Source organism: Saccharothrix obliqua (genome assembly GCF_019375475.1).
Classification (GTDB): Bacteria; Actinomycetota; Actinomycetes; order Mycobacteriales; family Pseudonocardiaceae; genus Actinosynnema; species Actinosynnema obliqua.
The window spans coordinates 280076-335626 of sequence record NZ_JAHXGQ010000001.1 but is presented as its reverse complement, the minus strand read 5'-3'; the positions used below and the strand labels follow the sequence as shown (position 1 = coordinate 335626).

Sequence of the window (55551 nt, the reverse complement as noted above, 5' to 3'; positions counted from 1 at the left end):
CCTGGCCGTGGGCACCTCCGGGTCCACCGGCGAGCCCAAGGTGGTGCTGCTGTCCGCCGCCGCGCTCGCCGCCTCGGCGGTCGCCACGCACGAACGGCTCGGTGGGGCCGGCAGCTGGTTGCTGGCCCTGCCCACCACGCACATCGCGGGCATCCAGGTCCTTGTCCGCTCGGCGGTGGCGGGTCGGGAGCCGGTGGCCGTGGACCTGTCCTCCGGGTTCCGGGCCACGGGGTTCGCGGCAGCCGCGCGGACGCTGCTGCGCCGACCCGGCCGGCACTACACGGCACTGGTGCCCACTCAGCTGTCGCGCCTGGTCGCCGCCGACGGGCCGGGGTTGGCGGCGGCCCGGGAGTTCGACGCGATCCTGCTCGGCGGGGCCGCCGCGCCGCCCGCCCTGCTGACCCGGGCCCGCGAGGCGGGGGTGCGGGTGGTCACCACCTACGGCATGAGCGAGACCGCCGGTGGCTGCGTGTACGACGGGGTGCCGCTCGACGGGGTCCACGTGCGGCTGGCCGAGGGGCGCATCGAACTCGCGGGCCCGGTGCTCGCGCTCGGCTACCAGGGAGGCGAGCGGTTCGGGGAGTGGTTCCGCACCGGGGACCTGGGGCGGTTCGTGGACGGGCGGCTGGTGGTGCTCGGCCGGGCCGACGACGTGATCATCAGCGGTGGGGAGAACATCGCGCCCGTCGAGGTGGAACGGGTGCTCGCCGCGCAGGTCGGGGTGCACGAGGTGTGTGTGGTGGGCCTGCCCGACCCCGAGTGGGGACAGGTGGTGGCCGCCGCGGTGGTGCCCGTCGACCCCTCCCTCCCCCCGGACGTGGCGGAACTGGCCGAGGCGGTGCGGGTCGCGGTCGGGCGGTACGCCGTGCCGAAGCACGTGGTGTTCGTGCCGGAACTGCCGTCACGCGGGCCGGGGAAGGTGGACCGGAGGGAGGTTGCCCGCTCGTTCGAGTGAGCTTTTCCCGAAGACCGCTCACTGTTGGTTGACAGCCAACCACCGGTCGCGCTTGGCTCGACCCGTCCGTGGCGGGTGGTCCTGTAGCGGTGCCTCCGCTCCGCCCGTCCGGCCGAGGAGTGCAGCGATGCCGAGGCGCTACCTGTCGACTCTCACCGTGGCCGCCGCCCTGACCACCGCTTTCACCGGCCCGACCGCGTCCGCCACCCCGACCCCGACCGCGTCCGCCACCCCGACCGCGTCCGCCACACCAGCCACCTCGACCACGTCCGCCACCGGCGACGGTTCGTGGCTCGCCGACCTCTCGGTCGTGGACGCCGACGACTCGGGCGTCGTCACCGACGGCCACGTGGTGCGGCTCTCGCCCACCGCCCCGACCCCGGCCAGCGCACGCGCCGCGGTCCGCACCGGTTTCCTCCAACTCGCGCCGCGCGAACTCGACGTGCCCGCCAACGCGGTCGCCGCCGACGTCTCGTCCCACGTCCCGAACGGCGCGGAGGTCGCCGTCGACGTGCGTGGCGCGCTCGGCGACGACCAGTGGACCGAGTGGGTGGAGGCCCGGCCCGACGCGCCCGCCGTGCTGCCCGCGACGGTGCGCACCGTGCAGGTCCGGCTGGCGCTCACCGCCACCGCCGCCACCCCGGAGGTCCGGCGGCTCGCCCTCACCCCGACCACCACCGGCGGCCTCACGGCCCAGGCGGCCGGGCGTTCCTACCGCGTGTACGCGACGCGGGAGGGCCTGGTCGGCGGCACCACGGCCAACGGTCACGTGATCACCTCGCGCGACCACTTCGTGGCCCTGCCGTCGCGGCGCGGGTTGTCGGCCAAGAACGCCGGCACGTACAGCGTCCAGGTGTGCGCCTCGAACGGCCGTTGCGAGTGGGCCCCGGTGTGGGACGTCGGCCCGTGGAACACCAAGGACGACTACTGGAACCCGTCGGCCACCCGCGAGATGTGGAAGGACCTGCCCCAGGGCAAGCCGGAGGCGCAGGCCGCGTACCAGGACGGCTACCACGGCGGCAAGGACCAGTTCGGTCGCAAGGTCGCCAACCCGGCGGGCATCGACCTCGCCGACGGGACGTTCTGGGACGGCCTCAAGCTCACCGACAACTCCTGGGTGACGGTCACGTACCTGTGGACGGGGTCCGGTCCGGCGGGCTTCATCCGGACCGCCGGTGATCCACTGAACGTGCGCGCGGGTGCCCGATCGAGTGCCACCCAGGTCGGTTACGCCGCGAACTACGCGCAGGTCAGGGTGGAGTGCCAGGTGACGGGTGAATCGGTGACCGGCTCGCAGGGCACGTCGAGCGTTTGGTACCGGATCGCGGCCGGCAAGTACGTGGCGAAGGCGTACGTGACGGGCGTGTCCGGCGCCACCGCCTGTTAGCGGAAACCCGGTCGGGTGACCCCGAGGTCCATGTCGGAGGATGAGCGGCATGGCCACAGTCGCCCAGTGGATCTCGGGGACCCGACCCCGCACCCTGCCGAACTCCGTCGCGCCCGTCCTCATCGGCGCGGGCGCGGCGCACCACATCGACGGGTTCAACGCGCTCTGGTCGGCGCTGGCGCTCCTGGTGTCGGTGGCGCTCCAGATCGGGGTCAACTACGCCAACGACTACTCCGACGGCATCCGGGGAACGGACGCGCACCGGGTCGGCCCGTTCCGCCTGGTCGGGTCGGGCGCGGCGGAGCCGAAGGCGGTGCGGTTCGCGGCGTTCGCGGCGTTGGCGGTGGCCGCCGCGGCGGGGTTGGCGCTGGTGGCGTTGAGCGGCCGGTACTGGATGGTGGCGTTCGGCGCGGTGTGCGTGGCGGGTGCGTGGTTCTACACCGGTGGGCGCAAGCCGTACGGGTACGCGGGGCTCGGCGAGTTGGCCGTGTTCCTGTTCTTCGGGCCGGCGGCCGTGCTGGGGACCCTGTACGTGCAGGCCGGTGAGATCACCGGGATCGGCATCGGCGGCGCGATCGCGATGGGGGCGTTCTCCACCGGCGTGATGATCGCGAACAGCCTGCGGGACATCCCGACCGACGTGCAGGCGGGCAAGCGCACCCTGGCGACCACCCTGGGCGACAAGGACTCCCGCCGCCTCTACCTGGCGCTGGTGACGATCCCGTTCGTGATCACGCTCGCGATCGGGCTGCGGGTGCCGTTCGCGTTGCTGGCCTTCGTGGCGCTGCCGCTGGTGGTGCTCGGCGCGCGCCGCGTGGCCAAGGGCGACAAGGGCCGCGACCTGATCCCCGTGCTCCAGCACACCGGGCTGGCGATGCTGCTGTGGTCGGTCGTCACGACGGTGACCCTGGTCCTCGCCTGACGGCCGTGCGGGCGTAATCGGGTTGCGGGCGCGGGCCGGTGGCCAGCAGGGTCGACTTCGTCACCGGTTCATGTCAGCGGGGGGACCGCATGGTCGGCACAACACCACCCGCGACGTCGGCCTTCACGATCCGCGAGGCTCGTGAGGACGACTGGTCGCAGGTCTGGCCCGTCATCCGCGACGTCGTCACCGAGCAGCAGACCTTCGCCTACGACCCCGCCATGACCGAGCAGGAAGCCAGGCGGATCTGGTTCCTGCCGGCTCCGGCCAGGGCGGTCGTCGCCGTCGACGGCGACCGGGTGCTCGGGACCGCGAACATGTACCCGAACCGGCCGGGACCCGGGAGCCACGTCGCTTCCGGCAGCCTGATGGTCGCTCGGCACGCGCGGAACGCGGGTGTGGGACGCGCCCTCGTCACGGACATGATCGCGTGGGCGCGGCGGAACGCGTTCGCGGCGATCCAGTTCAACGCGGTCGTGGAGACCAACACGAGCGCGATTCACCTCTACGAGAGCCTGGGGTTCGTCACCCTCGGCGTCGCGCCCGGAGCGTTCCGCCACCCCACCAGGGGCGAGGTCGGCCTCCGCATCATGTGGCTGGAGCTGAGGACGGGCTGACCCGCGCGCTCGGCACCGACACCGAGCCGCGCTGAACCGCGGAGCACCACACGGGTGCGGCGGAAGCGGACCGCGGAGCCGCCGGAGTGCCACCCGGAGACACCGAAGTGGGGTCGGGAGGGAGCCGCGGAGCAGGTGGCGCGGAAGCGGGTTACCAGGCGTCCTCGGTGAAGCTCATCGGCTCCTCGTCGTCGTGGCGCTTCGGCTTGGGCCGCTCGACGCGGGGTTCTTCGCCTCGGCACAGGGCCGCCAGGCGGTCGCGGTCCTTGTCGAACGCCGCGCGCACGCCGCGGTCGTCGGCCGCCTCGCCGAGCAGCACCTGCCGCCAGCTCAGGTAGCCGGCGGCGATGCGGCGTTGGAGGGCCTGCAACTCCGGTGACGCCTCGCTCGACTTCGCGAACCGCATCACCCGCCGCACGTCCTCGGCCGAGGGCTCGCGGGCCGGGTGGCGCAGCTTCGCCGCTTCCCGCATGGCCCGGTCGGCGGCGGCCACGGATTTGGCCAGGACGTCCTCCGCGGTCAGCACCTCCGCGGTTCGCCACGTGCTCACGGCAACCCCTTCCGACTGGCCGATCCACGCTGCGACGCACGCCGGGCCGCCGGCGTTCCCGTCGTAGCGGATTTGTTCACGTCCAGGTGCCCGCGGCGCGGAAGCGGGTGAGGGTTTCCAGGTGCGGGGTGAGGTCCATGCCCTGGGCCGCGACCCAGTCGTCGTCGTAGTACGTGTTCGCGTAGCGCTCGCCGCCGTCGCACAGCAGGGTCACGACGCTGCCGCGCGCCCGGGACGCCCGCATCTCGGCGATGAGCTGGAACGCGCCCCACAGGTTGGTGCCCGTCGAGCCCCCGACGCGTCGACCGATGACGTGCTCGACGTGCCGGACGGTCGCGATGGACGCCGCGTCGGGCACCTTCACCATGCGGTCGATGACCTGCCCGACGAACGACGGTTCGACGCGCGGCCGGCCGATGCCCTCGATGAGGGAACCACGCGTGCCGACCAGGGTCGGGTCGTTGTCACGCCACGCGTCGAAGAACACCGAGTGCTCCGGGTCGACCACGGCGAGCCGGGTGCGCAGCTTCCGGTAGTGGATGTAGCGGCCGATGGTGGCGCTCGTGCCGCCGGTGCCCGCGCCGACCACGATCCACTCGGGTTCCGGCGCGGCCTCCAGCGCCATCTGCTGGAACACCGACTCGGCGATGTTGTTGTTGCCACGCCAGTCGGTGGCGCGCTCGGCGTGGGTGAACTGGTCCATGAAGTGCCCGCCGAGTTCCGCGGCGAGCCGGCGCGACTCGTCGTAGATGGCGCTCGGCTCGTCCACGAAGTGGCACCGGCCGCCCTGGCGCTCGATCAACGCCACCTTCTCCGGGCTGGTGGACCGCGGCATCACGGCGATGAACGGCAACCCGAGCAGCCGGGCGAAGTACGCCTCGGACACGGCCGTCGAACCGGACGACGCCTCGATCACGGGCGTGCCGCCGACCACCCAGCCGTTGCAGATGGCGTACAGGAACAACGACCGCGCCAGGCGGTGCTTGAGGGAGCCGGTCGGGTGCGTCGACTCGTCCTTGAGGTACAGGTCGATGCCCCACTCCAGCGGGAGGGGGAACCGCAGGAGGTGCGTGTCGGCGCTGCGGTTGGCATCCGCCTCGATGATGGAGACGGCCTCGCACACCCATTCCCTGGTGCGGGCGCTACATCGGTCTACCGAAATGGTCATGCCGGGAGGTTAACTCTGCGGCGTGACCACACGTCCGAGCACATCAGCGCGGGACGCCCTGCGGGGCTGCCTGCTCGCGGGAGCCGTCGGGGACGCCTTGGGCGGCGCGATCGAGTTCGACCGCGTCGACCGCATCCGGGGCCGGTTCGGGCCGTCCGGCCTGACCGACTACGCGCCCGCGTACGGCCGGGTCGGCGCGATCACCGACGACACGCAGATGACCTTGTTCACGCTGGAGGGCCTGGTCCTGGCGCGGCGGCGGGGCAGTGACCCGGTGCACGAGGTGCGCGTGGCCTACGGCCGGTGGCTGCGCACGCAGGGCGGGCCGGCGGTGGCGTCCGACGGCTGGCTGCTGGACGTCCCCGAGCTGCACCAGGCACGCGCGCCGGGCACCACGTGCCTGACGGCGTTGCGCTCGGGCGTGCTGGGCACGGTCGACTCGCCGATCAACGACTCCAAGGGCTGCGGCGCGGTGATGCGGGCCGCGCCGGTGGCGTTGTGGTCCGACGACGTGCGGGAGGTGTTCGCACTGGCCGCCGCCACCGGGGCGCTGACCCACGGCCACCCGAGCGGTTACCTGTCGGCGGGTGTGCTGGCGGTGCTGGTGAACCGGCTGTGGGCGGGCGCGGACCTGCCGGCGGCGATCGGGGTGGCGCGGGACGAGTTGGCGCGGTGGGACGGGCACGAGGAGCAGCTCGCGTTGCTGGACCTGGCGGTCGAGCTGGGCGCGCGGGGTGTGCGGCCGACGCCGGAGCTGATCGAGACCGCGTTGGGCGGCGGCTGGGTGGGCGAGGAGGCGTTGGCGATCGCGGTGCTCACGGCGCTGGCGGCGGAGCACCTGGCGGACGGGCTGCTGCTGGCGGTGAACCACTCGGGGGACAGCGACTCGACGGGCGCGTTGTGCGGCAACCTGCTGGGCGCGCGGGACGGCCTCGGGCCCGTGCCGGAGCACTGGCTGGAGTCGCTGGAGCTGGCGGACGTCATCGAGCGGCTCGCCGACGAGGCCGGCGACCTGTTCGGCCGGTGAGCCGACCGGTGCGCGACGGGCGTCGGGCGCGGGCCGGGGTGGGCGCGGTCCGGCCGCGGTCAGCCGGGCTCGCCGCGGAGCTGGGCGCGGAGCTTCTCGCGTTCCGTGCGCCGCTCGGCCTGCTTCTCCTCCAGGCCCCGGGCGACCCGCATCCGCAGGCCCTTGAACACGAACAGCGAGATGGGCAGCGCGACGACCACGCCCACGGCGAGGGCGACCAGCAGCGGCACGTTGAGCAGGACCAGCACCGCGGTGACCGCGGCGACCATGGCCAGCCGTGCGCCGACGTAGAGCGTCACATCACGGGTGAGGTGCACGGTTACCCAGGTTACGCGCCGCTCTCCACGGCGCCCGCCTCGGTGTTCGGCCGGCCCTCGAAACGCGTGGACAGGACGACCGTCGTGCGGGTGCGCGCGACACCGGGGATGCGGCGCAGGCGGCCGAGGGCGCGCTCCAGCTCGTCCACGGTCGCGACCCGCACCTTGACGATGAACGACTCGTCACCCGCCACCCGGTAGCACGACTCGACCTCCACCAGCTCGCCGAGCGCGACCGCCAGCTCGTCGTCGTCGGCGGTGTCCGTGGGGTGGATGCTGACCAGGGCCGTCACGCCGAGGCCGACGGCGCTCGGGTCGACCACGGCGTGGTAGCCGACGATGACCCCGGTGGCCTCCAGCTTGCCGACCCGCTCGTGCACGGCCGAGGCGGACAGGCCGACCTTGCGCCCCAGATCGGCGTAGGTGGCCCGACCGTTCGCCCGCAGGGCGGCGATGATCTGGCGATCGAGTGCGTCCACCGGGCATACCCTAGGGGCAGTCCGGTCGATGTCCGAACCGCCCACTTCGTCCCTTACTACCTCTTTACCATCACCCAAGCGTTCGAGTACCCGATGGTCGGGATGCCACCATGCGTCCGGTACGTCTGTTCGGCATCGGGGAGGAAACCGTGACCGTGACGCAGGGACACCAGGGGGAACGACTGCTCACGCCGGGCGAGGTGGCGAACCTCTTCCGGGTGGACCCGAAAACGGTGACCCGCTGGGCCACCGCGGGTCGCATCGGCTCGATCCGGACCCCGGGCGGCCACCGGCGGTTCCGGGAGTCCGAGGTCCAGGAGCTGCTCTCCCAGTTGACGACCGAGGCGACCGAACCGGTTCGGCACTGACGCGGACCACCTCGGGGACCCGAGTAATCTCGTGGCAAAGAGGAGGTGGCGACCATGCTGTACGTGCTCGCTCTGATCGGTGCGCTCACCATCGCCGTGCTGCTGTGGCGGGCGTTCGGGCCGGACCGGGTCGACATCACGCCCAGCCGCCGGGTCGTGGCGCCGGACGACGACCCCGAGTTCCTCCGCAAGCTGGGCGAGCAGAGCAAGAAGCGCCCGGACGAGGAGTGACGGGCACTCGCGGCGGGGCCTCCGGGACGAGGCCCCCCGCGGTCAGCTGACCTTGTTGGGGAAGTCGTCGGCCACGGTCGCCGCCAGCTCCAGCAACGCCAGGCGCGTCTCCGGGCCCAGCTTGTCCAGCTCGATCTCCGCGCCCTCCTCCAGGTGCGCGTCGAACGGGATGCGCACGACCGCGCGGCAGCGCTGCGCGAAGTGGGCGGCGAGCTTGTCCAGGTCCACCTTGCCCGAGCCCGGCCGCACCGAGTTGATCACCGCGACGGACTTCGCCACCAGGTCGCGGTACCCGTGGGCCTCCAGCCAGTCCAGGGTGGCCGCGGACGTCTGCGCGCCGTCCACCGAACCCGACGACACCAGCACCAGCGAGTCGGCCTGGTCGAGCACGCCCTTCATCGCCGAGTGCATCAGGCCGGTGCCGCAGTCGGTCAGCACGATGTTGTAGAACAGCTCCAGCAACGACACGGTGCGCAGGTAGTCCTGGTCGCTGAACGCCTCGGACACCGCCGGGTCCTGCTCGGACGCCAGGATCTCCAGCCGGCTCGGCGACTGGGACGTGTAGGCGCGCACGTCGCTGTACTTGGTGATCCGCGAGGCGTCCCGCAGCAGGTGCCGCACGGTCGCGGTGGTCTCGCGGGGCACCTTCAACGCGAGCGTGCCGCGGTCCGGGTTGGCGTCCACGGCGATCACGCGGTCACCACGCAGCGACGAGAACGTGGAGCCGAGCGTGGTGGTGGTCGTGGTCTTGCCGACGCCGCCCTTGAGGCTCAGCATCGCGATCTTGTAGCAGCCGCGCAGCGGCTGGTTGATCCGGCCGATCAGCTCACGCCGCCGCACGTCGGCCGGGCTCTCGCCCAGGTTGACCAGGCCACCGGTGAGCGCGTGCAGCGTCTTGCGCCAGCCGGACTGCGGGGGCCGCTTGGCCCGCTTGATGAGCTGGTGCGACGACACGTCGTGCGCGGTCGCCGGCGGCGGCTGCTGCGGCGGGTGGACGCTCTGCGGGAAGTTGTTGGGGAACGGCGCCGCGTACTGCCCGTTCGGGTCGAACTGGTGCGGACCGCTCTGACCCGCGACCTGGTACGGCCCGGACTGGCCGGGCGCCGGGTAGGGACCCGACTGGCCGGGCGCGGGGTAGGGACCCGACTGGCCGGGCACCTGGTACGGCCCGGACTGACCGGGCACCTGGTACGCGCCGGAGTGCCCACCCACCTGGTACGCGCCGGACTGGCCGCCGACCTGGTAGGCGCCCGACTGGCCGGCCACCTGGTGCGGACCGGACTGGCCCGCCACGTGGTGCGGACCGGACTGCTGCGGACCCGCGGCGCCCTGCGCGGGGAAGCCACCGCTGGGCGGGCCGGACGCGGTCGGGTCCAGGTACACCGTGGCGGGCTCCACGTAGTGGGAGCCCGTGCCCGGTTCCACCGGGTGACCGCCGGACTGGTTCGGGTTGGGCTGTCCCTCCGCGCCGGACGGCGGCTGCCACGACGCCTCAGGATTCTCGTAGCGACCGGTCACCGCTGGGGTCCTCCCTGGCAATGCGGATCGAGCACACCCCGACCTCACCGATTGCGACGGTAGTCGGCCCGCAGCGGTTCCACGACACTGGGTGTGCGGTCTCAGCCAACACCCGCGTAAGAGTGCAACCCGGTCGTGACCAGGTTGATGAAGAACAAGTTGAACACCGTGAGGGCGAAACCGACCGTGTTGATCCACGCCGACGGACGCCCACGCCAGCCCGCCGTCGCACGGGCGTGCAGGTACGCCGCGTACACGACCCACGCCACGAACGACACCGTCTCCTTGGGGTCCCAGCCCCAGAACCGGCCCCACGCCGCCTCGGCCCAGATCGCGCCGCAGATGATGCCGAGCGTGAACAGCGGGAACGCGAACACCGTGCTGCGGTAGGCCAACCGGTCCAGCACGCCGGGGTCGGGGAGCTTCGCGAACTTCGCCCGGCCCGACGACTTCAGCAGGTACAGCACGCTCGCCACGCCCGGCAGCAGGAACAGGCCGCTGGACACCGAGATCACCGACACGTGCACCACGAGCCAGTACGACTGCAACGCGGGCTGCACGGGCGCGGCCTCCGCGTACAGCACGGTGCCGCCGAGGAACATCAGGATGCCGATCGGCACCAGCACGAACCCGCCGAGCTTGCGCACCGGGAACATGCGCATCAGCACCAGCCAGCCCACGACCGCCGCGAACGTGAGCAGCGACGTGTACTCGTACATGTTGCCCCACGGGGCGCGTTCGGTGGCCAGGCCGCGCAGCACCAGCGAAGCGCCGTGCAGCAACGCGCCCAGCAGGGTCAGCGCGACGCCCATCCGCCCGAGCACCTCGGCCCGCGAGCGCTCCTCGCGCACCACCAGGCCCGGTGTCCACGTGCCGTCCTCGGCGGTGCCCGCGGCCTGCGTGGTCTCGGCGCCGGCCGCCACCATGGCCCGCTCGCGCGGCTTGTGCTTCGCGAACGCCTGCTCGCACAGGTAGAAGACGGCAGCGATGACGTAGACCGCGACGGCCGCCCCGTAGGTCCAGTCGCTGAACGTGGCCAGCGTCGTGTTGACCGGCATCTAGCTCTCCTTCTTGAGCAGGTCCCGGGACAGGGCGGTGAACTCCTCGCCGTACCCGGCCTGGTCGGTGCGCGCCAGCCCGCCGACCTCGACAACCGTACGCCCGTCATCCTGGGGCGTCGCCCGCACCCACACCCGGCGGCGCTTCACCGTCAGCGACACCGCGAGACCCAGGACGACCAGCACGGAGAAGGCGAGCACCCACGTCTGCGTCGGGTCGTGCGACACCTGGATCGACACCCAGTCGCGGACGCCGTCGAACCGGATCACGGTGCCGTCGTCCAGGGTCAGCGACTCGCCCTTCCGGAGGTTCTGCCGGGCCACCTTCGCGAGCTTGCCGTCCGTCACCATCTTCTGGTCGATGGAGAAGATGGACTGGCCGCGCCCGGAGTCGGTGCCCAGGTCGCCCCGGTAGACGTCGACCGCGACGGCCGGGTCGCGGGCCTCGGGGAACGCCGAGTCCAGCAGCTCGCCCCGGAACGTCGCGGTCGGCGCGAGCAGGCCGGTGATCGCGAGCTGGCCGCGGCGGCGCTGCTCGGCGTCCGGCACGCCCGGCGGGTCGAACTTGGTGGCGCCCTCGGAGGCCAGGGTGAGCTCGTTCACCGGCCGCCACTGGGTCGCGCCGACCCGCTGCTCGCCGTTCGGGAAGGTGACCGTGAACAGCGGCGTGTAGCCGTGGCCGAGCAGGTAGACGCGGTCGCCCGCGGTGCGCAGCGGGTGGTTGACCTCCAGCGGGTACGGCCGCCACTCGCCGCTCTCCAGGTCCGCGCCGGACTGGAAGCCGATGTCCGCGAGGAACGTCTCCGCCTGGCCGTTGGGCAGGTAGGTCGCGTGGAAGCCGTCGACCTTCACGCAGAACTGGTTCAGGTCCGTGCCGTCGACGCGCAGCCCCGGCCGGAACGTGTCGTAGTTGAACACGCCGGAGTTGCAGAACTGGCCGCCGTTGGCCTGGACGATGACCTGGCCCTCGTAGCCGAACATCTTGCCGAGCGCGAACGCCACCAGCAGGCCCAGCAGCGAGAAGTGGAACACCAGGTTGCCGGTCTCGCGGAGGAAACCACGCTCGGCGCTGATCGTGCGAGCGCCCGACGCCTCCTCGCGCGCCACGAGCCGCCAGCCCCTGAGCCGTTCCCGCGCGCGCTCCACCGCGGCGTCGGGCGTGAGGGGCAGCTCGGCCGACGCGTGGTGCGGCATGCGGGCCAGGTTGCGCGGGGTGAGCACGGGCTTCGCCCGCATCTGCCGGACGTACTCCCACGAGCGCGGCAGCAGGCAGCCCACCAGGGACACGAACAGCAGCACGTAGACCGCGGAGAACCAGTAGCTCGCGTACACGTCGTAGAACTGGAGGCGGTCCAGGAAGCGACCCCACCAGCCGTTCTCGGCGATGTACTCGGTGACCTTGCGCGCGTTCAGCGAGCGCTGCGGCAGCAACGCGCCGGGCAGCGCGCCGAGCGCCAGCAGGAACAGCAGGGTCAGCGCGGTGCGCATCGCGGTCAGACCGCGCCACGTGTTGCGCAGGAAGGCGAGGGCGGCGCGCACTAGAGCGGCAGCCTGAGGTCGTTGACGACGGCGTCCCGCAACCAGAACACGAATTCCCCCCACACCCCGGTGACCAGCGCGACACCCACGGCGATCAGCATCACCCCGCCGAACACCTGCACCTGGCGGACGTGCGCGCGCAGCCACCCGGTGACCCGCACCGCCCAGCGCGCGCCCAGCGCGATCAACACGAACGGGAGCCCCAGGCCGAGGCAGTAGGCGACCACCAGCACCGCGCCGCGTGCCGTGGCCGAGCCGACCTCGGTGGCGCGGGCCAGGGCGAGGACGCCGGCCAGCGTCGGGCCGACGCACGGCGTCCAGCCGAGCGCGAACACCCCGCCCAGCAGCGGCGCGCCGATCAGCCCGCCGCGTGGCCTGCGGTGGAGGCGGACGTCCTTCTGAAGCGCGGGCACCAGGCCGATGAACACCAGGCCCATGGCGATGGTGATGACACCGCCGATGCGCTGGAACACGTCCGCGTCGAAGTAGAGCGCCTGGGTCAGGCCGAGGACCACGAACGACGTCAGGGCGAACACGACGGTGAACCCGAGCACGAACAACAACGCCGCCCCGGCCACCCGCCACCGACCGGACCGCCGGCCCTCACCCGCCTCGACCGCGGGCGCCTCGGCGCCCACCAGGCCGGCCAGGTAGGCGAGGTACCCCGGCACCAGCGGCACCACGCACGGCGACGCGAAGGAGATCGCGCCCGCGAGCACCGCCACACCCATGGCCAGCACGATCGGGCCGGACACGGCGAGCTGCGTGGGATCCACACGAACAGGGTAAATACGTCACTTCCCGAGCCGCGCGCGGGGTTGGTCGACCCGATCGGCGGAGCCCCGCGCCGGACCACGCGGACCCGGCCGGGAGGTCGGGGGCGCGCGGACCGGGCCGGGAGATCCGGGGGCGGCGGACCACGAGGACGCGGCCGGGAGATCCGGGGAGCGCGGTCCGGGCACCCGGACCGCGCCGGTCACGCCTCGGCGGCCAGCTCGCGCACCAGCGGCAGGAGGTCGGTGGCGATCAGGCCCTCCAGGAACACCGCCGCCACCCGGTGCTGCTTGTCCAGCACGATCGTGGACGGGACGGTGTTCGGCGGCAGGCCCTTGAACGCCAGCAGCGAGCGGCCCGACTCGTCGTAGATCGACGGGTAGCTCAACTTGCGGTTGGCGAGGAAGTCGCGCGGCCCGTCGACCGAACTCTCCTTCACCGCGATGCCCAGCACCTGGACGCCCAGCGGGCCGGTCTCGTCCTGCACCTTCTGCATCTCGGGCGCCTCGGTGCGGCACGGCGGGCACCAGGAGCCCCAGATGTTGACCACCACGACCTTGCCCGCGTAGTCGTCCAACGAGACGTTCTCGCCGTCCACCCGCACGTCCGGCCCGGACAACCCGCGCACGACCTTGCGGTCCGCCGCGTCGTACCGGATGCGCACCTCGCCGTTGGGCGCGACGAACTGGAACTCCGAACCCGCCACCACGGCGTCGTCACCCGTCGAGCACGCCGCCGCGAACAGCAGCAGCACCACCGCCAGCAGCCGCTTCACGCCCCGGTCACCCTCGGGTTCGTCGCGCCCGCGGGCTCGGTGTAGACGAGGCGCACCAGCTCCTCGCCCTCGAACACGAGGCTGGTCAACGACGCCAGCGAGCACTCGCGGCGGCGCGGGTCGTGCCACATCCGCTTGCCCTCCAGGAACCTGCGCAGCGTCCAGATCGGGAGCTGGTGGGACACGCACACCGCCTCGCGCCCCTCGGCCGCGACCCGCGCCCGCTGCACGGCGCCGAGCATCCGGTGCGCGATCTCCAGGTACGGCTCGCCCCACGACGGCCGGAACGGGTTGACCAGCTTCGGCCAGTGCTTCGGCGACCGCAGCGCGCCGTCGCCGACCGACACCTTCAACCCCTCGAACCGGTTGTCCGCCTCGATCAGCCGCTCGTCGACGGCCAGTTCGACGCGGTGCGAGTCGGCGATCGGCGCGGCCGTCTGCCGCGCCCGGTCCAGCGGCGACGCGACGACGTGCGCGATGTCGTGGCCCTTCAGGTGCTCGGCGACGGTCAGGGCCTGCCGCCTGCCCCGCTCGGACAGGTTGAAGCCGGGCAGCCTGCCGTAGAGGACGCCGGTCGGGTTGTGCACCTCGCCGTGGCGCAACATGTGGACGACCGTGCGACCACCGCCGGCGGCCGGCGTGCCGGTCACGGCTTGGCCGCCGCGGCGGCGCGGGCGGCGTGCGTCAGGGCGTCCCCGATCACCGCGAAGTCCTCCTCGGTCATGGCGGCGTTGACGAACCACGCCTCGAACGCGCTCGGCGGCGGGTACACGCCGCGCTCCAGCAACGCGTGGAAGAACGGCGGGAACCGCCAGGTCTGCGCGGCCTGCGCGCCCGCGTAGTCCACCACCTCGTCCTCGGTGAAGAAGACGCTGAGCAGGTTGCCCGCGAACTGCACGCGGTGCGGCACGCCCGCCTCGGTGAGCGCGGCGGTGAACAGGGCGCCCAGGCGGGTCGCATTGGCGTCCAGCGCCAGGTACACGTCGTCGGTGGCGGCACGCAGCGTCGCCAGGCCAGCCGCGACCGCGACCGGGTTCCCGGACAACGTGCCCGCCTGGTAGACGGGGCCGGCCGGGGCGAGCTTCGCCATCACGTCGGCACGCCCGCCGAACGCGGCGGCGGGCAGTCCGCCGGACATGACCTTGCCGAACGTGTACAGGTCGCCCGGCACGTTCTCCAGGCCGAACCAACCGGCGCGGGACACCCGGAAGCCGGTCATCACCTCGTCCACCACCAGCAGCGCGCCGTGGGCGTGGCACAGCTCCAGCAGCTCGGCGTTGTGCTTCGGCGGGACCGCGCCCATGTTGCCCGCCGCCGCCTCGGTGATCACGCACGCGATCTCGTCCGGGTTCTCGGCGAACGCGGCGCGCACGGCCTCGATGTCGTTGTACGGCAGCACGATGGTGTCGGCGGCCTGCGCGCCCGTCACGCCGGGCGAGGTGGGCAGGCCGAGCGTGGCCACGCCGGAGCCCGCCTGGGCGAGCAACGCGTCCACGTGGCCGTGGTAGCAGCCCGCGAACTTCACCACCTTGCGGCGGCCGGTGAAGCCGCGCGCCAGCCGGATCGCGCTCATGGTGGCCTCGGTGCCGGAGTTCACCAGCCGCACCTGGCGCACCGGCGCGACGCGGGCGATGATCTCCTCGGCCAGCTCGATCTCGCCCTCGGTGGGCGTGCCGAACGACAGGCCGCCGGTCGCGGCCTCGCGCACCGCCGCCACGACCCGCGGGTCGGCGTGCCCGAGGATCATCGGCCCCCAGGAGGACACCAGGTCCACGTACCGGTTGCCGTCGGCGTCCCACAGGTGCGGGCCCTCGCCGCGGACCATGAACCGGGGCGTGCCGCCGACCGAGTGGAAGGCCCGGACCGGCGAGTTGACGCCACCGGGGATCACCGCCGACGCGCGCTCGAACAGTGCCTGGGATCGCGTGGAAGTCACGCCCCCAGTCTCACACGTCCGCTTCGACCCCCTGCTGCCGACCACGGGTGCGGATGGCGAGCACCGCCTGCCGCACCGCGTCCAGCAGCAGCACGCCCGCCACCGTGCCGAGACCGATCGCGCCGCCGATCCAGTTGCCCAGGTAGCGGGTGGACTCCAGCGGCGGGTGGTCGTCCAGCGGGTAGCTGTACCGCACGATGCCGCGCTGCCAGCACCAGGCCGCGAGCAGCACCAGCGCCACCGCGGCCACCACCTCGCCCGCCGCCGCGATCGCCCGCTTGGGCTGGTGCAGCTTCGGCGGCTCCGGCAGGCGGTGCGCGGGGGTGGCAGCGGTCACGGTGGTCAGCCTCTCACGACCGGGCCGGCCCCGTCGGGTCAGGACTCCCGACGCGCGAGGAGGCGGTCGAGTTCGACGCGCAACGCGTCGGCGTCCCGCGCCCAGCCCAGCACCACCGCGCCGTCGACCAGCCGCAGCGGCACCGGTTCCGCGCCGCGGGGCAACGCCCAGCCGCCGCCGAGGACCCTCGCACCCGCCCGCGGCTCCACGCCGGACGCGGCGGCGATGTCACGCACCGGCAGCTCTTCTCGGCCCTGGTGCAACGCCACGGGCGTGAGCCGCACGCCGTACACGCGTCGTCGGCCCTGCACCCACAACACCGTCGACACGAACAACACGCACGCCACGAACACCCACAACGCCGGCCAAGCGGACCCGGTCAACGCCTCCACGCCGAACCCGGCCGCCGCGAACACCGGTCCCCACAGCAGCGGCCACCAGGACGCGCCTGCCTCCCGGTACAGGACGGGCTGCTCCATCAGGCGAGGTTCCCCGCGAAGTACCCGCGCGTGCCGGGCAGGAAGCTGAGCACCGCCGCCACGACGGGCAACGCCAGCCGCAGCGCGATCACCACCCACGAACCGGCCGCCACGTCGCCGTCCCGCGCCGCGACGACCGCCGCCGCCACGGCCAGCACGCCGATGACCAGGTGCCCGCCGCACAACGCGATCCGCGCGTAGTAGCTGCCGCCGAGGAACGCGATCGCGCCCCACACGCCGCCGACCGCGAGGCACCCGGTGGCGAACAACGTCATCACCGGCCCGAACCCGCCGAACGCGCCGATCTCGACCACCGTGCGCACCACCGTGCCGACGGGCCACGCCAGCGCCGCGAACAACCACACCACGAAGGCCGCGAACACCACGTTCGGCCGCGTCACGACCGTCGTGCGCTGGTCGACACCACGCATGTGGCCGGGGAACCCGACGGGCTGCGCCGGACCCGCCTGCGGCAGGTGCACCGGGTGCACCGGGTTCTCGTAGGGGTCGAACGGCGGCTGTGTCATCGCACCGCCTTCACGTAGTCGTTGGCCGGCGGCAGGAACATGGTGACCGCGCCCAGCAGCACCGCGCACAGGAACAGCAGCGACCACGCCGTGCCGACCAGCCAGTTCCCGTACGGCACGCCGCCGCTCGCGAACCCGGCGAGCAGGGCCAGGCCGAACAGCAGGGCGGGCACGCCGAGCACGGCGAGCAGCACCCGCGCCCAGTCCCGCCCGGCACGCAGCTTCACCGCGGCGACCACGTACAGCACGGCCGGTGCGGCGAACCCGAGCGCGAACAGCACCGGCGTGAGGCGGGCCGCGAACACCGCGCTGCGGTAGGAGTTGCCGGAGTCCTCGTGGAGGTACCGCACCAGCGCGCCGTCGTCGGTGTAGAACACGGCGGGCAGCAACACGACCACCAGCGCCGTGCCCGCGAGCCAGCTCCAGGACGAGACGGTCAACGCGGCGGGGCGGCGCGGGGCGAACCCGCGCGGGTCGGCCGGCATCGGCAGCGGGTACCCGGCGAAACCGGCCGCACCGCCCGGCAGGTCGACCGGTCGGAACGGCGAGGCGAACGGGTCGGGCTCGGGCATGGCGGGCACTCCGGCGGGGACGCTACTGGGACTGCTGCACCCACTGTGCCGTACCGCGCAGCCACGTGAGCGCGGAACCGGCCGCGAGGAGCAGCAGGACCACCGCGTTCACCCCGGCCGTCCGGGTGAGCACCAGCCACAGGACGTGCGCGAGGGCCAGGGCGGTGAGCGCGCCCCGCGACCACCGCCTGCCCAGCCGCAGGAACCGGGCGAGCACCGCGTACCCGGCCCCGAACAGCACCGCGGCCACCGTGAGCTGCACCAGCAGCGCGGTCACGGTGGACGCGGCGACACCACCCCTGGCCGCGGCCTCGTCCAGCGCACCGCGCCGCACCCACAGGTAGGCGGCGTTGAGCAGGCCGAACGCGGCCAGGGCGTACCACAGCGCGACCGCCGCGCGGGCGGTCGCCGGTGGTCGGGTCACGCCTGGCGCTTGTGGGCGTCGAAGTACGCCTTCGCGTTCGGCATGTACAGCAGCACCACGGCGACGACGCTGGCCAGCGACGTGAGCAGGCCGGACACGGACGCGCCGGTCACCAGGGCGAGCAGGCTCAGGGCGGTGAGCACGGTCAGCACGACCCGCGCCCAGTTCCGGCCGGCTCGCGCCTTGAACGCGAACAACACGTACAACCCGGCGAACACCAGGCCGATCACCACGGCGAACAGGATGCTGGCCGTCACGGCCGCGTCGAACTCGTCCGGCGACAGGCCGCGGGACTGCGGCGACTCGCGCAGCACCTGCGCGATCGCGTCCCGCTGGGTGAGGGCCAGCAACGAGCCCAGCACCGACAGGGCGGCGCCCGCGATCCAGATCCAGAAGGAGATCTGCACCTCCTTGGGCACCGGTAGCGCGGGTCCGCCGCCCGAGCCCTGCAACTCCGACGCGCTCAGCGGCGGGGGCGGGGGGATGTACGGCTGCTGCTGGCCGCCGTTCGGGTCCTGTGGAGTGGTCACGCGGGGAACGCTAGAACCCGGTGGTGTCGCTGTCCACCGCGACAGGCGGACGTTGGACGACCGCAACCGAATCGTCGACAAACGTCGTCCCACCTGCGCGACTTTCGTCGCGTTTACCTTCCCTTGGTGCGGTGAAGGCGGTGACGTGCCCGGCCGCGGGCACGTCACCGGGCCGGTGTCAGCTCATCTTGAAGTAGTGGTTGGCGTCCGGCTTGAACATGAACACCATCGCGGCGACGGTGACCACCAGGGACACCAGCGACAGCAGCGCCTGCACGATGCCGAACAGGCCGATCGAGAACATCAGGCCGAAGCTGGTGAGCCCGGCCAGCCCGCCGATGACGGACAACGCGCCCAGCACGGTCAGCACGATGCGGGCCCAGTTCGCGCCGTTGCGCATCTGGAGCACCACGACGACCCACACCGCGCACAGGACGATGCTGAAGATCGCGCCGCCGTACGCGGGACCGCCGGCGAGGGACTTGTACTCGGGCCCGAGACCCCTGGTCAGCTCGTCGTACAGCGCCTGCGCGGTGATGAAGCTGATGATGCTGGACAGGATGCCGACGCCGGCGCCGACCAGCCACAGCATGAACGCGGCGTCGACCGCGGCCGGGCGCGGCGGGCGCTGGAGTTCACCCGGCGCGAGCGGCGGCGCGGGCGGCGGGTAACCGGGCTGCTGCGGGTAGCCCGGCTGCTGGGGGTAACCGGGCTGCTGCGGGTAACCGGGCTGCTGCGGGTAACCGGGCTGCTGCGGGTACCCGCCGGGCTGCTGCTGGTAGCCGCCCTGCTGCCCGTAGGGGTCCTGAGGAGAGGTCATGCGCGGACCGTAGAAGTGCCGGGGATGCGCGTCGACCGCTAATCACAATCCGTTAGCTACCTGCGGTGTTTTACCGGCGACGGTGCGCTGTGATCGGAAGTACCCGGAAACTGATGGCAGGTACATCAGGACCACGGCGGTCGCGTCCAGCAGCATCGTGGCCACCCCGAAGGCCAGGTCGACCGGCGCGACGGACAGCCCGTAGAACGCGCCCAGGCCCGACACGACGAGGATCAGCCGGGTCACCCCGACCACCGCGCCGACCACGCCGAACACCGTCAACGCGATCCGCGCCCAGTTGCGCCCGCGTGCCATCCGGTTCGCCAGCGCCACGTACACCAGCACCAGCAACCCGCCCATCAGCAAGCCGAGCAGGATGCCGCCGGACACGCCCGCGTCCAGCTCGTCCTGCCCCAGGGTGATCCCCTGCCGCGCCTGCTCCTCGCGGAGCACCTCGATCAACGTGCCCCGGTCGGCGAGCTGCACCAGGAACCGGCCCAGCCCGACCACGGCACTGGCGATCCACAGCCACCGCGCGACGTCGAGCGGCTTCGGCGGCGTCACTCCCGGTCCAGCCAACGCGCCGCCTCCGCGGCCCAGTAGGTCAGCACGATGTCCGCACCCGCCCGCCGGATCGACGTCAGCGTCTCCAGCGCGGTGCGCTCGCGCTCGATCCAGCCGTTGCGGGCGGCGGCCTCGACCATCGCGTACTCGCCGGAGATCTGGTACGCCGCGACCGGCACGTGGGCGATCTCCCGCACGGCGCGCACCACGTCCAGGTACGGCAGCGCGGGCTTCACCATCACCATGTCCGCGCCCTCGGCGAGGTCCAGCTCGACCTCGCGCAACGCCTCGCGGGCGTTGGCCGGGTCCTGCTGGTAGGTCTTGCGGTCGCCCACGAGCTGCGATTCCACCGCTTCGCGGAACGGGCCGTACAACGCGGACGAATACTTGACCGCGTAGGCGAGGATGCCGGTGTCGGTGAACCCGGCGTCGTCGAGCACCCCGCGGATGAAGCCGACCTGGCCGTCCATCATGCCGCTCGGACCCACCACGTGGGCGCCCGCGCGGGCCTGCGCCACGGCCATCTCGCCGTACAGCTCCAGCGTGGCGTCGTTGTCCACCTCGCCGGTGGGCGTGAGCACGCCGCAGTGGCCGTGGTCGGTGAACTCGTCCAGGCAGCAGTCCGACATCAGCACGGTGCTGTCGCCGAGTTCGGCACGCAGGTCGGCCAGAGCGGCGTTGAGGATGCCGTCCGGGTCGGTCGCGCCGGAGCCGACGGCGTCCCGGGTCGCCGGCACGCCGAACAGCATCAGCCCGCCGACACCGGCCTGCACGGCCTCCACGGCGGCTTTGCGCAGTGAATCACGGGTGTGCTGGACGACACCCGGCATGGACTCGATCTCGACCGGCGCCGTCGCGCCCTCCTTCACGAACATCGGCAGCACGAGCTGCCGGGGCCGCAGCGTGGTCTCGGCGACCAGGCGGCGCATCGCGGGGGTGGTGCGCAGTCGACGGGGGCGGTGGGCGGGGAACACGGTCGGCACTCCCAGATGACGGAAAGGGGGTCGGGACCCGCGGGCCCCGACCCCTCGCTTCACGAACGGCGCAGGCGCTTGGTCTTGCGCGGCGGGGGCAGCGCCCCCTCGGCCCGCAACCGGGCCGCGTGCTGCGCGAGCGCGTCGACCAGGGCGGGGACGTTGGCGTCCTCCGGCTGGACGTCGACCCGGAGGCCGAACTCACGCGCGGTCTCGGCGGTCTGCGGGCCGATGCACGCCACCAGGGTGCGCGCGTGCGGCTTGCCCGCGATGCCGACCAGGTTCCGGACCGTGGACGACGAGGTGAAGCACACCGCGTCGAACCCGCCGGACTTGATCATCTCGCGGGTGTCGGCGGGCGGCGGAGCGGCGCGCACGGTGCGGTAGGCCGTGACGTCGTCGATCTCCCAGCCGCGTTCCCGCAGGCCGGCCGCGAGGGTCTCGGTGGCGATGTCGGCACGCGGCAGCAGCACCCGGTCCACCGGGTCCAGGATGTCGTCGTAGGGCGGGAAGTCGGCCAGCAGGCCCTCGGACGACTGCTCGCCGGAGGGCACCAGCTCGGGGATGATCCCGAACGACCGCACCTTGGCCGCCGTCGACTCGCCGACGCACGCGATCTTCACGCCGGAGAACGCCCGCGCGTCCAGGCCGAACTCGCGGAACTTCTCCCACACCGCGCGCACGGCGTTGGTCGAGGTGAACACCACCCACTGGTAGCGGCCGTCGACCAGGCCCTTCACCGAGCGCTCCATCTGCGCCGGGCTGCGCGGCGGCTCGACCGAGATGGTCGGCACCTCCACCGGGATCGCGCCGTGCGAGTGCAGCCGGTCGCTCATCGCGCCCGCCTGCTCCTTGGTGCGCGGCACCAGCACGCGCCAGCCGTACAGGGCCCGCGACTCCCACCAGGACAGCTTCGCGCGACCGGCGACGGCGCTGCCGACCGTGACGACCAGCGGGCCGCCCAGGTCGCCCGCGTCGGCGGCCAGCGACGCCAGCGAGGTGTCCACGGTGCGCTGCCCGAACCCGGTGCCGTCCGCGGTGACGGCGACCGGGGTCTGCGGCGCGACGCCGTGCTCCACCAGGGAGGACGCCGCCTCGGCGAGGTGGCTCGCGGTGGCGTGCAGCACCAGCGTGCCGGGCGCGGCGGCCAGGCTCGCCCAGTCCGTGACGCCGCGGGCGTCGGCCTCGGTGTGCACCGCGCCGAGCGCCACGCCCGCGTACGCGGGCACCGCCGTGCCCGCCGGGACGCCCGGCACCACGTCGAACGCGATCGTCGTCTTGGAGACGGCGTGCGCCTCCTTCACCACGGAGTCCAGCGTCAGCGGGTCGCCCGCCACCAGCCGGACCACGGCGCGGCCGTTCTTCGCCTCGGCCACCATGTCCTTCGCCACGTCGGCGGGGTCGCCGACGGCCGGCCGCACCTCGACGCCGTCCGGGACGAGGGCGACCACCTCGGACGGCACGTCCGGGTCCGTCACCACCAGCTCGGACTTGGCGAGCAGGTCACGGGCGCGGACCGTGAGCAGGCCGGTGTCGCCGGGGCCGGAGCCCACGAAGGCGACGCGGCCGGGGGTCTTGCGTGCGCGGGTCATCAGGGCACTCCCCATCAACTACGCCCCTCCGACCGCGCAGCGGCGAGGCCGGAGAGGTCGAGCAACTCGACGGCCAGCGCGCGGCCGAGTTCCTCTGCTGCGGTCAAGTCACCGGTGGCGGACGCACGGAGGAGGTCGCCGTCCTCCGTCGCCATGACCCCGCGCAGGGACAGGCGGAGGACTGCCGCTCCCTGGTCGTCAAGGTCTTCCACCACATCGGCCAGTGCGCCGACCGGCGCGCTGCACCCCGCTTCGAGCCGGGCCAGCAGGGCCCGCTCGGCGGTGACAGCGGCCCGACTGGCCGAATCGTCGAGCGTGGACCGGAGGAGGTGCTCGGTGTCGACGTCGTCGACGCGGCACTCCACCGCGAGCGCGCCCTGCGCGGGCGCGGGGAGCAGCTGGATGGGCTCCAGGGTCTCGGTGATCTCGGCGACGCGGCCCAGCCGGGAGATGCCGGCGCGGGCCAGCACGACGGCGTCCAGCTCGCCGTCGGTCACCTTGCGGATGCGCGTGTCCACGTTGCCGCGCAGCCCCACGATCTCCAGGCCGAGGCCGAGCGCGGCGAGCTGCGCCGCGCGGCGCGGCGAACCCGTGCCGACCTTCGACCCCGCGGGCAGCTCGCCCAGGGTGAGCCCGTCGCGGGCGACGAGGGCGTCGCGCGGGTCCTCGCGCGGCGGCACGGAGGGCAGGGCCAGGCGCGGGTCGCGCGCGGTCGGCAGGTCCTTGTACGAGTGCACGGCGGCGTCGATCTCACCGCGGGCGAGCGCGTCGCGCAGCGCCGAGGTGAACACCCCGATGCCGATCTCGGGGATCGGCGCGGAGGACCGGTCGCCGGGGGTCGCGATGGTCACGATCTCCACGTCGGCGCCTGCGGCGCGCAACGCGTCGGCCACGTGACCGGTCTGCGCCAGTGCCAGTGCACTGCCGCGGGTGCCGATCCTCAGGGTGCGGTTCACCGCTTCTCACCTTTGGGTCGCGTCGAATGGGGGGTGCTGACGGCGGCGGGTTTCTGCGGGTCGAGGCCGAACAGCTCGCGGAGCGCCTCGGCGTAACCCGCACCGGCCGGGCCGGCGGCCAGCTCCTTCACCCGCACGGTCGGGGTGTGCAGGAGCTTGTCGACCACCCGCCGCACGGTTTTCGCCAGCTCGGCGCGCACCGCGCCGTCCAGCTCGGGCAGCCGCGAGTCCAGCCGCAGCAGCTCCGCGTCGACGACCTCGGCGGCGCGCTTGCGCAGTGCCGTCACGGTCGGCGTCACCTCGGCCGAGCGCTGCCCGGCCAGGTAACCGCGGACCTCCTCGGCCACGATCTCCGCCGCCCGCTGGGCGTCCAGGCCCGCGGGCGCGTCGGACAGGCGGCGTTGCAGGGTCTCCAGGTCGACCACGCGCACGCCGGACAGCAGCTCGGCGGCGGGGTCCACGTCCTTGGGCAGGCCGAGGTCGCACACGACCAGCGGCCGGTCGGGCGCGCGCTCGCCGATCAGCTCGGCGCCGACGACGGTCTCCGCGGAGCCGGTGCAGGCGAACAGGACGTCCGCCCGCGCGATCTCGTCCACCAGGTCGGTCAGGCCGGTCGAACGGGCACGCACGCCGTCCGCCGCCAGCGCGGTGGCCAGGCGCGCGCCGTTGGCGGCGGTGCGGTTGGCGACCACGACCTCGCCGATGCCCGCGCGGCGCAGGTGCGCGGCGGCCAGGCCGCCCATCGAGCCCGCGCCCACGATCAGGGCGGTGCGGCCCGCCAGGCCGCCCAGGGCGCGCGCGGCGTCGGCGAGCGCCTCGGACACCACGGACGCGCCCGCGTGGTCGATGTCGGTGTCGGCGTGCACGCGCTTGCCGACCCGCAGCGCCTGCTGGACCAGCTCGTGCAGGACGCGGCCGACCACGCCCGCCTCGTCCGCCCGGTTGTAGGCGGTGCGGAGCTGGCCGAGGATCTGGGCCTCGCCGACCACCATCGAGTCCAGGCCGCCCGCGACCGAGAACAGGTGTTCCACGGCGGCGGCGGAGTAGTGCACGTACAGGTTCTCGAACAGGTCACCGGGCTCCGCGCCGGACTGCCGGGCGAGCACCTCCACGACCTCGTTCACGCCGCCGTGGAAGCTCTCGACCACGGCGTACACCTCGACCCGGTTGCAGGTCGACAGCAGCACGGCCTCGGACACGCTGGGCGCCTTCAGCAGCTGGTCGAGGACCTTGCCGAGGTCGGCGTCCGCGACGGCGGCGCGTTCCAGCACGGGCACCGGTGTGGTGCGATGGGACAGCCCGACGACCAGGACGCTCATGCCGGCACCGAGCCAGCACCCGACGCGCCACCCGGGGCCGTTCGGCCCACTACCCGCACGATCACGGGCGAATCACCACCCCGTCCACACCGACACCGTTGACGACGTCACCGGCGGCCTCGTCAGCCCGCCGCGCGACGTGGAACGACAGGATCTGCATCTCGACCGCCAGGTCGACCTTGCGCACCTCGACGTAGTCCGGCACTTGGAGCACGACGGGTGCGAAGTTCAGGATGCACTGCACTCCGGCGGATACCAAACGGTCGCAGACCGCCTGAGCCGCCTGCGGGGGCGTCGCGATGACGCCGATCGAGACCTCCCGCTCGGCGCACACGGTGGTGATGTCATCGATGTGGTCGACGGGGATTCCGCCTACCGGCACACCGGTCAGGTCCGGGTCGATGTCGAACAGCGCGGCCACCGGGAACCCCCGGCTGGGGAAGCCGCCGTAGTTGGCCAGCGCGTGACCAAGATTACCGATCCCGACGACCGCGACGGAGTGCTTGCGGGTGAGCCCGAGGATGCGCTCGATGTGGCTCACGAGGACCTCGACGTCGTACCCGACACCCCGCGTGCCGTACGACCCGATGTAGCTGAGGTCCTTGCGGAGCTTCGCCGAGTTGACCCCGGCCGCGCCCGCCAGCTCCTCGCTGGAGATGGTCGTCACGCCCTGCTCGGCCATGCCGGACAGCACCCGCAGGTACACGGCGAGCCGCGCGACGGCCGCCTCCGGGATGGCACGGGCCCGCTCGCGGACGTCGACGGGCGACTCGGCGGGCGGCTTCGAGGTGGTGGTCACGCCCTCGTCACCGTCGCCCCGCCGATCCACCACGCTGGCTCTCCTCGACATCGGAAGCACTGACCCGCCGGGTATCGCCACCAGCGGAGTGACACGCCCACCGTACCGCTTGTGAACGTGTGCACAAAGTCGGCGGCCCGCCGGTTGGTCCCGGTCAACGCCCCCCATGACCCGAAAGTGAGCCGCGCCGCCGCGTGGATACGCGACGGCGCGGAGCACTTTCGGGCGAACTTCACGTGGTGCGGGCCGAACGCCCCTCCGGTTCACCGGATCCGGTGGTCACCGAGGTGTTCCGAGCCCGCCTCGTCCCGGTTCGCCGCGGATCACCCGACCGGGAGGAGGCCGGTCAGGCGAGCGCCGCCCGCAGCCGGTCCTCCTCGACCGACCAGTAGCCGTGCTCGACGCCGTCCACCAGGATCACCGGCACGCGGTCGCCGTACTCGGCACGCAGTTCGCGGTCGCCGTCGACGTCCTGGACCTCCCACGGCACGCCCAGCTCGCCGCAGATCCGCGCCAGGTCGGCGGCGGCCCGTTCGCAGGAGTGGCAGTCGACCCGGCTCAGCAGCGTCACGCGGTGGCTCACCCGACCATCATGGCGCAAGCGGCAGCCGGAGCCGGGCGCGGGCGAGCTTGCCGGTCGGCGAGTGCGGCAGGGCGTGGGCGAACTCCACCTCGGCGGGCACCTTGAACTTCGCCAGCCGGGCCGCGCAGTGCTCCTTCACCGCGTCCTCGGTGAGGTCCGCGCCCTCGCCGAGCACGACGACGACCTTCACCGCCTCGCCGGTCCGGTCGTCCGGCACGCCCACCGCCGCCGCCTCGGCCACGCCCGGCAGCTCGGCGACGACCTGCTCCACCTCGTGCGGGTAGACGTTGAAGCCGTTGACGATGATCAGGTCGCCCGCCCGGTCCACCAGGTGCAGGTCGCCGTCCTCGTCCAGGTAGCCGACGTCGCCGGTGCGGAACCAGCCGGCCGCGTCGGGGCCGTGCGCGCCGTCCGGCCAGTAGCCGCTGAACAGGTTCGCGCCGCGGGCCGCGACCAGGCCGGTGCCCGGCTCGTCCTCGTCCGGGTCGAGCGGCCTGCCGTCGGTGTCCACCAGCCGCACCTCGACACCGGGCAGCGCCCGGCCGACCGAACCGGGTTTCGCGAGCCCGCCGACCAGCGTGGAGGTCAGCACGGGACCGGTCTCGGTCAGGCCGTACCCCTCGTACACGGGCAGGCCGACGACCTGCCGCAACCCGTCCAGCACGCCCGCGGGCAGCGGTGCCGCGCCGGAGGTGAACAACCGCACGGTGGCCAGGTCCTCCCGCAGCCGCTCGGCGGGCTGGGCCAGCACCGCCCGGTACATCGGCGGCACGCCGACCAGCGCGGTCACCCGGTGCTCGCGGATGGCGGTGAGCGCGGCGTCCGCGTCGAACCGCTCCAGCAGCACGGCCGTCGCGCCCGCGCCCGCGACCTGGAGCAGGCCGGGGCCGAGCCCGTAGACGTGGAACAGCGGCAGCGCGAGCAGCACCCGGTCGCCCGCCGCCACCGGCGCGGGGCGCAGCGCGGCGCACTGCTCGACGTTGGCCAGCAGCGCCCGGTGCGACAGCATCGCGCCGCGCGGCACGCCCGACGTGCCGGAGGTGTAGCCGAGCACGGCCACGTCCTCGCCCGAGCCGATCGCCGGGAACGGGTCGCCGGGCACGGGCTCCGGCGCGGGCAGCACCTCGGCGTCGGTGCCGCCGCCGTCGCCGACCAGCAGCCGCGCGCCGCTGTCGGCGACGATCCGCTGGAGTTCGCGGGCGGGCTGCCCGGGACCGGTGGGCACCACGACACCGCCCGCGCGCAACGCGCCGAACACGGCGACGCAGAACGCGAGACCGGTCGGCAGCCGCACCACGACGCGGTCACCGGGCGTGAGGCCGGCGTCCACCAGGCGGTGGGCCTCGCGATCCACGAACGCGTCGAACTCCTCCCAGGTACAGCTGTTCGCAGTCGTGACATCGACCAGTGCCACGTGCTTGGGTCCACGGTGCGCGGAGGCGCGAACCAGGTCGGCGACGTTGCGATCGGGAACGGTCAAGTCGACCTCCTGGTTTACCGGAGCGGACCTCAGCGCAGTCTGTCACGCGCGGGCGGCGGCACGCAGGGCCCGCAACACGCGCGTGACCAGCCGACAACTCAACGCTACCTACTACGGAGTAACAACACGTATGCTGCCCGGACGGCGACTCTGTGGAGGTGCCGCGAGCCGATGACCGCGAGCGCGCGCGACAAGACGGTCCGAGCACTCCGCTCGATGTGGGGCGCGGGGAGCCGGTCCAGCACGATCGAGGGCGTGGAGACCGAGCCGTGGGACCTCGTGCGTGCCGCCCAAGCCGGCGACACGGACGCGTTCGGCGCCCTGTACGACCGGTACGTGGACGTGGTCTTCCGGTACGTGCTGTTCCGGGTCGGCGACCGCACCCTCGCCGAGGACGTCACCAGCGAGACGTTCCTGCGCGCGCTGCGCAGCATCGGCTCCATCAGCTACCAGGGCCGGGACGTCGGCGCGTGGTTCGTCACGATCGCGCGCAACATCGTCTTCGACCACGTGAAGTCCAGCCGGTACCGGTTGGAGGTCACCACCGCGGAGCCCGCCGACAACCGCGAGGTCACCAGCGGTCCCGAGCAGGAGGTGCTGACCGACGCGGCCAACGCCGAGCTGCTGCGCTGCATCGCCCAGTTAGGCGAGGACCAGCGGGAATGCATCACTCTCCGTTTCATCCAGGGCTTGTCCGTGGCGGAGACGGCCGCGAAGATGGGGCGCAACGAAGGCGCCGTCAAGGCCCTGCAACACCGCGCGGTGCGCCGACTGGCCCAACTGCTGCCGAACTGGCTGCGGTGAACGCCGGTCCGCGTAACCCGGGCGCCGCCGGATTCGTTGCTCCGGGCGGGAACACCTGACGAGTCGGTGCGGGATGGTGGGCAGAGGGATCACGCCGCTAGGGCGTCACAGGCAGCGCGAGCGGTTCGCCCGCGCCGTCGAGGCGCTGCCCGACGAGGTCGACCCGGCGTTCGCCGACGAGCTGGCCGTGGTGGCGTTGTTGCGGGAAGCCGCAGCGTCGAGCGGCCCGGACGAGGCGACCAGGGCCCGGATGCGGGAACGGGTGCTCGGCGCGAGCCCGGCCCCGCTGACGGCGGTCGACCCGCGACGCCACCGCGGCGGCGGAGCACGCGGTCGCCTGGCCGTGGCCCTGGCCGCCGCGTTGTGCCTGGTGTTCTCACTCGTCGGGATGAGCCTCCTGCTGTCCCGCGACGCATTGCCGGGTGACGCGCTGTACGGCGTCAAGCGCACCGCCGAGTCGGCCACGCTGGGCCTGACCTTCGGCGAGGAGTCCAAGGGCTACAAGCGCCTGGAGTTCGCCTCCGCCCGGGTCGCGGAGATCGAGACCATGGCCGACCGCTACCGCGACTCCGGCGGCGGCCCGCTGGGCGGTTACCTCTCCGCGTTGACCGATTTCGACGCCGACGCCGCGGCCGGTTCCCGCGTGCTGGCCGCGCACGGCGCGACCGCCGACCGCGCGGCGCTGGACGGACTGCGCGACTGGGCGACGGCCCAGTCGACGCGGCTGACCGACCTGCGCGGCCGGCTGCCCTCCGACGCGGCCGGACGGACGGGCACCTCCCTCGAACTGCTGGGCCGCATCGAACGACGCGCGATCGACCTGGCGGCGAGGACCACCTGCCCCACCACCGACCGCTTCGACGAGATCGGCCCACTGCCCGCGACCGACGACTGCGCCCCACCACCCACCGCCACCACCGCCGCCCCACCACCACGCGCGACGACAACGGCGGCGGCAGGCACCCCCGTACCCCCGCCGAACCAGCCGCCACCCACCGGCGCACCCGCGACCTCGGCCCCACCGCAGGCCCCACCACCCGCCACCGGCGCACCGACGACCCCCGCACGCCCGACCGCGCCCCTGCCACCGGTCGACACCACGACGCCGCCGATCCAACTCCCGACGCTGACCCTGCCCATCCCCCTGCCCGGCCTGACCGGCTGACCCACCGCCGCCCCGAGCCGCGCCGGGGGGACCGGACCGCGGCAGCCGGCGGAACGGTTGGTTGGTCTCAGTGCCTGATCGCTACCCTGTCCCCATCGGACGCTGGGAGCTGTCCCCATCGGACGCTGGGAGGCGCTGACGTGGTGAAAAGGCGTGTCGTGGAGGGCTCGGCCGAGCGGGAGAGGCGTGCCGCGCTGGCCGGTGAAGCCTCGGCCGAGGCCGCGCTGGCCGGCGCGCGCGAGGACACCCCGACGACGGACCTGACCGCCGCCGCGTTCTTCGACGTGGACAACACGATGATGATGGGCGCGTCGATCTTCCACTTCGCGCGCGGCCTGGCGGCGCGCAAATACTTCAAGAACTCCGACCTGGCCGGGTTCGCGTGGCAGCAGATCAAGTTCCGGGTGGGCGGGCGCGAGGACCCGCAGAGCGTGAAGGCGTCCCGCGAGCAGGCGTTGTCGTTCGTGGCGGGCCGGTCGGTGGCGGAGCTGGTCAGCCTCGGCGAGGAGATCTACGACGAGCTGATGGCCGACAAGATCTGGACCGGCACGCAGGCCCTGGCGCGGATGCACCTGGACGCCGGCCAGCGGGTCTGGCTGGTCACCGCCACCCCCGTCGAACTCGCCCGCATCATCGCCCGCCGGCTCGGCCTCACCGGCGCGCTGGGCACCGTGTCGGAGAGCGAGAACGGCATCTACACCGGCAAGCTGGTGGGCGACCTCCTGCACGGCCGCGCGAAGGCGCACGCGGTGCGCGCCCTGGCCGCGAAGGAGGGCCTGGACCTGCGCCGCTGCACCGCGTACTCGGACTCGGTGAACGACGTCCCGATGCTGTCGGTGGTCGGCACCGCGGTCGCGGTCAACCCGGACTCGGGCCTGCGCGACACGGCCCGCCAGCGGGGCTGGGAGATCCGCGACTTCCGCACCGGCCGCAAGGCCGCGCGGATCGGCGTGCCGTCCGTGCTGGGCGCGGGCGCCCTGGCGGGCGCCATCGCGGCCGGCCTCGCCTACCGCCGCCGTGGCTGACCGCCAAGCGCACCGGCGACCGGAACCGCCGGCACGTCCGGCCTGATCAACGCCCTGGCGCAGAGCACCTGGTCGACCGCACCGCGGCCCCGGCCCGGGTGGTCGTCATCCCGAGAAGACGTTCCGCCTCTGCGTGAGCAGCCGGTACAGGGTCTGCTGGATGGTCTCCCGCACCTGGTCGGTCAGGTTGAACACCAGCATCGGGTCGTCCGCGGCGTGCTCGCCGAACCCGTCGGTCGGGATGGGCTCGCCGAACTCGATGTACCACTTGGACGGCAGCGGCACGGCGCCGAGGGGGCCCAGCAGCGGGAAGAACGGCGTCACCGGGAAGTAGGGCAGGCCGAACAGCCGGGCCAGGGCCTTCACGTCGCCGATCTTGGGGTAGATCTCCTCGGCGCCCACGATCGCGCACGGGATGATCGGCACGCCCGCGTTCAACGCCGCCGACACGAACCCGCCGCGGCCGAACCGCTGGAGCTTGTACCGGTCCTTGAACGGCTTCCCGATGCCCTTGAAGCCCTCCGGCCAGACGCCCACCAGCTCACCGGCCCGCAGCAGCCGGTCGGCGTCGGGGGTGCAGGCCAGCGTCTGCCCGGACTTGCGGGCCAGCGCGCCCAGCACGGGCGTCTTGAACACCAGGTCCGCGCCCAGCATCCGCAGGTGCCGCCCCGCCGGGTGCTCGGCACGCACCGCGTAGGCGGTCATCACGCCGTCCAGGGGCAGCGTGCCGGAGTGGTTGGCGACGATCAGCGCACCGCCCGTCGCGGGCACGTGGTGCACGCCGGTGGTGTCCACCCGGAACCACTTCTCGTACAGCGGGCGCAGCGGCGGCATCAGCAGGTGGTCCGTGAGGTCGGCGTCGAAGCCGAACTCGTCCACCTCGTACTCGCCACGCAGCCGTCGCCGCACGAACGCCAGGAACTCGGCGAGCCGCTCCTCCCGGTCCGCCGTCACCGCAGCCTCGCCGCCGCGTCGAGCACGCCGCGCTCCACCGACTCCACCAGGCCGGGGTCGATCAGCGGGCGCAGGCCCCGCCCGTGCACGTAGTCGTCGAACGCCTGGCGCGTGGTCCACCGGGGCGTGAAGCCGAACTCGCGCTTGAGCAGCCCGGTGTCCACCACGCGGCCCCAGTTGAGGAACCGCAGCTGGTCGGGCGAGAAGTCCACCAGGCGCGCGCTGCGGAACACCCGCCCCACCACGGGCACCGCCGCGCTCGGCACGGGCAGCGGCAGCCGGCCCGCACGCCGGATGGCCTGCGACAGCAGCAGCACCCCGTCACCGCCCACGTTGAACACGCCCGGCAGGTCGTGCCGCGCGGCCCGCTCCAGCACGGCCAGCGCGTCGGCCGAGTGCAGCAGCTGCACGCGCGCGTCGTAGCCCATGATCGTCGGCACCACGGGCAGGGCGAAGTACCTGGTCAGCACGGTGTCGATGCGGGGGCCGATGAAGTTGGTGAAGCGCAGCGCCGTGACCACCACGTCGGGCCGGCGGCGGGCGAACCCGCGCACGTAGCCCTCGACCTCGACGGCGTCCTTCGCGTAACCGCTGGACGGGAGGTCCTTGGGGCCCATGTCCTCGGTGAACACCGCCGGGTCCCGCGACGACGACCCGTAGACGGCGCTGGTCGACTTCACCACCAGCTTGCGCACGTGCGGCGACTTCTGGCACGCGGCCAGCAGCTGCATCGTGCCGATGACGTTCATCTCCTTCATCACCGACCGCCCGCCGGGTCCGCCGGGGTCGGCGGTCACCGAGGCGTGCACGACGGTGTCGACGCGTGCCGACGCGACGACCTTGGCGATGAGCGGGTTGCGGATGTCGGCGCGGACGAACTCGGCCCGCCCCATGCGCCGCAGCAGGTCACGCGAGGGCGGCTCGGTGTCCACGCCCAGCACCCGCTCGACGTCGGGGTCGGCCGCGAACCGCGCGACGAGGTGGCCGCCGAGGAAGCGGCTGCAACCGGTGACCAGAACGACCTTGGGTGCCATCGCCCAGGATGCTACCCACCACCGGGGACGCGGAAGCGCCGGTCCCCGCGGGGGAACCGGCGCCCGAAAGACCCGCCGGGCCGCCGGGCACGCGCCCAGCCGGCCCGATGACCCCTACTTGCCGCGCTTGCGACGCTGGACGCGCGTCTTGCGCAGCAGCTTGCGGTGCTTCTTCTTCGACATGCGCTTGCGGCGCTTCTTGATGACCGAGCCCATGCGGGTCCCTCACTCACTAGACGTCAGGTGTTTCCACGCGCCGGTGGAGACACCCAACGGTAGGGCGCGCCGACACCAGGCACGAACGGCCTGTCAGTTTACCCGGCTGCCGGCGCCGACCCTCACCCGGCGTCGAAGTAGGCGTTCCTCAGGTACTCGTGCACCGCCTTCTCCGGCACCCGGAACGACTTGCCGACGCGCACGGCGGTCAGCTCGCCCGAGTGCACCAGCCGGTACACCGTCATCTTCGACACCCGCATCACCAGCGCAACCTCGGCGACGGTCAGGAACTTGACCTGGACCAGGGATGCTCGATCGTTCTCCTCCGGCATGTTCACCGCGTCCTTCGACACGCGTCGTGCCGTCGGCTTCCCCACCGACGGTTCGACACGCACGTGCTGCCCTGAGAGTAACGGGACAGGTGGGACTGGTGCGACGGCCAATGGCGGGATCAGTCCCCCTCGTGGGCGCGTCCCAGTTCCACCGAACGGTCGCGGGCGGCTTCGATGGCGGCGAGCATCGCGGCCCGCACGCCGTGCTTCTCCAGCTCGCGGATGGCCGTGATCGTGGTGCCGCCCGGCGAGGTGACCGCCTCGCGCAGGATCACCGGGTGCTGGTCGCCCTGGTCCAACATCGACGCCGCGCCCACCGCGGACTGGATGATCAACCGGGTGGCCAGGTCGCGCGGGATGCCGAGCAGGATGCCGGCGTCGATCATCGCCTCGACGAGGAAGAAGAAGTACGCCGGCCCCGAGCCGGACAACGCGGTGACGGCGTCCTGCTGCTTCTCGGGGACCCGCGCCACCTTGCCGACGGTCGACAGCAACTCCTCGACCAGGACCAGGTGCTCCTCCCCGGCGAAACGGCCGGCGGAAATGGCGCTCATCGCCTGACCCACCACCATCGGCGTGTTGGGCATGACCCGCACCACCGGCGTGCCACCGGGCAACCGCGCCTCGAACAACGAGGTGGGCAACCCGGCGCACAGGGAAACGATCAAAACCCCGGGCCGCACCACAGGCGCGAGTTCGTCCAACAACGGCCCGATGTCCTGCGGCTTCACGGCAACCACCAGCACATCGGCCCGACCCGCAGCCCCGGCCACATCGGTACCGTCAACGCCGTACCGGTCCCGCAACGAAACCGCCCGCTCAGGGTGCTTTTCCGTGAACAACAGCCGATCGGCAGCCCACCCCCCTTGCAACAGGCCGGAGAGCAACGCCTCCCCGATCTTCCCGGCCCCAAGCACAGCAATAGTCGTAGTAGTAGACGTCGTCATACCCCCAGTTTCCCACGAGCGAATTCCGCCGAAGGCACGACACACCACCTCCGTCGTGTTCTCCCCGTATGGCCTGCGCGCCAGCGAACCGCGCTCGTTCCCTGGGCGCAAACACGCTTTTCGTTTGCGCCCAGGGAACGAGTGTGGTTGTCTTGACCAGGCCATACGGGGAGAACACGACGGCGCTCTTCCAGTTCTCCTTGGCGGCCTGCCAAGCGGCGAGCGTCGCTTTTAATCCAATGCGCTCTCTGGTTGGCCGGGGATGCCAGGCACGCAAGAACCCAGGCACCACGCCGGCACGCAAGAACCCAGGCACCACGCCGGCACGCAAGAAGCCCAGGCACCACGATGCCGGGCACCACGAGCCCGGGCACCATGAAGCCAGGCACTCAAGAACCCAGGCACCACGATGCCGGGCACTGCGAACCCAGCCGCTCAAGAAGCCCAGGCACGCAAGAAGCCCGCCGCTCAAGCGGCCCCGCCACTCACCCGGCAGGCGTCAACGCCAACTGCCGAGCCTGACAAACCAGCCGCCCAGCGGCGTCGATCACCACGAAGTCCTCGTCGAACCACTGCCCGTGCACGGCACTGCTGGACACGCGCACCCGCAACCACCCCGAAGCGGGTTCCGCCCGCAGGAGCGCCGTCAACTGCACGGTGGGCGACCACCCGAACCGCCCCAGGTTGAACGTCACCGGCATGGAGATGTCCCCGGCGACCAAAGCGAAGTACGGGTCCGGCCGCTCCCCGAACGGGCGGACCCACAACGTCAACGACAGCGGGTCGCCGATCTTCCCGGTGAGGAACCCGGCACCCTCCGCCGCGAGCCGGACGTCGCACACCGCGCCCAGCTTGTACACGCCTCCCGCGCCCAACGTGGCCAGGTCGACGGCGTCCGCCGGCGGCGCAGCCGGGACGTCCGGCAGGTCGGCGTAGTCCGGGGTCTGGGCGGGCATCCGGCCCACCGTCACGGACGTCTCGACACACGGCCGACCACGCTGCTCCAGCACGCAGTTCACCACCGTGGCGGTCCGGCCGGCCTTGCGCACGTCGGTCCGCAGCAGCACCGGCCCGACCTCCGGCGCGCGCAGGAACTGCGCGCTCACCGCCAGCGGCGACAACGCCTCCGCGCCGGGCACCGCTCCTTCGGCGGCGTGCACCGCGGCCCGCGCCGCCAGCGCGAGCAGGAACCCGCCGTGCGGTTTCGGCCCGATCGTCCACTCGCCGGGCAGCGACGCCGTGTACGTGCCGTCGCCCAACGGGCGCACGGCACTGGCAGCAGAGAACGTCACAGCACTCCTCACGAGCGGCTGACCAGCGAACGCAGGAAAAACGCCACGTTGGCCGGGCGTTCGGCCAGCCTGCGCATCAGGTACCCGTACCACTGCTCGCCGAAGGGCACGTACACCCGCACCACGTGCCCTTCCGCCGCCAGCCGCGCCTGCTCGGCCGGGCGGACGCCGTGCAGCATCTGGTACTCGAACGCGCCGGCCGCGCGGTCGTGCCACCGCGCCCGCTCTCCGACGATCGCGACCAGCCTCGGGTCGTGCGTGGCGAACATCGGGTAGCCGCCGCCGGCCAGCAGCACGTTCGCGCAGCGCACGTAGTTCAGGTCCACGTCGTGCGGCGCGGTGAACGCCACCGACGCCGGTTCCGCGTAGGCGCCCTTGCACAGCCGCACCCGCGTACCGGCGAGTTCGCGGCAGTCGTCCAGCGTCCGGCGCAGGTACGCCTGGAGCACCGCGCCCACCCACGGCCACGCCCGGCGCAGCTCGGCGAGGACGCGCAGGGTCGCGTCCGTCGTCGTGTGGTCCTCCATGTCGAGCGTCACGGTGGTGCCGCCCTGCTCGGCCGCCGCGCAGATCCGGGAGGCGTTGTCCAGGGCGAGGCGCTCGCCATGCGCGAGACCGACCGCCGACAGCTTGACGCTGACCTCGGCGTCCGCGGCCAGGCCGGTGTCGTGGAGCTGGTCGAGCAGCTTCAGGTACGCCTGCACGGTCCGCTCGGCGGAGGCCCGGCTCGCGGCTTCCCCGCCCAGGTGGTCCAGGGTCGCGCGCAGGCCGTGTTCCACCAGGTCTCCGGTGGTGTCGACCGCCGACTCGACCGTCTCGCCGGCGACGAACCGGCGCACCACGTCCCGGCTGACCGGTGCGCGCGTGACGACCCGGCGCACCGCGTCGTTGTCCGCGGCGGCGAGGATCAACGAGCGCAAGGGGTTCACGATCAAGACCCTATCCGGTGGTCTCCGGGGAAGCAGCGGGTCAGCGGTGGTTTCGTCAGCGACCCGACCGGTCAGAGGTGGGTCCGGGCGAACGCCAGCGACTCGGCCAGCAGCTCACGCCGCTCGCCGGCCGTGCGCGCCTTGCGGGTGTCGACCTCCAGCACGACCTGGCCGGTGAAACCCGAGCGGCCCAGCACGCCGCACAGCTCGGCACACGGCTGGCTGCCCCGGCCGGGGATCAGGTGCTGGTCCTTGGGCAGCCCGGTGCCGTCGGCGAGGTGGACGTGGGTGAGGCCGTCGCCCATCCGCTTCGCCAGCTCCATGGCGTCGACGTTCGCGGCGGAGGCGTGCGACAGGTCCAGCGTGTAGTTGCGGTGGCCGACGTCGGTCGGGTCTATCGACGGGCGGAACGCCGTGACCTGCACGGACCTCCCGCGACCGAGGCCGCGGCGCACCGGGAACATGTTCTCCACGGCCACCGCGATCCCGCTGCCGTCCTCCAGCTCCGCCACGAGGTCGGCGAAGCCGTCCGCGTACTTGCGCTGCCAGCGGAACGGCGGGTGCACCACGACCGTCCGCGCGCCCAGCTCCTCCGCCGCCCGGACGCTGCGCCGCAGCCGCTCCACGGGGTCCGGCGACCACACGCGCTGGCTGATCAGCAGGCACGGCGAGTGCACCGCCAGCACCGGCACGCGCTCCCGGTTGGACAGGCGCTGCAAGGCCCGGACGTCCTGGCTGGTCGGGTCGGCCCACACCATGACCTCGACGCCGTCGTACCCCAGCGCGCCCGCGGCCTCGAACGCCGCGCCCGCCGGCTGGGGCCACACGGATGCCGTGGACAGGCCGACCGGGATCAAGACTTCACCAGCAGCATGGCCGCCGGCGAAACCGTCACGATGAGGCCGACCAGCACCGCCAGGATCGTCGTCTGGAGGTCGTCCGCGCGGCGGATCTTGCGGACCAGCATCACCAGCCCGACCGTCACGGCGAGCGCGACGACCAGGGCCGCCGGGGCGAGGGTGCGCCAGAGGAAGCTGAACCCGAGCCAGAGCGCCGCGCCGCCGATCACGCCGATCGCGAGCTGGCCGATCATGAACAGCCACTCCTTGCCGGGCGAGCGCTCGGCGGGCTCCTCTTCCTCCCCGACGTCGGCGAGGCCCGCGGGCTCCTCGTCGTCCTCGTCCTCCTCGTCGTCGTCGACGTAGGGGTGGAACTGCGTGCTCTCCGGATTCCCCTCGTCGTCTTCCTCTTCGACGTAGGGGTGGAACTGGGTGCTCTCGGGCTCCGCGGCGGGCGGCTCGTCCTCGCCGAACCAGTCCTCGGCGGTCTGGTCGGGCAGCGGCGCGGGCAGCTCCGGCGGCGCCGGCGGCACGATCAGCACCGACTCCGTCGGCAGCGACTCCAGCGGGACGTTCGGGGTGAGCTTGTCCGTGATCCGGGGCAACTGCTCGGTCATGGGCTCGACGGGCCGCACCACGCTGGTCCGCTCGGCGGCCACGACCGGCGGGACCTGCTGGGTCTCCTCGGCGGGGCTCGGCGCGGGCACGCGGCGCTCCCGGCCCTCCGGACGTCCCTCCGGTCGCCCCTCCGGCCGAACCGGAGGCTGAGGCGGCTCAGGCCGAACCGGCGGCTGGTAGGCGGTCCGCTCGGCGTCCACCTCCCGCCGAGGCGGCGCGGGCGGCGGCCCGACCGGCGGAACCGGCGGCCCGGACACGGGTGGACCCGACACCGGTGGACCCGACACGGGCGGACCCGACACGGGCGGACCGGGCACCGGCGGTGGCCCGGCCGGTGCCGCGCCCTCCGGCTCGTCCCTGATCGGCAACAACCGCCCGCTGTCGGAGTTGACCCGCTCGATGATCGCCTGCGGAGCGGTGTCCGAGGCGTCCTCGGCGCGGCGCCGTCGCCGACGCGGCGTCACGTCGCCGGAGCCCCCGCCGTACTGGGCGAGCAACTCCGCGACCGTGCGCTGGGTCTGCTCCGACTCGCTCTCTCGACTCATCAACTCCACCGTGCCCCGTGGCGGCCAGTCCGTCCAGTGTCGCCCGGCCGCCGGGTGCGGGCAGCCGGGGTGTCCCGATCTTCGCCGTGGTCCGACCCGTTAGTGTGGTCCAGCCGACGCAGGATGACACCTTCCCGCAGCGCCCAGGGGCAGATCTCCAGCTCACCGAGTGACAGGGCTCGCATGGTGGCCTCGGCCACCAGCGCCCCGGCGACGAGCTGGTGGGCCCGTCCGGCGCTGACGCCCTCCAGCTCCGCGAGGTCCTGCCCGGACATCCGCGAGATGAACCCGGTGAGCTGCCGCAGCCCGGCGTGGGTGAGCACGCGGCGGGCCCGCGGTCCGGCGGACGACGGCGCGGCGCCGGTGAGCCGGGCCAGCGTGCGGAACGTCTTCGAGGTCGCGACGACCCGGTCGGGCGAGCCGACGCGGCGGATCTTCTTGGCGACCGGCGCGATCTGGTCGTCCAGCCACTCGGTGGTGTCGCGGATCTCGGCCCGCGTGGGCGGGTCGTTCCGGAAGCGGGTGCGGGTGAGGCGGCCCGCGCCGAGCGGCAGGGAGAACGCGCCTTCCGGCTCCTCGTCGACGCCGACGGCCAGCTCCAGCGAGCCGCCGCCGATGTCGAGGCTGAGCAGCCGGCCCGCCGACCACCCGTACCAGCGCCGGACGGCGAGGAACGTGTACCGCGCCTCGTCCTCGCCGGACAGCACCTGGAGGTCGACGCCGGTCTCCTGGCGCACCCGGTCCAGCACGGCCGCCGAGTTGCCCGCCTCGCGGACCGCGGACGTGGCGAACGCCATCAGGTCGTCGCAGCCCAGCCGGGCGGCGGACGCCTTGGTGGCCGCGACCGTGCGCACCAGCTGGTCCGCACCGGCTTTGGTGAGGAGCCCGTCCCCGTCCAGCTGTTCGGCCAGGCGGAGCACGGACTTCTCGGAACTCATCGGCGTCGGGTGGGCACCACGATGAGCGTCCACCACCAAGAGGTGGACGGTGTTCGACCCGACATCAAGCACCCCTAGGCGCACGGGGGGACACCGTACCCGGTCGGCGGAGTCAGGACTCGAACTTGTAGCCCAGTCCCCGCACCGTCACCAGGTGACGCGGTGTCGACGGGTCGGGTTCGATCTTCGACCGCAGGCGTTTGACGTGCACGTCCAGGGTTTTGGTGTCGCCGACGTAGTCCGCGCCCCACACCCGGTCGATGAGCTGGCCCCTGGTGAGCACGCGGCCGACGTTGCGGAGCAGGTACTCCAGCAGGTCGAACTCCTTCAGCGGCAGGTTGACCTCGCCGCCGTCGACCGTCACGACGTGCCGCTCGACGTCCATCCGGACCGGTCCCGCCTCCAGGACCTGCGGCAACAGCTCCTCGGACTCGCCGCCGCGGCGGAGCACGGCGCGGATGCGGGCGATCAGCTCGCGGGCCGAGTAGGGCTTGGTGACGTAGTCGTCGGCGCCCAGTTCGAGGCCGACCACCTTGTCGATCTCGCTGTCCCGCGCCGTGACCATGATCACTGGCACGGCGGAGCGGGCGCGGAGCTGCTTGCACACGTCGGTGCCGCTCATGCCGGGCAGCATGAGGTCGAGCAGCACGATGTCGGCGCCGTTGCGGTCGAACTCCTCCAGCGCCTCCTGACCGGTGGCGGCGAGCGCGGCGGTGAACCCCTCCTTGCGCAGCAAAAAGGCGAGCGGGTCGGCGAAGGACTCCTCGTCCTCCACGATGAGCACCCTGGTCACAGCTCTCCTCCGAGTTTGCCCGCGCTGGTCGGCACAGGGACGACGATTTCCGGCTTGGACAGGTCGGCGGTGCGCTCCTCCCGGTCGGGGTGCGCCGGGATGCGCAGGGTGAAGGTGGACCCGGTGCCGGGCAGGCTCCACAGCTTCACCTCGCCGCCGTGGTTGGCGGCGACGTGCTTGACGATGGCGAGGCCGAGCCCGGTGCCGCCGGTGGCCCGCGACCGCGCCCGGTCGACGCGGTAGAACCGCTCGAACACGCGGGTCTGCTGGTCCTCGGCGATGCCGATGCCGCGGTCGGTGACGGCGATCTCCACGAAACCCGCGACCAGCTTGCGGCTGACCGAGACGGGGCTGCCGGGCGGCGAGTAGGCGACCGCGTTGTCCAGCAGGTTGCTCAGGGCGGTGACCAGCAGGGTGCGGTCGCCCTCGACCTCCAGGCCGCTGGGTTCGTCGGTGGTGATCTCGATGCCGACCGACTCGGCGGCGAGCTTCGAGCGGCTCATCGCCTCGTCTATGACGACATCCACGCCGACCCGGTTCAGCTCGGGCAGCTTCTCCGCGCCCTGGAGGCGGGACAACGCGATCAGCTCGGTGACCAGGGTGCCGAGGCGGGTGGCCTCCTGCATGATCTTGGCGCTGAACCGGCGCACCTCCTCCTGGTCGTCGGCGGCGTCCAGGACGGCTTCGGCGAGCAGGGCGAGCGCGCCGACCGGCGTCTTCAGCTCGTGGCTGACGTTGGCCACGAAGTCACGCCGGGTGGCTTCCAGGCGGACCGCTTCCGACTCGTCCGAGGCGTCCACCACCACGAACCCGTCGGTGATCACCTTGACCTGCGCGTGCACGGCCTCCGGCTGGCGGCCCTTGACCTCCAGGGAGGACAGGTCGACCTGCACGACCTCGCCGGTTTCCCGCGCGAGTTCGGCCGCGCGGCGCGCGCGGTCGTCCACCCGGTTGTTGCGCACGACGCCGAGTTCCTCGGCGCGCGGGTTGTGCAGCACGACGTCCCCGAACGCGTTGAGGACGGTGATGCCGTCGTGGGAGGACTGGACCACCATGGCCATGAGGTCGGCGACGGTGAGGCCGGCGGGGCGCTCGGCGCGGGGTCGGGCGGTAACCCGTCCCACGACGAAGGCCGCGCCGCCGATCAGCAGAGCGCCGATCGACAGGACGAGGTAACCCGTTGCGGTCACGGTCGCATCGTAAGCAGCTCAGGGCGGGTGCGGCCTAGCCCGCACGCGTGGTTCGTGACACCGGCGACACCGTCCGGCGGTGATGTTCTCCCGCCGGACGGCTTCAGTTCACCCAATCGTGTCCAATGAGGTCCACCAGGTGCCACCCGGTGATACGCGGGGCCTCTTCCGGGTGTCGCGAGAAAGAATGCCGGAATTGAGCGTTATGCACGGAGCGTGGCTAAAAAAACACGCACGGCTCAACGCCCTCGCACCAAAACGGCCCGCAGCGAACAGCCCGCACCGGTCGGTCCGCACCGGTCGGTCCGCAGCAGTCGGTCCGCACCGGTCGGTCCGCAGCAGTCGGTCCGCACCGGTCGGTCCGCAGCAGTCGGTCCGCACCGGTCGGTCCGCAGCAGTCGGTCCGCACCGGTCGGTCCACAGCACACAGGCCCGCACCGACCGGCCCGCACCGAGCAGGCCCAATTCGACCGGCCCGCACCGACCGGCCCGGTTCGGTGCCCCGGGCTCAACGCCCCGGTCTCAACGCCCCTGGTTCGCCACGGCCTTGATCGCGTCCGCCGCGGCGTCCGGGTCGAGGTACTCGCCACCCGGCCGGACGGGCTTGAGCGCCTCGTCCAGGTCGTAGCGCAGCGGGATGCCGGTGGGGATGTTGAGGCCCGCGATGGCCTCGTCGGAGATGCCGTCCAGGTGCTTCACGAGGGCGCGCAGCGAGTTGCCGTGCGCCGCGACCAGGACGGTGCGGCCCGCGCGCAGGTCCGGCACGATCGCGGTCTCCCAGTACGGCAGCATCCGCTTCACCACGTCCAGCAGGCACTCGGTGAGCGGCAGGTCCGGGCCGAGGTCGGCGTACCGCGCGTCCGCGTCCTGGCTGTACTCCGAGCCCGGCTCGATGGGCGGCGGCGGGGTGTCGTAGGAGCGGCGCCAGAGCATGAACTGCTCCTCGCCGAACTCGTCCAGGGTCTGCTTCTTGTTCTTGCCCTGGAGCGCGCCGTAGTGGCGCTCGTTGAGCCGCCAGTCGCGGCGCACCGGGATCCAGTGGCGGTCGGCCGCGTCCAGCGCCAGGTTCGCGGTGGTGATCGCCCGCCGCAGCAGCGAGGTGTGCACCACGTCGGGCAGCAGGTCCGCCGCGCGCAGCAACTCGCCGCCGCGCCGCGCCTCGGTCACGCCCTTGTCCGACAGGGGGACGTCCACCCAGCCGGTGAACAGGTTCTCCGCGTTCCACACGCTCTCGCCGTGGCGGAGCAGCACCAGGGTTCCGACAGCCATGGCGCAACTCTGCCATATCCGCTGGTCGCGCCCCCGCCAACCCGGCACGCGCGCCGGGCGCCCGGCGGCCCGTCCCGCCGGGTGCCCGGCCCGCGGTCAGCCGCCGAGGATCTGGCCGAGCAGCGGCTTCGCGATCTGGGTGACCGGCTGCACGAGGCTGAGGGGGCCGCCGCCGTTCGTCGCGAGGTTGGGCAGACCGCCGATCGCCGGGGCCGCGTTCGCGACCGGCGCGGTGATGACGAGGGCGGCGGCCGTCGAGGCGACGAGCTTGCCGAGCGTGCGCATGTGTACTCCGTACGGTTCGGGGCTGGGATCCGCTCCGGGAGGCCCGGAGCACCGAAGATGCTGTCCGCCCGGTGGCCGGAGCGCCGGCCGAAGCCGGTGGATCAACCCGACCAGGTGACACGAGGGCGCGCCGCGCTCCCGGAGAACACCACCCGACGCCGACCGGGTCAGCCGCGTTCCCGCGCCCGCAGGTCCTTCCGCAGGATCTTGCCGGAGGCCGACTTCGGGATGGCCTCGATGAACTCGACCTCCCGGACCTTCTTGTGCGGTGCGACGCGGGTGGCCACGAAGGACATCACGGCGGCCCCGTCCAGGGCCGCCCCCGCCTGCCGCACGACGAACGCCTTGGGCACCTCCTCCCCCTCACCGTCACGCACGCCCACGACCGCCGCGTCGGCGATGGCCGGGTGCGTCAGCAGCAACGCCTCCAGCTCCGCCGGCGGCACCTGGTAGCCCTTGTACTTGATCAGCTCCTTGACCCGGTCGACGATGCTCACCAACCCGTCACCGTCGATCACGGCGACGTCGCCCGTGCGCAGCCAGCCCTCGGCGTCCAGGGTGGCGGCGGTGGCCTCGGGGTCGTTCAGGTAGCCCTTCATGACGTTCGGGCCCCGGCACCACAGCTCGCCGCGCTCGCCGACACCCACGTCCTCGCCGGTCGCCGGGTCCACGACGCGGCACTCCATGTTGGGCGCGGTCACGCCGACGGTGCCCACGGGGATGTCGTCGCGCCCGTCCGGGATGGCGTGGCTGACCGGGCTCATCTCGGTCATGCCGTACCCCTGGACCACGCGGCAGCCCAGGCGGCGCGCGACGGCCGCCGCCAGGTCGACGTCCAGCGGGGCCGCGCCGGAGAAGACCGTGTCCACGGCGGACAGGTCGTACTCGTCCACCAACGGGTGCTTGGCGAGCGCGACGGCGATCGGCGGCGCGATGTACACCCGGTCGGTGCGGTGGTCTTGGATGACGCGCAGGAACTCGCGCAGGTCGAACCGCGGCAGGGTCACGACGGTCGCGCCGACGTGCAGGCCGTTGTTCATCAGCACCTGCATCCCGTAGATGTGGAAGAACGGGAGCACGGCGAGGATGCGCGTCTCCGCGTCGACCTTCAGCAGCGGACCGCACTGCACGATGTTCGCGACCAGGTTCCGATGGGTCAGCATGACGCCCTTGGCCCGCCCGGTGGTGCCGGACGAGTAGGGCAGCACGGCCACGTCCTCGGCCGGGTCGATCGCCACCCGCGGCGCCGGACCCATGGACGTCAGCAGCCCGGCCAGGTCGGGGTAGCCCTCGGCCCGGTCGAGCACGACGACGTCGGCGACACCGGCCCGGCGCGCGCCCGGCGCGGCGGTGGGCAGCAGCGCGGAGACGGTGAACAACATCTTCGCCCCGGCGTCGGCGAGCTGGTCCGCCACGTCGTCGGCGGTGTAGAGCGCGTTGATGGTGGTGGCGGTCGCGCCGGCACGCAGCACGCCGTGGAAGACCACGGCGTAGTAAGGGGTGTTGGGGCAGAGGATGCCCACCACGTCGCCCTTGCCGACCCCCCGTTCGGCGAGCGCGGCGGCGAGGCGGTCCACCGCCCCCGCGAGCCCGGCGTAGGTGAGGGACGCGCCGGACGTGCCGTCGACCAGCGCCACCCGGTCCGCGCGCCCGGCCAGGTCGGCGAACAACAGCTCGTGCAGCGGCACGTCGGGGAGGTCGACGTCGGGGAACGGACTGCGGAACACCATGCGGCAGCCTCACTACTCGCCGGTGGGAAAACGATCCCGCCATCGTGAGCCACGACACATTCGGGGTCAAGGCACGCCGAAGATCACGCTCGCGTTACCAATCCACGCCGATAACACTCGAATGGAGTAACGCGAACCCTTGTGGGGATCGCCGGCGATCTGCCAAGTTGACAGGGTCCGAACGGGTCGGCTCCCACGCACTCCAACGACCCGGAAGGCACCACCGCGGTTCGCAATCCCCCCGTCGAACCGCGGCCCGCTGGGATTGTCGGGCTCCCCCCGCCCGGATCCCCCCACAAGCGGGGACCTACGCGGGGCGGCTTGACTCGCGACTCCCCCTCTCTCCCAAGCCGCCCCGCGCTCCCCGTCGCGCGCACACCCGCAGTAGCGTTTTCGTCAGGAAGTCGGGTCCGTTCGGGTCTCAGGGTGTGACCGCACCTTTGCGGCGACGACGCCACGCGAGGTATCCGAGCAGCGGCGCGCCGAGCACCACGGCGAACGGCAGCACCCGCCCGATCACGATCAGCAACCACCCGAGCGCCGCCGTCAGGGCGTGCCAGCCGCCCGCGAGCGCGGTCAGGAAGTCGTCGTCCTCGGCCGGCGCGGCCGGTGCCCGGTCGGTCCGGCCGATCGCGACGGTCAGCGTGGACATGGCCGCCTGGCCCTTGAGCGTGTCGTGGCGGCGCAGCAGCGATTCCAGCTCGCCCTGCCGCCTGGTCAGCTCGGACTCGATCTGGGTGATCTCGGCCGTGGTCGTCGCGCGGTCCAGCAGCGCGCGCACCCGCTCCACGCTCGCCCGCTGGTTGGCGATCCGCGCCTCGACGTCCACCACCTGGTCGGTCACGTCCTCGGTGCGCACGGTGCGCTCGGCCACCCGCACGTCGGGCAGCTCGCCGACGGCCTTCATGACCGCGTCCAACCGGTCGCCGGGCACGCGCAACGTCGTGGTGGCGTTGTTGTCCGTCAGGTTCTCCGACGCGACGTACCCGCCCTGCGCCAGCACCACGTCGTTCACCCTGGCCGCCGTGCCCGCGACGTCCGGCGCCTGGAGCCGCACCGACCCGATGCGCACGAGCTGCCGGTTCGACGTCGCCGGCTCGGCCGCGGCGCGCTTGTCCTCCGGCGCCTTCGCGGCGGCGTCCGGATCACCCGCGCCCGGCTTCGCCTCCTGCGCCGCGCCCGGCGCGACGGCCGTCGTGCTGCCGGAATTCGACGAACACCCGGCCAACGCGGCTAACGCCAGCACCGCGGCTGCCACCCGTCTGCCCATGATCCCCTCCTGTGGTCGCTTCGACCGGAGGACGGGCCGCGCGGCGGAACCCGTTGCGCGGCCGTTGATCACGATTCGGGCTCAGTCGGTGTCCACCAGGTGCCGGAACGCCTGGAGGTTCGCCAGGGACTCGCCACGCGACACGCGCCAGTCCCACTCGCGGCGGATCGCGCCCTTGAACCCGATCTCCAGCAGCGTGTTGAAATCACCGTCCGCGGCCTCCACCACCTGACCCAGGACGCGGTCCAGCTCGTCCGCCGTCACGGCGTGCGGCGGTATCCGGCCGACCAGGTAGATGTCGCCGCGGGTGTCGACGGTGTAGTGCACGCCGTAGAGCTTCGCGTTGCGGCGCAACAGGAAGCGGTACACGTCCTGGTGCGCCTCGTCCGGGTTGCGGCACACGAACGCCTCCACCACCAGCGCGTGCCTGCCCACCACGAGCCAGCAGTTGGTCTGGAGCTTCTTCGCGCCCGGCAGCGTGACGAAGAACTTGCCCGGCTCCGGGTTGGTGTACTTCAGCTCCCGTTCGTCCAAAGCGGACCGGATGACCTCGTCCGGTTTCAAGCGAACACCTCCTCGCGGAACACGTCCCGTGCCCGGGCGTACCCCGCCAGCAGTGAATCAGTCGTCCGCTCCCAGGAGAACCGGCGGGCGTGGCCGACGGCGTTGGCCGCCAGCTCCTCGCGGTGGGCGGGGTGCAACGCCACGTCCGCCAGCACCCGCGCCCACGCGGCCGGGTCGTGCCCGTCCACCAGCGCACCGGACACGCCGTCCCGCACCGCCACCGGCAACCCGCCGACCGCCGCCGCCACCACGGGCGTGCCGCACGCCTGCGCCTCCAGCGCCACCAGGCCGAACGACTCGTTGTGGCTGGGCACGGCCACCACGTCCGCCGCCCGGTACACGCGGGCCAGCGCCGCGCCGCCCTGCGGCGGCAGGAACCGCACCACGTCCGAGATGCCCAGCTCACCCGCGAGCCGCTTCAGCTCCTCGGGCGTCTGCATGCCGCTACCCGACGGTCCGCCGACCACCAGCACCACCAGCCGGTCCCGCAGCTCCGGCGCGCGGAACAGCAGCTCGGCGGCGGCGCGCAGCAGCACGTCCGGCCCCTTCAACGGCTGGATGCGGCCCACGAACGCCAGCACCACGTCGTCCGGGCGCACGCCGAGCGCCGCGCGGGCGGCGTCCCGGTCGCCCGGCGTGAACCGGTCGAGGTCCACGCCCGGCGGCACGACCAGCACCTTCGCCGGGTCCGCCGCGTACAGGCCGACCAGCTCGGCCGCCTCGACGTCGGTGTTCGCGACCAGCATGTCGGCCTCGGCGACCACCTGCTCCTCGCCGATCACGCGCATCCGCGGCTCCGGCGTGTCGCACGCGGCCAGGTTCGCGTTCTTCACCTTCGCCAGGGTGTGCGCGGTGTGCACCAGCGGCACGCCCCAGCGCTCCCGCGCCAGCCACCCGACCTGGCCGGACAGCCAGTAGTGCGAGTGCACCACGTCGTAGTGGCCGGGCTCGTGCCGCGCCTCGGCACGCAGCACGCCCGCCGTGAACGCGCACAGCTGGCCCGGCAGCTCCTCCTTGCCCAGTCCCTCGAACGGGCCCGCCACCACGTGCCGCACCTTCACGCCGGGCGCGAGTTCCGCGACCGGCGGCAGGTCGGACGACGTGGCCCGGGTGAACACCTCCACCTCGATGCCGCGCTCGGCCATGCGAATGGCGGTCTGCACGACGTAGACGTTCATGCCGCCCGCGTCGCCCGTGCCGGGCTGTTCCAGCGGTGACGTGTGCACCGAGAGGACCGCGACGCGCTTCACCGCCCGACCTCCGCGACGAACGCCGCCAGGTCGGCCGCGAACCGCTCCGGCCGCTCGCGGAACGGCAGGTGGCCCACTCCGTCGTACCAGCGCAACTCGGCTCCCGGCACGGTCGCCGCCGCGTACTCGGCCGCGCTCGGCGCGACCACCTGGTCGGCGGTGCCGTGCACCACCAGGGTGGGCCGGTCGACGGCGGTCAGCACCTCGGCGCTGCCCACGTCCCGGCTGAGCAGGGCGCGACGCACGCGTGGCGGCACGCGCAACGCGGTGCCGAGCATCCGCTGCACCTCCACGTCGGGCAGGTCGTGCGCGGCGCAGAACTCCAGCAGCGCGGGCACGGCCACCGCCGGGTCGTCCGACAACGCCGCGGGCAGCACCCGGCGCGGCACCGGCCCGGTCGCACCGCCCGGCCGGTCGCGGCCGTTCTCGGTGATCGCGCCGACCAGCACCAGCCCGCGCACCAGGTCCGCGCCGCGCACGCGCAGGTAGTCGGTGAGCACCAGGCCCCCGTACGACCAGCCGACCAGCACCGCGGGCCCGGTGTGCGCGAGCACCGCCGCCAGGTCGTCCGCCCACGCGGCCGGGTCGTCGTAGCCGTCGGCGGGCGCGTCGGACTCGCCGTGGCCACGCAGGTCCACCGCGTACGAGCGGTGTGCCGGGTGCGCCGGCCACACCTCCCCGGACTGGGCCCAACCGTGCACCAGCACGACCGCCGGGCCACCGACCGGACCCGACTCGCGGACGGCCAGCCGGACACCGCCGGCGGTGAGGAGAGAAGTCAGCACGCCCTACCACAACGCGGCACCGACTTCATCGCTTCCCGATGAATGCGCACATCACAACCAGGCCGGGAACGCCACCGCCCGGAGCGGCGGTGGCCGGTCCGGGCGGTGGGAGGCGGGTCGGGTCAGAGGGCGGACATGGTCTGCCACTGGGACCACGGGACCTGCCAGTCGTACCAGTCGTACTGGGCGGGCAGCGTGGTGATCGAACCGGTGACCTCGACCGGGTCGCCGACCAGCGCGCTGTCGTAGTACGCCTTCGCGTCGGCCTCCAGCAGGTTGGCGCACCCGTGCGAGGTGTTCGCCCGGCCGATGTTGCCCGCGTTGTCGTTGTTCTCGTGGATGAACTCACCGTGGTTGGAGAAGCGGACCGCCCACTTCTTCAGCACGTTGGTGTAGCCGTAGCGCGGGTTGTCGAAGCTGAACTGCGGGTCCTTCTGCATCACCACGAACGTGCCGTTCGGGGTGGTCAGCTCGGGGTCGGCGTCCTTGCCGAACGACGCCGGGTAGGTGGCCACGGTCTGCCCGTCGCGCTGCACCACGAGCTGGTGCGACGGGGTGTCGATCTTCACGACCTGGTTGCGGCCGATGGTGAAGTCGCTCGTCACGTCGGCCTTGCCGAACGCGCCGCCGCCGTAGGGCACGCCGTACAGCTTGGCCTCGACGTGCACCTTGGTGTTCGCGGGCCAGTACGTCTCCGGGCGGTAGTGCACCTCGCGCGAGTTGAGCCACGCCCAACCGCCCTTGACGTTCGCCGAGTTCGTCACGGTCAACGCCTTCTCGGCGCTGGCGCGGTCGGTCACGTCCGCCTCGAACCGGACCATGATCGGCACGGCGACGCCGACGGTCTGGTCGTCGCCGGGGAACAGCGTGGCACGCACCTGCGACGCCGGGGTCAGCGTGGTGAACGCGCCCTTCAGCTCGACCTTCTTGCCGTCGGTGCCGGTCGCGGTGCCCTGGTAGGCGTAGCTCTTGCCGTAGCCGAGCGGTTCGGTGCTCGTCCACGTCTTCTTGTCGTCGGACACCTTGCCCTCGACGGGCTGTCCCTCCGGGTTGGTCAGCGCGACCTGGTCGATGGCGCCCTCCGCCACCGTGACCTGGACCGGTTGGTTCACCGGCACCTCGGTCGCGCCGTCGGCGGGCGCGGTGGTGAACTTCGCCACGGGCGGGCGGTCGCCGCCCTCCGCCTGGGGCGTGCCGGATCGCACCTCGGCGGAGCAGCCGGCGAGGAAAACCACACCGAGCAGCAGCGCTGCCAGTCTCTTGCGCACTTTCGACCTCCCGAACGAAGGACGTCCACCCGGGCTTTCGGTGCGAGTGTTCCGCATCACACACCTAGGATCGCCGTTGTGACCCGTCCTATCGCAGTCGTCACCGGAGCCAGCGCGGGTATCGGTGAGGCCACCGCCCGCAGGCTCGCCGCCGAGGGGTTCCACGTCGTGCTGGGCGCCCGACGGCTCGACCTGCTCCAGACTATCGCGGATGACATCGGGGGGACGGCCGTCGAGCTGGACGTGACCTCGCCCTCGTCGGTCGCGGCGTTCCTCGCGGCCGTGCCGGAAGCACGCGTGCTGGTCAACAACGCGGGTGGCGCGCGTGGCCTGGACCCGGTGCTGTCGGCCGACGAGGAGGACTGGCGCTGGATGTGGGAGACCAACGTCCTCGGCACGCTGCGCGTGACGAAGGGCCTGCTCCCGGCCTTGATCGCGTCCGGTGACGGCCACGTCGTCACGGTCACGTCGGTGGCCGCGTTCGAGGCGTACGACAACGGATCCGGCTACACGTCGGCGAAGCACGCGCAGTCCGCGCTGCACCGCACGCTGCGCGGCGAACTGCTGGGGCAGCCGGTCCGCGTGACGGAAGTCCTGCCCGGCATGGTGGAGACGGACTTCTCGGTGAACCGGTTCGCCGGCGACGCCGACCGCGCCGCCGCCGTGTACGCCGGTGTGGAGGCGCTCACGGCCGACGACGTGGCGGACGTCATCGCGTTCGCGGTGACCCGGCCGTCCCACGTGAACCTGGACCGCATCGAGCTGAAGCCGCGGGCGCAGGCGTCGGCGAGCCGGGTGCACCGGGGCTGACCGCCGGCGTCACGGCTCCACGGGCAGCAGGTCCACGTCGAGCTGGTCGAGGACGTTCGCGATGGGGTTGGCGAACGCCCGCGACCGGCTGCCGCCGCAGTACAGGCCGACCACGTGGTTCGCGTCGTCCAGCAGCACCGCGCCGGAATCACCGTGGTAGCCGAACGGCCCCTCCACGCGGATCTGGTCGCGCAGCGTCCGCACGCCCAGCCCGACCCCGAAGTCCAGCGTGATCGCCGCGTCGGTGGACGCCACCACGCCCTCGGTGAGCGCCGTCGTCCGGCCGCGCTTGCGCACGTGCTGCCCGACCCGCGCCTTGCCCGGCCCCGCAACGGTTCCGAGCCCCACCACCTCGGGCCGCGTGCGTGGTGTGGTGAGCAGGATCGCGGCGGCGTCCACGGTCCCGGACAGCGCCGCCCGCGCGAGCACGCCGATCCGGTCGCGGTACGGGTGCCCGCCGTCCACGCGGGACGGGTGGACCATCGGGTCGCCGACGGCCCACGCGTCGTCCACGCACGCGATGTGGAACGCCGTCAGCGCCATGGTCCGGCGCTTCCCGCGTGGTGTGACGAAAGCCCCCAGGGTGCCCGCCACCAGGTAGTCGTCGACCGCCGGCACGTCCGGCGGCACCAGCCGCACCGCCCGGCTCGGCCCGACGCCGATCCCGCCGAGCAGCAGCTCGTGCCGCTCCGCGCCGCTCACGCCCTCCGGCGAGGCGAGCGTGTGGTGCGGCAGGAACGTGTCCTCCACGACGTCCGTCGGCACGCCCAGCACGTCCGGCGGAATGGTGAACCGAGCGGCGGACCGCTTGCGCCGCACGTACACCACGATGGCGGGCACCCCGGTGCCGCGCCCGCCCACGACCTTCTCACCGATGTCGACGCCGACGACCCCGGGCCGCCCCAGGAAGTCGTCCTCGACCAGCCGCTTGATCGGCCTGACCACCGCGCGCCCGTCGCCTGCCATGACGACCTCCAACTACCTCTGACTCCATGAAACGCGCGCAGTGAAGTTTCGTCACACCCAGTCACCCGTTCGGCCGGTCGGGTCCGCTGGGCTCAGATCTCGCACCCCACCAGCACCGGCTCGGGCCGCAGCTCCACGCCGAACGCCGCGCGCACCCCGTCGCGCACTTCGCGCGCCAGGTCCAGCAGGTCCTCGGTGGACGCGCCGCCGCGGTTGGTCAGGGCCAGGGTGTGCTTGCCGGACAACGCGACCCGCCCGCCGGGACCCCGGTGGCCGCGGGTGAAGCCGGCGCGTTCGATCAGCCACGCGGCGGACAGCTTGCGCTGCCCCGGACCCGCCGGGTAGGTCGGCACGTCGACGTGCCTGCCGAGCCGTTCCGCGATCCGGATCAGGACACCGGTCAGCGTCGAGTCGTCCAGCACCGGGTTGGTGAAGAAGGAACCCGCGCTCCACGTGTCGTGGTCGGCCGCGTCGAGCACCATCCCCTTGCCGCGCCGCAGTTCCAGCACGGCCTGCCGCGCCGCGTCGGCGGGCACGCGGTCGCCGTGCGCGACGCCGAGGACGCGTGCCAGCTCGGCGTACCGGATGGGCGCGGACTGCCCGCCGGAGGTCAACGCGTACCGGGCACGCAGCACCACCGCGTGGTCCGTGCCCTTCAGCACACTCGTGCGGTAGGCCAGGCCCAGCGCCTCGGCGGGCCGCTGGTGCACGCGGCCCGTGCGGCGGTCCAGCAGGTCGACCGACGTGAGCACCTGCGCGACCTCCACGCCGTACGCGCCGACGTTCTGCACCGGTGTCGCGCCGACCTGGCCGGGTATGCCGGACAGGCACTCCAACCCGCCCAGGCCCTGCGACACGGCCTCGGCGACCACGGCGTCCCAGTCCTCGCCCGCCTCGACGGTCAGCTGCACGAGGCCGTCGCCGAGCGGGTCGAGCCGCCGGCCGCGGGTCGCCACCTGCACGGCGGTGCCCGGGAAACCGGCGTCGCCCACCACGAGGTTGGAGCCGCCGCCGAGCAGCAGGAGGGGTTCGCCCGCCACGTCGAGCGCGCGCACGGCGTCGACGAGTTCGGCGGAGGTGGTGGCGCGGACGAACCGCGCCGCGGGCCCACCGAGCCGCAGCGTGGTGCGCTCGGCCAGCGGCACGTGGGCACGCGCTCGGGCACTGGACAGCGGGGTGGTCACGACCGCCAACGGTAGCCTTCGCGCCATGGCACGCCGCATCGAGCACCAGACGACGTCCCCGCGGCCGGCGTCGGACGTGTACGCCGCCCTCGTCGACGAGACCTTCCTCCGGGACCGGCTCGCGGCCATGGGCGGGGCCGGCGCGGCGCTGGTGGCGTTCACCACCACCGGCGGCACGACGTCCTACCAGCTCAGGCAGGGCGTGCCGGCGGACAAGCTGCCGCAGGCGGTGCGCGGTGTGCTCGGTGGCGACCTGGTGGTCGACCGCGCCGAGAGCTGGACCGAGGCCGGGTTCACGGGCACCGTCGAGGTGGTGCTGACCGGCGTGCCGGGCCGCCTGGACGGCACGATCACGCTCGCCGACGCGCCCGGTGGTGGGAGCACCCTCACCCTCGCGGGTCAGGTCAAGGTGGGTGTCCCGCTGCTCGGCGGCAAGCTGGAGAAGATGGTCGCGGAGCAGGTGGCGCGGCTGCTGGACGAGGAGACCGGGTTCACCGCCGAATGGCTCGCGCGCCACGCCTAGCGGCCGGCCGGGCCCGCGCGCTCGGCCTGCCGACCAGGGGCACCACGAACCCGAACCGCCTCCGCCGGGTCGACCGGTGGGTGGCGCACGCGTGCGGCGACCTGCTGCGCGACACCGCCGACCCGCTGGTGGTCGACCTCGGCTACGGCTCGTCGCCGGTCACCACGGTCGAGCTGGCGGACCGCCTCCGACCGCTGCGCCCGGACCTGCGCGTGCTCGGCCTGGAGCTGGACCCGGAGCGGGTCGCGGCGGGCGCGGCCGTCGCCGACCCGCCCCGCCTGGAGTTCCGCCGCGGCGGTTTCGAGCTGGCCGGTCGCCGCCCGGTGCTGCTGCGCGCGTTCAACGTGCTGCGCCAGTACACCGAGGAGCAGGCGAACGAGGCGTGGACCACGATGCTCGGCCGGCTCGCGCCCGGTGGTGTGCTGGTGGAGGGCACGTGCGACGAGATCGGACGCCGCTGCGCGTGGGTCGCGCTGACCGCCGAGGACGGGCCGCGCACGTTGACCCTGTCCTGCCTGCCCGCCGACCTGGAGACGCCGGGTGATCTGGCGGAGCGCCTGCCGAAGGCGTTGATCCACCGCAACGTGCCGGGTGAGCGCGTGCACGCCCTGCTCGCCGAGTTGGACGCGTGCTGGGCGACGGCGGCGACGTTCGCGCCGTACGGCCCGCGTGCCCGGTGGGTGGAGGCGGCGGCGTTGCTGTCCGAGCGCTGGCCCGTCCTGGACGACCGGCGGCGGTGGCGGTTGGGCGAACTCACGGTGCCGTGGGACTCGGTGCGACCCTAGGGCGTGTCCTCAAACCGAAGCGCGACCCGCCCCCGCCGGCGCGGGAGGACAGCGCTCAGGCAGGGCTCCCTCGCCGCCTAGCGGCAGGGCGCCAACTATCAGGCAGGCTCCCTGAAAGTTTCGCGGGGCCGCAGCCTCCAGGACCCCCGCCGGCGCGGGAAAGACCGACCACATCCGGCGAGAACAAGCCCTAGGCTGGCCGAGTGCGGTACTTCCTCGACCAAGCGGATCTCCAGTACCGGGCGCTGCGGGCCGCCGCGACGGCCGCCGGGCCCGGTGCGCCGGTGCCCACCTGCCCCGGCTGGGACGTGCGTGACCTGGTGCGCCACCTGGCCTCCGTGCACTCGTGGGCGCTGGCCGCGTTGCGCACGCCACCCGACGGCGAACGCCCACCCGCCCCGGCGCCGCCCGACGGGTGGGACGACGTGCTGGCGTGGTGGGACGCCCGCTTCGCCGAGCTGCACGGCGCGCTCACCGCGGCCACGCCCGACACACCCGCGTGGACGTTCGTCGGACCACGCACCGCCGCCTTCTGGGCCCGGCGGCAGGCGCACGAGATCGCCATCCACCGCCTGGACGCCGAACACGCCCGCCCGGACACCGCGGTACCGGACCCGCTCTACGACCCGGAGTTCGCGGCCGACGGCGTGGACGAGTTCCTGACCCGGCTGGTGGTGCGCGCGACGCAGCGCAAGCCGGTCACCAGGGCCGGGCGGCTGCGGTGGCACGCCACCGACGTGGACCGGGTGTGGGAGCTGCACGTCACACCGGGCGAAGCACCCCGGGTCGTCCCGGCGGCGAACGGCGCGGACGTCACCGTGACGGGCACGGCGGACGCGTTGTACCGGGCCGCGTGGGGTCGGCCGAGCGGTGTGGACGTCGCCGGCGACAGGTCGCTGCTCGACGCGTTGCCCCGACCGTAGATACTCGTGGCCGTGCCCCAGCCTGAACGCCGCTACGTGATCACCTTCGGTTGCCCGGACCGCACCGGCATCGTGGCCCGGATCTCCTCGTTCCTGGCCGAGCACGGCGGTTGGATCGTGGAGGCGGCCTACCACACCGACCCGGCGACGAACTGGTTCTTCACCCGCCAGGAGGTGCGTGCCGACTCGCTGCCGTTCGGCGTGGACGAACTGCGGGCGCGGTTCGGGCTGGTGGCGCGCGAGCTGGGCGCGCAGGCCAACTGGCGGGTCACCGACACCGGCGAGCGGCGGCGGGTGGTGTTGCTGGTGTCCAAGGAGGGGCACTGCCTGTACGACCTGCTGGGCCGGGTCGCCTCGCGCGAGCTGGACGTGGACGTGCCCGCCGTGATCGGCAACCACGCCGACCTGGCGGACATCACGCGGGCGCACGGCATCCCGTTCCACCACGTGCCGTTCCCGGCCAACGACCCGGAGGGGCGGCTGGCGGCGTTCGCGCAGCTGCGGCAGCTCGTGGACGCGCACCGGCCGCACGCCGTGGTGCTGGCGCGCTTCATGCAGATCCTGCCGACCGAGCTGTGCGCGGACTGGGCGGGCCGGGCGTTGAACATCCACCACAGCTTCCTGCCGTCGTTCGTCGGCGCGCGGCCCTACCACCAGGCGCACGGGCGGGGCGTGAAGCTGGTCGGCGCGACGTGCCACTACGTGACGGCCGACCTGGACCAGGGCCCGATCGTCGAGCAG

Annotated in this window: 62 protein-coding genes and 1 pseudogene (2 of these 63 only partly in view); 15 read left to right on the top strand and 48 right to left on the bottom strand. The window is 72.9% G+C overall.

From position 1 onward, the window contains the following. The 4 genes from menE to KZQ38_RS01760 all read left to right on the top strand — a co-directional run. Positions 1-955: the 3' portion of an o-succinylbenzoate--CoA ligase gene (menE, locus tag KZQ38_RS01775; RefSeq protein WP_257900568.1), read on the top strand. The gene continues 320 nt to the left of window position 1, outside the view; the window shows 955 of its 1275 coding nt (coding positions 321-1275); the start codon falls outside the window, past its left edge; its stop codon occupies positions 953-955. Between the two features lie 127 nt (positions 956-1082). After that, complete coding sequence (locus KZQ38_RS01770) at positions 1083-2342, top strand: DUF8814 domain-containing protein (RefSeq protein WP_219437702.1); 1260 nt, start codon at positions 1083-1085, stop codon at positions 2340-2342. Positions 2343-2391: 49 nt separating this feature from the next. Beyond that, positions 2392-3264: a 1,4-dihydroxy-2-naphthoate polyprenyltransferase gene (locus KZQ38_RS01765; RefSeq protein ID WP_219437700.1), complete on the top strand. Its 873-nt coding sequence runs from the start codon at positions 2392-2394 to the stop codon at positions 3262-3264. A gap of 89 nt (positions 3265-3353) precedes the next feature. Then, positions 3354-3881, top strand: a complete 528-nt coding sequence (locus KZQ38_RS01760) for a GNAT family N-acetyltransferase (protein ID WP_219437698.1) — start codon at positions 3354-3356, stop codon at positions 3879-3881. Positions 3882-4032: 151 nt separating this feature from the next. Here the strand turns inward: KZQ38_RS01760 and KZQ38_RS01755 are convergent, their stop codons facing one another. Then, positions 4033-4431 (bottom strand): hypothetical protein, encoded by a 399-nt coding sequence (locus tag KZQ38_RS01755; RefSeq protein ID WP_219437696.1) that lies wholly within the window; start codon positions 4429-4431, stop codon positions 4033-4035. 76 nt (positions 4432-4507) lie between these two features. After that, positions 4508-5599 carry an L-cysteine desulfhydrase Cds1 gene (cds1, locus tag KZQ38_RS01750; protein WP_219437694.1) on the bottom strand — a complete coding sequence of 364 codons (1092 nt, stop codon included), beginning with the start codon at positions 5597-5599 and terminating at the stop codon, positions 4508-4510. A gap of 22 nt (positions 5600-5621) precedes the next feature. Here cds1 and KZQ38_RS01745 point away from each other — a divergent pair, with 22 nt between their 5' ends. After that, entirely contained in the window at positions 5622-6626 is a 1005-nt protein-coding gene (locus tag KZQ38_RS01745) for an ADP-ribosylglycohydrolase family protein (RefSeq protein WP_219437692.1), read from the top strand. A gap of 59 nt (positions 6627-6685) precedes the next feature. On the opposite strand, the gene KZQ38_RS01740 is transcribed toward KZQ38_RS01745, so the two are convergent. Both KZQ38_RS01740 and KZQ38_RS01735 read right to left on the bottom strand, forming a co-directional pair. Then, the gene (locus KZQ38_RS01740) at positions 6686-6943 is read right to left on the bottom strand and encodes a DUF4229 domain-containing protein (RefSeq protein WP_308258195.1); all 258 of its coding nucleotides are present in this window, start codon (positions 6941-6943) and stop codon (positions 6686-6688) included. A gap of 11 nt (positions 6944-6954) precedes the next feature. Then, positions 6955-7422 (bottom strand): Lrp/AsnC family transcriptional regulator, encoded by a 468-nt coding sequence (locus KZQ38_RS01735; RefSeq protein WP_219437689.1) that lies wholly within the window; start codon positions 7420-7422, stop codon positions 6955-6957. A gap of 110 nt (positions 7423-7532) precedes the next feature. On the opposite strand from KZQ38_RS01735, the gene KZQ38_RS01730 reads away from it, so the two are divergent. Together KZQ38_RS01730 and KZQ38_RS01725 are read left to right on the top strand one after the other, a co-directional pair. Continuing rightward, positions 7533-7790 carry a BldC family transcriptional regulator gene (locus KZQ38_RS01730; protein WP_257900567.1) on the top strand — a complete coding sequence of 86 codons (258 nt, stop codon included), beginning with the start codon at positions 7533-7535 and terminating at the stop codon, positions 7788-7790. A gap of 54 nt (positions 7791-7844) precedes the next feature. Further along, positions 7845-8021: a hypothetical protein gene (locus tag KZQ38_RS01725; protein ID WP_219437687.1), complete on the top strand. Its 177-nt coding sequence runs from the start codon at positions 7845-7847 to the stop codon at positions 8019-8021. Between the two features lie 42 nt (positions 8022-8063). Here KZQ38_RS01725 and KZQ38_RS01720 read toward each other — a convergent pair whose 3' ends face one another. The 22 genes from KZQ38_RS01720 to KZQ38_RS01615 all read right to left on the bottom strand — a co-directional run bounded on the left by KZQ38_RS01720 (position 8064) and on the right by KZQ38_RS01615 (position 27577). Next, positions 8064-9539 carry a nucleotide-binding protein gene (locus KZQ38_RS01720; RefSeq protein ID WP_219437685.1) on the bottom strand — a complete coding sequence of 492 codons (1476 nt, stop codon included), beginning with the start codon at positions 9537-9539 and terminating at the stop codon, positions 8064-8066. Positions 9540-9640: 101 nt separating this feature from the next. Further along, positions 9641-10597, bottom strand: a complete 957-nt coding sequence (gene ccsB / locus KZQ38_RS01715; RefSeq protein WP_219437682.1) for a c-type cytochrome biogenesis protein CcsB — start codon at positions 10595-10597, stop codon at positions 9641-9643. Further along, entirely contained in the window at positions 10598-12085 is a 1488-nt protein-coding gene (resB, locus tag KZQ38_RS01710) for a cytochrome c biogenesis protein ResB (protein ID WP_219439263.1), read from the bottom strand. 50 nt (positions 12086-12135) lie between these two features. Continuing rightward, on the bottom strand, positions 12136-12867 hold the full coding sequence (locus tag KZQ38_RS01705) for a cytochrome c biogenesis CcdA family protein (protein ID WP_219439261.1): 732 nt from the start codon (positions 12865-12867) through the stop codon (positions 12136-12138). A gap of 245 nt (positions 12868-13112) precedes the next feature. Next, positions 13113-13685 carry a TlpA disulfide reductase family protein gene (locus KZQ38_RS01700; protein WP_219437679.1) on the bottom strand — a complete coding sequence of 191 codons (573 nt, stop codon included), beginning with the start codon at positions 13683-13685 and terminating at the stop codon, positions 13113-13115. After that, positions 13682-14290 carry a histidine phosphatase family protein gene (locus KZQ38_RS01695; protein WP_219437677.1) on the bottom strand — a complete coding sequence of 203 codons (609 nt, stop codon included), beginning with the start codon at positions 14288-14290 and terminating at the stop codon, positions 13682-13684. The genes KZQ38_RS01700 and KZQ38_RS01695 overlap by 4 nt, the downstream gene beginning before the upstream one ends. 41 nt (positions 14291-14331) lie before the next feature. After that, the gene (gene hemL / locus KZQ38_RS01690) at positions 14332-15621 is read right to left on the bottom strand and encodes a glutamate-1-semialdehyde 2,1-aminomutase (RefSeq protein WP_219437675.1); all 1290 of its coding nucleotides are present in this window, start codon (positions 15619-15621) and stop codon (positions 14332-14334) included. 10 nt (positions 15622-15631) lie between these two features. Then, positions 15632-15958: a hypothetical protein gene (locus tag KZQ38_RS01685; protein WP_219437673.1), complete on the bottom strand. Its 327-nt coding sequence runs from the start codon at positions 15956-15958 to the stop codon at positions 15632-15634. A gap of 38 nt (positions 15959-15996) precedes the next feature. Then, a complete protein-coding gene (gene mce1N / locus KZQ38_RS01680; RefSeq protein WP_219437671.1) occupies positions 15997-16437 on the bottom strand; it encodes a transport-regulating membrane protein Mce1N in 441 nt (146 codons plus the stop codon). Beyond that, complete coding sequence (locus KZQ38_RS01675; protein ID WP_219437669.1) at positions 16437-16964, bottom strand: hypothetical protein; 528 nt, start codon at positions 16962-16964, stop codon at positions 16437-16439. The genes mce1N and KZQ38_RS01675 overlap by 1 nt, the downstream gene beginning before the upstream one ends. Continuing rightward, complete coding sequence (locus KZQ38_RS01670) at positions 16961-17536, bottom strand: hypothetical protein (RefSeq protein ID WP_219437667.1); 576 nt, start codon at positions 17534-17536, stop codon at positions 16961-16963. Before KZQ38_RS01670 ends, KZQ38_RS01675 begins: the two co-directional genes overlap by 4 nt. Before the next feature lie 22 nt (positions 17537-17558). Next, complete coding sequence (locus tag KZQ38_RS01665; protein ID WP_219437665.1) at positions 17559-17960, bottom strand: hypothetical protein; 402 nt, start codon at positions 17958-17960, stop codon at positions 17559-17561. Further along, positions 17957-18490 carry a hypothetical protein gene (locus KZQ38_RS01660; protein WP_219437663.1) on the bottom strand — a complete coding sequence of 178 codons (534 nt, stop codon included), beginning with the start codon at positions 18488-18490 and terminating at the stop codon, positions 17957-17959. Before KZQ38_RS01660 ends, KZQ38_RS01665 begins: the two co-directional genes overlap by 4 nt. A gap of 178 nt (positions 18491-18668) precedes the next feature. Next, complete coding sequence (locus KZQ38_RS01655) at positions 18669-19310, bottom strand: hypothetical protein (RefSeq protein ID WP_219437661.1); 642 nt, start codon at positions 19308-19310, stop codon at positions 18669-18671. A 42-nt stretch (positions 19311-19352) separates the two neighbouring features. Further along, positions 19353-19874, bottom strand: coding sequence for a hypothetical protein (locus KZQ38_RS01650; protein ID WP_219437659.1), 522 nt, complete (start codon positions 19872-19874; stop codon positions 19353-19355). Beyond that, positions 19871-20848, bottom strand: coding sequence for a porphobilinogen synthase (gene hemB, locus KZQ38_RS01645; RefSeq protein WP_219439259.1), 978 nt, complete (start codon positions 20846-20848; stop codon positions 19871-19873). The genes KZQ38_RS01650 and hemB overlap by 4 nt, the downstream gene beginning before the upstream one ends. A 59-nt stretch (positions 20849-20907) precedes the next feature. Beyond that, positions 20908-22440, bottom strand: a complete 1533-nt coding sequence (locus KZQ38_RS01640) for a bifunctional uroporphyrinogen-III C-methyltransferase/uroporphyrinogen-III synthase (protein WP_219437657.1) — start codon at positions 22438-22440, stop codon at positions 20908-20910. Between the two features lie 14 nt (positions 22441-22454). Beyond that, positions 22455-23396: a hydroxymethylbilane synthase gene (hemC, locus tag KZQ38_RS01635; protein WP_219437654.1), complete on the bottom strand. Its 942-nt coding sequence runs from the start codon at positions 23394-23396 to the stop codon at positions 22455-22457. Further along, positions 23393-24715 (bottom strand): glutamyl-tRNA reductase, encoded by a 1323-nt coding sequence (locus KZQ38_RS01630; protein WP_219437652.1) that lies wholly within the window; start codon positions 24713-24715, stop codon positions 23393-23395. The genes hemC and KZQ38_RS01630 overlap by 4 nt, the downstream gene beginning before the upstream one ends. A 61-nt stretch (positions 24716-24776) precedes the next feature. Next, entirely contained in the window at positions 24777-25565 is a 789-nt protein-coding gene (locus KZQ38_RS01625; protein WP_257900565.1) for a redox-sensing transcriptional repressor Rex, read from the bottom strand. 295 nt (positions 25566-25860) lie between these two features. Next, entirely contained in the window at positions 25861-26097 is a 237-nt protein-coding gene (locus KZQ38_RS01620) for a glutaredoxin family protein (protein ID WP_219437648.1), read from the bottom strand. Between the two features lie 7 nt (positions 26098-26104). Next, complete coding sequence (locus KZQ38_RS01615; protein ID WP_219437646.1) at positions 26105-27577, bottom strand: AMP-binding protein; 1473 nt, start codon at positions 27575-27577, stop codon at positions 26105-26107. Between the two features lie 216 nt (positions 27578-27793). Between KZQ38_RS01615 and KZQ38_RS01610 the strand changes: the two genes are divergently transcribed. From KZQ38_RS01610 to KZQ38_RS01600, 3 genes are all read left to right on the top strand, one after another. Further along, complete coding sequence (locus tag KZQ38_RS01610) at positions 27794-28381, top strand: sigma-70 family RNA polymerase sigma factor (protein WP_257900695.1); 588 nt, start codon at positions 27794-27796, stop codon at positions 28379-28381. A 73-nt stretch (positions 28382-28454) separates the two neighbouring features. Further along, complete coding sequence (locus KZQ38_RS01605) at positions 28455-29546, top strand: DUF5667 domain-containing protein (protein ID WP_219437641.1); 1092 nt, start codon at positions 28455-28457, stop codon at positions 29544-29546. A 140-nt stretch (positions 29547-29686) separates the two neighbouring features. Beyond that, positions 29687-30571: an HAD family hydrolase gene (locus tag KZQ38_RS01600; RefSeq protein ID WP_219437639.1), complete on the top strand. Its 885-nt coding sequence runs from the start codon at positions 29687-29689 to the stop codon at positions 30569-30571. Positions 30572-30676: 105 nt separating this feature from the next. Here the strand turns inward: KZQ38_RS01600 and KZQ38_RS01595 are convergent, their stop codons facing one another. The 20 genes and pseudogenes from KZQ38_RS01595 to KZQ38_RS01500 form a co-directional block, all read right to left on the bottom strand. Further along, positions 30677-31702, bottom strand: coding sequence for a lysophospholipid acyltransferase family protein (locus KZQ38_RS01595; protein WP_257900693.1), 1026 nt, complete (start codon positions 31700-31702; stop codon positions 30677-30679). 209 nt (positions 31703-31911) lie between these two features. Continuing rightward, positions 31912-32559 (bottom strand): annotated as a pseudogene (locus KZQ38_RS01590) (NAD-dependent epimerase/dehydratase family protein); the annotation flags it as partial. A gap of 114 nt (positions 32560-32673) precedes the next feature. Continuing rightward, positions 32674-32775 carry a 30S ribosomal protein bS22 gene (locus KZQ38_RS01585; protein ID WP_015105422.1) on the bottom strand — a complete coding sequence of 34 codons (102 nt, stop codon included), beginning with the start codon at positions 32773-32775 and terminating at the stop codon, positions 32674-32676. A 122-nt stretch (positions 32776-32897) separates the two neighbouring features. Further along, positions 32898-33107 carry a helix-turn-helix domain-containing protein gene (locus KZQ38_RS01580; protein ID WP_219439257.1) on the bottom strand — a complete coding sequence of 70 codons (210 nt, stop codon included), beginning with the start codon at positions 33105-33107 and terminating at the stop codon, positions 32898-32900. A gap of 119 nt (positions 33108-33226) precedes the next feature. After that, positions 33227-34054, bottom strand: a complete 828-nt coding sequence (proC, locus tag KZQ38_RS01575; protein WP_219437633.1) for a pyrroline-5-carboxylate reductase — start codon at positions 34052-34054, stop codon at positions 33227-33229. Between the two features lie 485 nt (positions 34055-34539). Beyond that, positions 34540-35346 carry a thioesterase family protein gene (locus KZQ38_RS01570; protein WP_219437631.1) on the bottom strand — a complete coding sequence of 269 codons (807 nt, stop codon included), beginning with the start codon at positions 35344-35346 and terminating at the stop codon, positions 34540-34542. Positions 35347-35354: 8 nt separating this feature from the next. Beyond that, on the bottom strand, positions 35355-36275 hold the full coding sequence (locus KZQ38_RS01565; RefSeq protein ID WP_219437629.1) for a proline dehydrogenase family protein: 921 nt from the start codon (positions 36273-36275) through the stop codon (positions 35355-35357). Between the two features lie 71 nt (positions 36276-36346). Continuing rightward, entirely contained in the window at positions 36347-37132 is a 786-nt protein-coding gene (locus KZQ38_RS01560; protein ID WP_219437627.1) for a sugar phosphate isomerase/epimerase family protein, read from the bottom strand. Then, positions 37129-38277: an Rv0497 family membrane protein gene (locus KZQ38_RS01555; RefSeq protein WP_219437625.1), complete on the bottom strand. Its 1149-nt coding sequence runs from the start codon at positions 38275-38277 to the stop codon at positions 37129-37131. The genes KZQ38_RS01560 and KZQ38_RS01555 overlap by 4 nt, the downstream gene beginning before the upstream one ends. Then, positions 38277-39299, bottom strand: coding sequence for a Ppx/GppA family phosphatase (locus KZQ38_RS01550; protein ID WP_219437623.1), 1023 nt, complete (start codon positions 39297-39299; stop codon positions 38277-38279). The genes KZQ38_RS01555 and KZQ38_RS01550 overlap by 1 nt, the downstream gene beginning before the upstream one ends. A gap of 28 nt (positions 39300-39327) precedes the next feature. Next, positions 39328-40008, bottom strand: a complete 681-nt coding sequence (locus KZQ38_RS01545) for a response regulator (protein ID WP_033436599.1) — start codon at positions 40006-40008, stop codon at positions 39328-39330. After that, on the bottom strand, positions 40005-41198 hold the full coding sequence (locus KZQ38_RS01540; RefSeq protein WP_219437621.1) for a sensor histidine kinase: 1194 nt from the start codon (positions 41196-41198) through the stop codon (positions 40005-40007). The genes KZQ38_RS01545 and KZQ38_RS01540 overlap by 4 nt, the downstream gene beginning before the upstream one ends. Before the next feature lie 522 nt (positions 41199-41720). Then, entirely contained in the window at positions 41721-42467 is a 747-nt protein-coding gene (locus tag KZQ38_RS01535; protein ID WP_219437619.1) for a phosphoglyceromutase, read from the bottom strand. 96 nt (positions 42468-42563) lie between these two features. Next, complete coding sequence (locus KZQ38_RS01530) at positions 42564-42752, bottom strand: hypothetical protein (protein WP_219437617.1); 189 nt, start codon at positions 42750-42752, stop codon at positions 42564-42566. A 167-nt stretch (positions 42753-42919) separates the two neighbouring features. Continuing rightward, positions 42920-44482, bottom strand: a complete 1563-nt coding sequence (locus KZQ38_RS01525) for a 4-coumarate--CoA ligase family protein (protein WP_219437615.1) — start codon at positions 44480-44482, stop codon at positions 42920-42922. A gap of 421 nt (positions 44483-44903) precedes the next feature. Beyond that, a complete protein-coding gene (locus tag KZQ38_RS01520) occupies positions 44904-45752 on the bottom strand; it encodes a DUF4349 domain-containing protein (protein WP_219437613.1) in 849 nt (282 codons plus the stop codon). An 81-nt stretch (positions 45753-45833) separates the two neighbouring features. Next, a complete protein-coding gene (locus tag KZQ38_RS01515) occupies positions 45834-46316 on the bottom strand; it encodes a type III secretion system chaperone family protein (protein WP_219437611.1) in 483 nt (160 codons plus the stop codon). Continuing rightward, positions 46313-47566, bottom strand: a complete 1254-nt coding sequence (mshA, locus tag KZQ38_RS01510; protein ID WP_219437609.1) for a D-inositol-3-phosphate glycosyltransferase — start codon at positions 47564-47566, stop codon at positions 46313-46315. Before mshA ends, KZQ38_RS01515 begins: the two co-directional genes overlap by 4 nt. Continuing rightward, a complete protein-coding gene (locus KZQ38_RS01505) occupies positions 47563-48351 on the bottom strand; it encodes an alpha/beta fold hydrolase (protein ID WP_219437607.1) in 789 nt (262 codons plus the stop codon). The genes mshA and KZQ38_RS01505 overlap by 4 nt, the downstream gene beginning before the upstream one ends. A gap of 122 nt (positions 48352-48473) precedes the next feature. Then, positions 48474-49619, bottom strand: a complete 1146-nt coding sequence (locus tag KZQ38_RS01500) for a L,D-transpeptidase (protein ID WP_219437605.1) — start codon at positions 49617-49619, stop codon at positions 48474-48476. A gap of 78 nt (positions 49620-49697) precedes the next feature. Here KZQ38_RS01500 and KZQ38_RS01495 point away from each other — a divergent pair, with 78 nt between their 5' ends. Next, positions 49698-50429: an SDR family NAD(P)-dependent oxidoreductase gene (locus KZQ38_RS01495; protein WP_219437604.1), complete on the top strand. Its 732-nt coding sequence runs from the start codon at positions 49698-49700 to the stop codon at positions 50427-50429. Positions 50430-50438: 9 nt separating this feature from the next. On the opposite strand, the gene KZQ38_RS01490 is transcribed toward KZQ38_RS01495, so the two are convergent. Further along, positions 50439-51395, bottom strand: coding sequence for a chymotrypsin family serine protease (locus tag KZQ38_RS01490; protein ID WP_219437602.1), 957 nt, complete (start codon positions 51393-51395; stop codon positions 50439-50441). A gap of 92 nt (positions 51396-51487) precedes the next feature. Then, on the bottom strand, positions 51488-52618 hold the full coding sequence (locus KZQ38_RS01485; RefSeq protein WP_257900561.1) for a UDP-N-acetylmuramate dehydrogenase: 1131 nt from the start codon (positions 52616-52618) through the stop codon (positions 51488-51490). Between KZQ38_RS01485 and KZQ38_RS01480 the strand changes: the two genes are divergently transcribed. The 4 genes from KZQ38_RS01480 to purU all read left to right on the top strand — a co-directional run. Continuing rightward, positions 52605-53102, top strand: a complete 498-nt coding sequence (locus KZQ38_RS01480) for a DUF2505 domain-containing protein (RefSeq protein WP_219437600.1) — start codon at positions 52605-52607, stop codon at positions 53100-53102. The two genes, KZQ38_RS01485 and KZQ38_RS01480, sit on opposite strands and share 14 nt — an antisense overlap. Beyond that, positions 53081-53887, top strand: coding sequence for a class I SAM-dependent methyltransferase (locus tag KZQ38_RS01475; protein WP_219437598.1), 807 nt, complete (start codon positions 53081-53083; stop codon positions 53885-53887). Before KZQ38_RS01480 ends, KZQ38_RS01475 begins: the two co-directional genes overlap by 22 nt. Before the next feature lie 203 nt (positions 53888-54090). Further along, the gene (locus KZQ38_RS01470) at positions 54091-54810 is read left to right on the top strand and encodes a maleylpyruvate isomerase family mycothiol-dependent enzyme (protein WP_219437596.1); all 720 of its coding nucleotides are present in this window, start codon (positions 54091-54093) and stop codon (positions 54808-54810) included. 12 nt (positions 54811-54822) lie between these two features. Beyond that, positions 54823-55551, top strand: the 5' portion of a protein-coding gene (purU, locus tag KZQ38_RS01465) for a formyltetrahydrofolate deformylase (protein ID WP_219437594.1). 147 nt of this gene lie beyond the right edge of the window; the window shows 729 of its 876 coding nt (coding positions 1-729); the start codon lies at positions 54823-54825; its stop codon lies beyond the right edge, outside the window.

What these genes read in the sequence shown, in the direction of transcription:
- KZQ38_RS01760 (WP_219437698.1), top strand. Translation starts at nt 3,354, where the DNA reads ATGGTCGGCACAACACCACCCGCGACGTCGGCCTTCACGATCCGCGAG.
- KZQ38_RS01490 (WP_219437602.1), bottom strand. Translation starts at nt 51,395, where the DNA reads ATGGCAGGCGACGGGCGCGCGGTGGTCAGGCCGATCAAGCGGCTGGTC.
- cds1 (WP_219437694.1), bottom strand. Translation starts at nt 5,599, where the DNA reads ATGACCATTTCGGTAGACCGATGTAGCGCCCGCACCAGGGAATGGGTG.
- KZQ38_RS01535 (WP_219437619.1), bottom strand. Translation starts at nt 42,467, where the DNA reads ATGGCTGTCGGAACCCTGGTGCTGCTCCGCCACGGCGAGAGCGTGTGG.
- KZQ38_RS01520 (WP_219437613.1), bottom strand. Translation starts at nt 45,752, where the DNA reads ATGGGCAGACGGGTGGCAGCCGCGGTGCTGGCGTTAGCCGCGTTGGCC.
- KZQ38_RS01725 (WP_219437687.1), top strand. Translation starts at nt 7,845, where the DNA reads ATGCTGTACGTGCTCGCTCTGATCGGTGCGCTCACCATCGCCGTGCTG.
- KZQ38_RS01555 (WP_219437625.1), bottom strand. Translation starts at nt 38,277, where the DNA reads ATGAGTCGAGAGAGCGAGTCGGAGCAGACCCAGCGCACGGTCGCGGAG.
- KZQ38_RS01485 (WP_257900561.1), bottom strand. Translation starts at nt 52,618, where the DNA reads ATGCGGCGTGCCATGGCGCGAAGGCTACCGTTGGCGGTCGTGACCACC.
- KZQ38_RS01655 (WP_219437661.1), bottom strand. Translation starts at nt 19,310, where the DNA reads ATGACCTCTCCTCAGGACCCCTACGGGCAGCAGGGCGGCTACCAGCAG.
- KZQ38_RS01525 (WP_219437615.1), bottom strand. Translation starts at nt 44,482, where the DNA reads ATGGTGTTCCGCAGTCCGTTCCCCGACGTCGACCTCCCCGACGTGCCG.
- KZQ38_RS01640 (WP_219437657.1), bottom strand. Translation starts at nt 22,440, where the DNA reads ATGACCCGCGCACGCAAGACCCCCGGCCGCGTCGCCTTCGTGGGCTCC.
- KZQ38_RS01730 (WP_257900567.1), top strand. Translation starts at nt 7,533, where the DNA reads ATGCGTCCGGTACGTCTGTTCGGCATCGGGGAGGAAACCGTGACCGTG.
- ccsB (WP_219437682.1), bottom strand. Translation starts at nt 10,597, where the DNA reads ATGCCGGTCAACACGACGCTGGCCACGTTCAGCGACTGGACCTACGGG.
- KZQ38_RS01475 (WP_219437598.1), top strand. Translation starts at nt 53,081, where the DNA reads ATGGCTCGCGCGCCACGCCTAGCGGCCGGCCGGGCCCGCGCGCTCGGC.
- KZQ38_RS01770 (WP_219437702.1), top strand. Translation starts at nt 1,083, where the DNA reads ATGCCGAGGCGCTACCTGTCGACTCTCACCGTGGCCGCCGCCCTGACC.
- KZQ38_RS01610 (WP_257900695.1), top strand. Translation starts at nt 27,794, where the DNA reads ATGTGGGGCGCGGGGAGCCGGTCCAGCACGATCGAGGGCGTGGAGACC.
- KZQ38_RS01765 (WP_219437700.1), top strand. Translation starts at nt 2,392, where the DNA reads ATGGCCACAGTCGCCCAGTGGATCTCGGGGACCCGACCCCGCACCCTG.
- KZQ38_RS01480 (WP_219437600.1), top strand. Translation starts at nt 52,605, where the DNA reads ATGGCACGCCGCATCGAGCACCAGACGACGTCCCCGCGGCCGGCGTCG.
- KZQ38_RS01630 (WP_219437652.1), bottom strand. Translation starts at nt 24,715, where the DNA reads ATGAGCGTCCTGGTCGTCGGGCTGTCCCATCGCACCACACCGGTGCCC.
- KZQ38_RS01675 (WP_219437669.1), bottom strand. Translation starts at nt 16,964, where the DNA reads ATGACACAGCCGCCGTTCGACCCCTACGAGAACCCGGTGCACCCGGTG.
- KZQ38_RS01605 (WP_219437641.1), top strand. Translation starts at nt 28,455, where the DNA reads ATGGTGGGCAGAGGGATCACGCCGCTAGGGCGTCACAGGCAGCGCGAG.
- proC (WP_219437633.1), bottom strand. Translation starts at nt 34,054, where the DNA reads ATGACGACGTCTACTACTACGACTATTGCTGTGCTTGGGGCCGGGAAG.
- KZQ38_RS01585 (WP_015105422.1), bottom strand. Translation starts at nt 32,775, where the DNA reads ATGGGCTCGGTCATCAAGAAGCGCCGCAAGCGCATGTCGAAGAAGAAG.
- KZQ38_RS01580 (WP_219439257.1), bottom strand. Translation starts at nt 33,107, where the DNA reads ATGCCGGAGGAGAACGATCGAGCATCCCTGGTCCAGGTCAAGTTCCTG.
- mce1N (WP_219437671.1), bottom strand. Translation starts at nt 16,437, where the DNA reads ATGGAGCAGCCCGTCCTGTACCGGGAGGCAGGCGCGTCCTGGTGGCCG.
- KZQ38_RS01670 (WP_219437667.1), bottom strand. Translation starts at nt 17,536, where the DNA reads ATGCCCGAGCCCGACCCGTTCGCCTCGCCGTTCCGACCGGTCGACCTG.
- KZQ38_RS01695 (WP_219437677.1), bottom strand. Translation starts at nt 14,290, where the DNA reads ATGTTGCGCCACGGCGAGGTGCACAACCCGACCGGCGTCCTCTACGGC.
- KZQ38_RS01530 (WP_219437617.1), bottom strand. Translation starts at nt 42,752, where the DNA reads ATGCGCACGCTCGGCAAGCTCGTCGCCTCGACGGCCGCCGCCCTCGTC.
- KZQ38_RS01705 (WP_219439261.1), bottom strand. Translation starts at nt 12,867, where the DNA reads ATGGGTGTGGCGGTGCTCGCGGGCGCGATCTCCTTCGCGTCGCCGTGC.
- KZQ38_RS01625 (WP_257900565.1), bottom strand. Translation starts at nt 25,565, where the DNA reads ATGTCGAGGAGAGCCAGCGTGGTGGATCGGCGGGGCGACGGTGACGAG.
- resB (WP_219439263.1), bottom strand. Translation starts at nt 12,085, where the DNA reads ATGCGCACCGCGCTGACCCTGCTGTTCCTGCTGGCGCTCGGCGCGCTG.